The organism is Acinetobacter sp. 22512, from assembly GCF_052044755.1.
Classification (GTDB): Bacteria; Pseudomonadota; Gammaproteobacteria; order Pseudomonadales; family Moraxellaceae; genus Acinetobacter; species Acinetobacter pittii.
This window is the reverse complement of the sequence record NZ_JBQENP010000003.1, coordinates 172,853-230,523: the sequence shown is the minus strand read 5'-3', so window position 1 is coordinate 230,523 and position 57,671 is coordinate 172,853. Positions and strand designations below refer to the sequence as shown.

At 39.9% G+C, this 57,671-nt stretch carries 50 protein-coding genes and 1 tRNA gene (2 of these 51 running past the window's edge); 25 read left to right on the top strand and 26 right to left on the bottom strand.

Annotated elements, in window-relative coordinates; translation table 11 throughout:
- A protein-coding gene (locus tag ACTJJG_RS05450; protein WP_044101311.1) for an ABC1 kinase family protein crosses the window boundary here: on the bottom strand, positions 1–123 show its 5' portion. The gene continues 1,176 nt to the left of window position 1, outside the view; the window shows 123 of its 1,299 coding nt (coding positions 1–123); its start codon is at positions 121–123; its stop codon lies off the left edge, out of view.
- 256 nt (positions 124–379) lie between these two features.
- Here ACTJJG_RS05450 and ACTJJG_RS05445 point away from each other — a divergent pair, with 256 nt between their 5' ends.
- Entirely contained in the window at positions 380–1,627 is a 1,248-nt protein-coding gene (locus ACTJJG_RS05445) for an SfnB family sulfur acquisition oxidoreductase (RefSeq protein ID WP_002114788.1), read from the top strand.
- 32 nt (positions 1,628–1,659) lie between these two features.
- Complete coding sequence (locus ACTJJG_RS05440) at positions 1,660–2,910, top strand: acyl-CoA dehydrogenase family protein (RefSeq protein WP_002115020.1); 1,251 nt, start codon at positions 1,660–1,662, stop codon at positions 2,908–2,910.
- A 33-nt stretch (positions 2,911–2,943) separates the two neighbouring features.
- On the opposite strand, the gene abeM is transcribed toward ACTJJG_RS05440, so the two are convergent.
- Together abeM and ACTJJG_RS05430 are read right to left on the bottom strand one after the other, a co-directional pair.
- Positions 2,944–4,290, bottom strand: coding sequence for a multidrug efflux MATE transporter AbeM (gene abeM / locus ACTJJG_RS05435; RefSeq protein WP_005079254.1), 1,347 nt, complete (start codon positions 4,288–4,290; stop codon positions 2,944–2,946).
- 32 nt (positions 4,291–4,322) lie between these two features.
- Positions 4,323–4,784, bottom strand: coding sequence for a DMT family transporter (locus tag ACTJJG_RS05430; RefSeq protein WP_032062896.1), 462 nt, complete (start codon positions 4,782–4,784; stop codon positions 4,323–4,325).
- A 116-nt stretch (positions 4,785–4,900) separates the two neighbouring features.
- On the opposite strand from ACTJJG_RS05430, the gene hemW reads away from it, so the two are divergent.
- Positions 4,901–6,055, top strand: a complete 1,155-nt coding sequence (hemW, locus tag ACTJJG_RS05425; protein WP_032062898.1) for a radical SAM family heme chaperone HemW — start codon at positions 4,901–4,903, stop codon at positions 6,053–6,055.
- A 45-nt stretch (positions 6,056–6,100) separates the two neighbouring features.
- Here the strand turns inward: hemW and ACTJJG_RS05420 are convergent, their stop codons facing one another.
- Entirely contained in the window at positions 6,101–6,856 is a 756-nt protein-coding gene (locus ACTJJG_RS05420) for an SDR family oxidoreductase (protein WP_005079248.1), read from the bottom strand.
- A gap of 112 nt (positions 6,857–6,968) precedes the next feature.
- Here ACTJJG_RS05420 and ACTJJG_RS05415 point away from each other — a divergent pair, with 112 nt between their 5' ends.
- A complete protein-coding gene (locus ACTJJG_RS05415) occupies positions 6,969–7,865 on the top strand; it encodes a LysR family transcriptional regulator (RefSeq protein WP_032062899.1) in 897 nt (298 codons plus the stop codon).
- A gap of 64 nt (positions 7,866–7,929) precedes the next feature.
- On the opposite strand, the gene ACTJJG_RS05410 is transcribed toward ACTJJG_RS05415, so the two are convergent.
- From ACTJJG_RS05410 to ACTJJG_RS05400, 3 genes are all read right to left on the bottom strand, one after another.
- A tRNA-Lys gene (locus ACTJJG_RS05410) sits at positions 7,930–8,005 on the bottom strand.
- 184 nt (positions 8,006–8,189) lie between these two features.
- Positions 8,190–10,031, bottom strand: a complete 1,842-nt coding sequence (locus ACTJJG_RS05405; protein ID WP_032062900.1) for a long-chain-acyl-CoA synthetase — start codon at positions 10,029–10,031, stop codon at positions 8,190–8,192.
- A gap of 189 nt (positions 10,032–10,220) precedes the next feature.
- Positions 10,221–13,541 (bottom strand): Rne/Rng family ribonuclease, encoded by a 3,321-nt coding sequence (locus ACTJJG_RS05400; RefSeq protein ID WP_032062901.1) that lies wholly within the window; start codon positions 13,539–13,541, stop codon positions 10,221–10,223.
- Between the two features lie 721 nt (positions 13,542–14,262).
- Between ACTJJG_RS05400 and ACTJJG_RS05395 the strand changes: the two genes are divergently transcribed.
- The 4 genes from ACTJJG_RS05395 to ACTJJG_RS05380 all read left to right on the top strand — a co-directional run bounded on the left by ACTJJG_RS05395 (position 14,263) and on the right by ACTJJG_RS05380 (position 17,288).
- Positions 14,263–15,195: an RluA family pseudouridine synthase gene (locus tag ACTJJG_RS05395; protein WP_005066005.1), complete on the top strand. Its 933-nt coding sequence runs from the start codon at positions 14,263–14,265 to the stop codon at positions 15,193–15,195.
- Positions 15,192–15,866, top strand: coding sequence for an HAD-IA family hydrolase (locus tag ACTJJG_RS05390; protein ID WP_069120417.1), 675 nt, complete (start codon positions 15,192–15,194; stop codon positions 15,864–15,866). Before ACTJJG_RS05395 ends, ACTJJG_RS05390 begins: the two co-directional genes overlap by 4 nt.
- A 71-nt stretch (positions 15,867–15,937) precedes the next feature.
- The gene (locus tag ACTJJG_RS05385) at positions 15,938–16,633 is read left to right on the top strand and encodes a helix-turn-helix transcriptional regulator (protein ID WP_002114898.1); all 696 of its coding nucleotides are present in this window, start codon (positions 15,938–15,940) and stop codon (positions 16,631–16,633) included.
- Between the two features lie 49 nt (positions 16,634–16,682).
- Entirely contained in the window at positions 16,683–17,288 is a 606-nt protein-coding gene (locus tag ACTJJG_RS05380) for a glutathione S-transferase family protein (RefSeq protein WP_069120415.1), read from the top strand.
- A 58-nt stretch (positions 17,289–17,346) separates the two neighbouring features.
- Here ACTJJG_RS05380 and ACTJJG_RS05375 read toward each other — a convergent pair whose 3' ends face one another.
- Together ACTJJG_RS05375 and hcaR are read right to left on the bottom strand one after the other, a co-directional pair.
- Positions 17,347–18,024, bottom strand: coding sequence for a DUF1345 domain-containing protein (locus tag ACTJJG_RS05375; RefSeq protein WP_002115060.1), 678 nt, complete (start codon positions 18,022–18,024; stop codon positions 17,347–17,349).
- 267 nt (positions 18,025–18,291) lie between these two features.
- Entirely contained in the window at positions 18,292–19,197 is a 906-nt protein-coding gene (hcaR, locus tag ACTJJG_RS05370) for a DNA-binding transcriptional regulator HcaR (RefSeq protein ID WP_005066014.1), read from the bottom strand.
- A 653-nt stretch (positions 19,198–19,850) separates the two neighbouring features.
- Between hcaR and ACTJJG_RS05365 the strand changes: the two genes are divergently transcribed.
- Positions 19,851–20,903: an MBL fold metallo-hydrolase gene (locus ACTJJG_RS05365; RefSeq protein WP_014208279.1), complete on the top strand. Its 1,053-nt coding sequence runs from the start codon at positions 19,851–19,853 to the stop codon at positions 20,901–20,903.
- Positions 20,904–20,970: 67 nt separating this feature from the next.
- Here ACTJJG_RS05365 and katG read toward each other — a convergent pair whose 3' ends face one another.
- The 3 genes from katG to ACTJJG_RS05350 all read right to left on the bottom strand — a co-directional run bounded on the left by katG (position 20,971) and on the right by ACTJJG_RS05350 (position 26,520).
- The gene (gene katG, locus ACTJJG_RS05360; RefSeq protein WP_069120412.1) at positions 20,971–23,127 is read right to left on the bottom strand and encodes a catalase/peroxidase HPI; all 2,157 of its coding nucleotides are present in this window, start codon (positions 23,125–23,127) and stop codon (positions 20,971–20,973) included.
- A 527-nt stretch (positions 23,128–23,654) separates the two neighbouring features.
- On the bottom strand, positions 23,655–25,949 hold the full coding sequence (ptsP, locus tag ACTJJG_RS05355) for a phosphoenolpyruvate--protein phosphotransferase (protein WP_005066019.1): 2,295 nt from the start codon (positions 25,947–25,949) through the stop codon (positions 23,655–23,657).
- Between the two features lie 85 nt (positions 25,950–26,034).
- Entirely contained in the window at positions 26,035–26,520 is a 486-nt protein-coding gene (locus ACTJJG_RS05350; protein WP_000567255.1) for an RNA pyrophosphohydrolase, read from the bottom strand.
- 182 nt (positions 26,521–26,702) lie between these two features.
- Here ACTJJG_RS05350 and ACTJJG_RS05345 point away from each other — a divergent pair, with 182 nt between their 5' ends.
- The 3 genes from ACTJJG_RS05345 to ACTJJG_RS05335 all read left to right on the top strand — a co-directional run bounded on the left by ACTJJG_RS05345 (position 26,703) and on the right by ACTJJG_RS05335 (position 29,783).
- Positions 26,703–27,353 (top strand): HAD family hydrolase, encoded by a 651-nt coding sequence (locus ACTJJG_RS05345; RefSeq protein ID WP_002115098.1) that lies wholly within the window; start codon positions 26,703–26,705, stop codon positions 27,351–27,353.
- A gap of 189 nt (positions 27,354–27,542) precedes the next feature.
- On the top strand, positions 27,543–28,982 hold the full coding sequence (locus ACTJJG_RS05340; protein ID WP_032062906.1) for a DUF2252 domain-containing protein: 1,440 nt from the start codon (positions 27,543–27,545) through the stop codon (positions 28,980–28,982).
- 54 nt (positions 28,983–29,036) lie between these two features.
- The gene (locus tag ACTJJG_RS05335) at positions 29,037–29,783 is read left to right on the top strand and encodes a sporulation protein (protein ID WP_069120409.1); all 747 of its coding nucleotides are present in this window, start codon (positions 29,037–29,039) and stop codon (positions 29,781–29,783) included.
- A 34-nt stretch (positions 29,784–29,817) separates the two neighbouring features.
- Here the strand turns inward: ACTJJG_RS05335 and ACTJJG_RS05330 are convergent, their stop codons facing one another.
- Entirely contained in the window at positions 29,818–30,681 is an 864-nt protein-coding gene (locus ACTJJG_RS05330) for a LysR family transcriptional regulator (protein WP_004738011.1), read from the bottom strand.
- 117 nt (positions 30,682–30,798) lie between these two features.
- Positions 30,799–31,053, bottom strand: coding sequence for a DUF2061 domain-containing protein (locus ACTJJG_RS05325; RefSeq protein WP_000244900.1), 255 nt, complete (start codon positions 31,051–31,053; stop codon positions 30,799–30,801).
- A 237-nt stretch (positions 31,054–31,290) separates the two neighbouring features.
- Here ACTJJG_RS05325 and leuC point away from each other — a divergent pair, with 237 nt between their 5' ends.
- The 4 genes from leuC to leuB all read left to right on the top strand — a co-directional run bounded on the left by leuC (position 31,291) and on the right by leuB (position 35,191).
- Positions 31,291–32,709 (top strand): 3-isopropylmalate dehydratase large subunit, encoded by a 1,419-nt coding sequence (leuC, locus tag ACTJJG_RS05320; protein ID WP_000907602.1) that lies wholly within the window; start codon positions 31,291–31,293, stop codon positions 32,707–32,709.
- An 18-nt stretch (positions 32,710–32,727) separates the two neighbouring features.
- Positions 32,728–33,375, top strand: a complete 648-nt coding sequence (gene leuD, locus ACTJJG_RS05315) for a 3-isopropylmalate dehydratase small subunit (protein ID WP_069120405.1) — start codon at positions 32,728–32,730, stop codon at positions 33,373–33,375.
- Positions 33,376–33,487: 112 nt separating this feature from the next.
- Positions 33,488–34,072, top strand: coding sequence for a hypothetical protein (locus ACTJJG_RS05310; RefSeq protein WP_005066026.1), 585 nt, complete (start codon positions 33,488–33,490; stop codon positions 34,070–34,072).
- Positions 34,073–34,111: 39 nt separating this feature from the next.
- Positions 34,112–35,191: a 3-isopropylmalate dehydrogenase gene (gene leuB / locus ACTJJG_RS05305; protein ID WP_002114882.1), complete on the top strand. Its 1,080-nt coding sequence runs from the start codon at positions 34,112–34,114 to the stop codon at positions 35,189–35,191.
- Between the two features lie 53 nt (positions 35,192–35,244).
- On the opposite strand, the gene ACTJJG_RS05300 is transcribed toward leuB, so the two are convergent.
- Positions 35,245–35,652 carry a hypothetical protein gene (locus tag ACTJJG_RS05300; protein ID WP_005079209.1) on the bottom strand — a complete coding sequence of 136 codons (408 nt, stop codon included), beginning with the start codon at positions 35,650–35,652 and terminating at the stop codon, positions 35,245–35,247.
- A gap of 169 nt (positions 35,653–35,821) precedes the next feature.
- On the opposite strand from ACTJJG_RS05300, the gene ACTJJG_RS05295 reads away from it, so the two are divergent.
- Positions 35,822–36,196, top strand: a complete 375-nt coding sequence (locus ACTJJG_RS05295) for a lysozyme inhibitor LprI family protein (RefSeq protein WP_002114916.1) — start codon at positions 35,822–35,824, stop codon at positions 36,194–36,196.
- A gap of 51 nt (positions 36,197–36,247) precedes the next feature.
- Here ACTJJG_RS05295 and infA read toward each other — a convergent pair whose 3' ends face one another.
- Positions 36,248–36,469 carry a translation initiation factor IF-1 gene (gene infA, locus ACTJJG_RS05290; protein WP_001284370.1) on the bottom strand — a complete coding sequence of 74 codons (222 nt, stop codon included), beginning with the start codon at positions 36,467–36,469 and terminating at the stop codon, positions 36,248–36,250.
- Between the two features lie 263 nt (positions 36,470–36,732).
- Here infA and ACTJJG_RS05285 point away from each other — a divergent pair, with 263 nt between their 5' ends.
- On the top strand, positions 36,733–37,743 hold the full coding sequence (locus ACTJJG_RS05285) for an AraC family transcriptional regulator (RefSeq protein WP_005066032.1): 1,011 nt from the start codon (positions 36,733–36,735) through the stop codon (positions 37,741–37,743).
- A gap of 242 nt (positions 37,744–37,985) precedes the next feature.
- Here ACTJJG_RS05285 and truA read toward each other — a convergent pair whose 3' ends face one another.
- The 5 genes from truA to asd all read right to left on the bottom strand — a co-directional run bounded on the left by truA (position 37,986) and on the right by asd (position 43,766).
- Entirely contained in the window at positions 37,986–38,783 is a 798-nt protein-coding gene (truA, locus tag ACTJJG_RS05280) for a tRNA pseudouridine(38-40) synthase TruA (RefSeq protein WP_017385691.1), read from the bottom strand.
- 20 nt (positions 38,784–38,803) lie between these two features.
- Complete coding sequence (locus ACTJJG_RS05275; protein WP_019768016.1) at positions 38,804–39,769, bottom strand: asparaginase; 966 nt, start codon at positions 39,767–39,769, stop codon at positions 38,804–38,806.
- Between the two features lie 58 nt (positions 39,770–39,827).
- Complete coding sequence (locus ACTJJG_RS05270) at positions 39,828–41,090, bottom strand: hypothetical protein (protein WP_032056257.1); 1,263 nt, start codon at positions 41,088–41,090, stop codon at positions 39,828–39,830.
- Between the two features lie 59 nt (positions 41,091–41,149).
- Positions 41,150–42,499, bottom strand: coding sequence for a type IV pilus assembly protein FimV (locus ACTJJG_RS05265; protein ID WP_032056256.1), 1,350 nt, complete (start codon positions 42,497–42,499; stop codon positions 41,150–41,152).
- Between the two features lie 148 nt (positions 42,500–42,647).
- Positions 42,648–43,766, bottom strand: a complete 1,119-nt coding sequence (gene asd, locus ACTJJG_RS05260; protein ID WP_005066045.1) for an aspartate-semialdehyde dehydrogenase — start codon at positions 43,764–43,766, stop codon at positions 42,648–42,650.
- A gap of 187 nt (positions 43,767–43,953) precedes the next feature.
- On the opposite strand from asd, the gene ACTJJG_RS05255 reads away from it, so the two are divergent.
- Both ACTJJG_RS05255 and gltP read left to right on the top strand, forming a co-directional pair.
- Positions 43,954–45,063: an endonuclease/exonuclease/phosphatase family protein gene (locus tag ACTJJG_RS05255; protein WP_032056255.1), complete on the top strand. Its 1,110-nt coding sequence runs from the start codon at positions 43,954–43,956 to the stop codon at positions 45,061–45,063.
- A gap of 698 nt (positions 45,064–45,761) precedes the next feature.
- Positions 45,762–47,048: a glutamate/aspartate:proton symporter GltP gene (gltP, locus tag ACTJJG_RS05250; protein ID WP_002114864.1), complete on the top strand. Its 1,287-nt coding sequence runs from the start codon at positions 45,762–45,764 to the stop codon at positions 47,046–47,048.
- A 56-nt stretch (positions 47,049–47,104) separates the two neighbouring features.
- On the opposite strand, the gene ACTJJG_RS05245 is transcribed toward gltP, so the two are convergent.
- The 4 genes from ACTJJG_RS05245 to ACTJJG_RS05230 form a co-directional block, all read right to left on the bottom strand.
- Positions 47,105–48,205 carry a glycosyltransferase family 4 protein gene (locus ACTJJG_RS05245; protein WP_372552477.1) on the bottom strand — a complete coding sequence of 367 codons (1,101 nt, stop codon included), beginning with the start codon at positions 48,203–48,205 and terminating at the stop codon, positions 47,105–47,107.
- 265 nt (positions 48,206–48,470) lie between these two features.
- Positions 48,471–49,406, bottom strand: a complete 936-nt coding sequence (gene lpxL / locus ACTJJG_RS05240) for an LpxL/LpxP family Kdo(2)-lipid IV(A) lauroyl/palmitoleoyl acyltransferase (RefSeq protein WP_372552478.1) — start codon at positions 49,404–49,406, stop codon at positions 48,471–48,473.
- Positions 49,407–49,516: 110 nt separating this feature from the next.
- Positions 49,517–50,149, bottom strand: a complete 633-nt coding sequence (locus tag ACTJJG_RS05235; protein WP_372552479.1) for a LysE family translocator — start codon at positions 50,147–50,149, stop codon at positions 49,517–49,519.
- Positions 50,150–50,374: 225 nt separating this feature from the next.
- A complete protein-coding gene (locus ACTJJG_RS05230) occupies positions 50,375–52,285 on the bottom strand; it encodes an ATP-binding cassette domain-containing protein (protein WP_372552480.1) in 1,911 nt (636 codons plus the stop codon).
- Between the two features lie 32 nt (positions 52,286–52,317).
- Between ACTJJG_RS05230 and ACTJJG_RS05225 the strand changes: the two genes are divergently transcribed.
- Positions 52,318–52,563: a SlyX family protein gene (locus ACTJJG_RS05225; protein ID WP_002115104.1), complete on the top strand. Its 246-nt coding sequence runs from the start codon at positions 52,318–52,320 to the stop codon at positions 52,561–52,563.
- Positions 52,564–52,617: 54 nt separating this feature from the next.
- Here the strand turns inward: ACTJJG_RS05225 and ACTJJG_RS05220 are convergent, their stop codons facing one another.
- On the bottom strand, positions 52,618–53,628 hold the full coding sequence (locus ACTJJG_RS05220) for a zinc-binding alcohol dehydrogenase family protein (protein WP_032056251.1): 1,011 nt from the start codon (positions 53,626–53,628) through the stop codon (positions 52,618–52,620).
- A 99-nt stretch (positions 53,629–53,727) separates the two neighbouring features.
- Between ACTJJG_RS05220 and ACTJJG_RS05215 the strand changes: the two genes are divergently transcribed.
- The 4 genes from ACTJJG_RS05215 to ACTJJG_RS05200 form a co-directional block, all read left to right on the top strand.
- Positions 53,728–54,105 (top strand): winged helix-turn-helix transcriptional regulator, encoded by a 378-nt coding sequence (locus tag ACTJJG_RS05215; protein ID WP_002115061.1) that lies wholly within the window; start codon positions 53,728–53,730, stop codon positions 54,103–54,105.
- Positions 54,106–54,253: 148 nt separating this feature from the next.
- Complete coding sequence (locus tag ACTJJG_RS05210; RefSeq protein WP_004842579.1) at positions 54,254–54,703, top strand: hypothetical protein; 450 nt, start codon at positions 54,254–54,256, stop codon at positions 54,701–54,703.
- Between the two features lie 35 nt (positions 54,704–54,738).
- Positions 54,739–57,375: a type I DNA topoisomerase gene (topA, locus tag ACTJJG_RS05205; RefSeq protein ID WP_002115027.1), complete on the top strand. Its 2,637-nt coding sequence runs from the start codon at positions 54,739–54,741 to the stop codon at positions 57,373–57,375.
- 88 nt (positions 57,376–57,463) lie between these two features.
- A protein-coding gene (locus tag ACTJJG_RS05200; RefSeq protein ID WP_032056250.1) for a hypothetical protein crosses the window boundary here: on the top strand, positions 57,464–57,671 show its 5' portion. The gene runs 551 nt beyond the window's last position; the window shows 208 of its 759 coding nt (coding positions 1–208); its start codon is at positions 57,464–57,466; its stop codon lies off the right edge, out of view.

The following is a 57,671-nucleotide window of genomic DNA, read 5'->3' as shown; positions in this document are numbered from 1 at the left end:
CTTTTGCTCTTCATCTGCGGTCAAGTTTCGAATCGAGTTAGAAACGGTTTTCGTTGCAATGCTCGCGGTCATTCCTGCAAGTTTCATAAATCGTTTGCCGGGTGAACTTGCATTCTTTGCCATATCTTCGATACCTCATTGACTACAACATAATATTGCCTAGTTTTGATCATAGGTGACAAAGCTTAAAAAGCCTATATGAAATTGTTTATCTCATGTAAGAAATTTTTCGAAAAACAAAATGTTATTTTTATAGTAAAAAATATGAAAAGCTTGTGAAAATCCATTTCATAAACAAAGCTTTAATATCTATAAAGTGCCTGTTTTTTTGGTGGTAATGTGAATGACAGGTTAAATAAAAATAGAGATAACAAAAGTTATGACAAGTTTAAGTTCGGCCCATGGGCGGTCTCAGGCGGTTCCTTTATCTGTGTTTGAGCAGTCAAAAGATGCGCATATTATTCGTTCTGATGAAGAGGCAATTGAGCTTGCCAAACAACTTGCTCAAGAGTTTGCACAAGAAGCATCTGAGCGAGACAAAGAGCGCCGTTTACCTCTAAACGAAATTCAACAGTTCTCACAAAGTGGCTTATGGGCTATTACGGTTCCCAAGCAATTTGGTGGTGCCCAAGTTAAATATCGAACCTTGGCTGAGGTCATCAAAACAATTGCGAGTGTTGACCCATCTCTTGCACAGCTTCCTCAAAATCACTTGGCTTTTATTGAACATTTACGCCTTGATGCAGGCCCAGAACAACAACAATTTTTCTTTAACTTAGTGTTGAGAGGGATTCGTTTTGGCAATGCCTTTTCAGAAAAACATAGCAAAACGGTGGCTGACCTCACTACCACATTACGAAAGACCGAGCACGGTTATGAAATTAATGGCAAGAAGTTTTTTGCAACAGGTGCATTGCTTGCGCATTGGGTTCCTATTGTCGCTGTAAATGAAGAGGGGCAACCTTATGCGGCGCTAGTTCCTCGGGAAACTTCAGGGGTGAATATTATTAATGACTGGTCTGGTTTCGGGCAAAGAACCACGGCCAGTGGAACCGTTGAACTTAATCAAGTTCCAGTACGTGAAGAATATCTAATTCCGATTTATCAGGCTTTTGAGCGTCCTACCCCAGCAGGTGCAATTTCACAATTTATTCAAGCTGCTGTTGATGCTGGTATTGCACGTGGCGCAATTGAAGAAACAATTCACTATGTCAAAAATCATAGTCGTGCATGGGTCGATTCAGGTTTGGAAAAAGCGAGTGATGATCCCTATACGATTGCAAACATTGGTGATTTAAAAATAAAACTTCGTGCGGCAGAAGCGGTATTAGATTTAGCAGGAGATGCGATTGATCAAGCGATTGCCGACACGACAGAAGAGCATGTAAACCAAGCCACATTACTGGTTGCTGAAGCAAAAGTACTCACTACAGAAGTTGCGATTTTAGCAGCGAATAAGCTTTTTGAGTTGTCTGGAACACGGTCAACCTTGTCTGAGCTTAATCTGGACCGCCATTGGCGTAATGCGCGTACTCATACCTTGCATGATCCAGTGCGTTGGAAATATCACATTGTCGGTAATTACTACCTCAATGGCATCCATCCACCTCGTCATGCATGGAGCTAAAGTGAAGAAAAAATAAGATTAGGAGAATAAAGATGACGATTACCCAAATTGAATTAGAAGAACTATCTGTAGGCGCCGATTATGAAAAGGTCGCAAGTAGATTTCGCCCAGTTTTTGAAAAAATTGCCCAAGGTGCAATTCAGCGAGAAAAAGAACGAATCTTGCCTTTTGAACCGATTCAGTGGTTAAAAGAACTCAAGTTAGGTGCGGTACGTGTTCCGGTTAAATATGGTGGAGATGGGGTGTCATTACCGCAACTTTTCCAGCTTTTAGCAGAGTTAGCACAAGCAGACTCGAATATTGTGCAAGCTTTGCGTGGACACTTCGCTTTTGTTGAAGACCGCTTAGTTGCCCATAAAGAGCACTCACAAGAGGTTTGGTTTCAGCGTTTTGTACAAGGTGATTTAGTTGGGAATGCATGGACCGAAGTTGGAAATGTGCAAATCGGTGATGTCGTTACACGAGTAACCAAAGATGCTTCGGGCAACTTGGTAGTGAATGGTGAAAAGTACTATTCAACGGGAAGTATCTTTGCTGACTGGATCGATTTATTTGCTTACGATGAAGTAAATGACCGCCATGTGATTGCTGCTATTTATCGCCATGAAACAGGCGTGAGTGTGATTGATGATTGGGATGGCTTTGGTCAAAAGACGACGGGTAGCGGTACTTTAAAAGTACATCAGGTTCACTTGCCGGCTTCGCACCTTATTCCATTTGACCAGCGTTTTAAATATCAAACTGCTTTTTATCAAGTCGTCCATCTTGCAACTTTAACGGGTATTGCACATGCGGCAGTAGAAACTTTTAGTCAGGAGATTCGTGAGAGAAAACGTATTTTTAGTCATGGTAATGGAGACATTGTTCGTCATGACCCACAAGTTTTACAGGTGGTGGGTAAAGCCTCTGCTCAAGCTTACGGAAGTCTAGCAATTACGATTAAAACAGCTGAAGCATTGCAGAAGGCTTATGAAAGTCACTTTAGTGAGTTAGAGGTGAAAGAACATCAGTTTAATGTAGATGCAGAGCTTGAGTCGGCGCAAGGACAGGTGGTGATTTCTAATTTGGTACTCGATTTAACCAGCCAATTATTTAATGCTTTGGGCGCGTCAGCAAGTAGTCAGGTCAAACAACTCGACCGTTTCTGGCGTAATGCTCGAACGGTGTCTTCACATAATCCGCTCATCTATAAAGAAAAGGTGATTGGAGATTGGGAAGTAAACCGTACCGATTTGCCCTTTGTCTGGCAAATTGGAGCAAGCCCGCGAGCCAAGTCTGCATAAAATAAAAAAGCCGATGAATAATCGGCTTTTTTATTAGGTTTTGCTTAAACGTTTGGTATTTAAATAAAGCCTTGAAAGTAATAAAACACAAGCAATGCTTAAACCAATAATTAAGCCTAACCATACGCCAGCTACACCCCAATGGGTATAACGTGCTAAATAAAGTCCGATAGGAAAAGCAATCACCCAATATGCCATGAGTGTAATCCACATCGGTGCTTGCGTATCTTGCATCCCTCTTAAACAGCCTGCGGCACTCACTTGCAATGCATCCATCAGCTGATAACCCATTGCAAACCAGAGTAAATACATGGCAACAGGAACTACATCTATATCTTGAGTATAAACCGAGACAATTTGTTCACGACCTAGAGCAATAAAAGACATGGTCAATAAGGCAAAAAATATTGCCGTGCTTAGACCAATCTTTTGGACTTGGTACATCGAAGCCCAGTTCTTTTCACCATAATAGGTTCCCACACGAATGGTCAGGGCAATCGCAAGTGAAAGCGGGATCATAAACAGCACAGAGGTAACTGAAATTGCAACTTGATGCGCTGCAATAAAGACTTCACCTAGTGGGCTAAGTACCAATGCACCTGTACTAAAAATACTGACTTCAAAGAACACGGCTAAACCGATGGGTAGGCCAAGCTGTAAGATTCTTTTTACCCAAGTCAGGTTAATTTTATCGAATCTGCTAAAAATAGACGTGTTACGGTAAGCCGAAGCTTTATAAATATAGCCAGCTAAAGTAATTAGCATGAGCCACTGTAAAATTGAGGTTGCAAAACCACAGCCTGCGCTACCTAATGCAGGTATTGGCCCTAATCCATGCATAAAAATCATGTTTAAAGGGATTAAAACCACTAAGGCCAGTAAGCTAATGACCGTTACAGGACGTGGATGGCCTAAAGCCTCAGAATAACCGCGTAGGGCTGCGTACATGGTCACAGCTGGCATGCCTAAACCAATCGCATGTAAAAATAAACTTGCTTTAGGCTGTAAGCTTTTTGGTACGCCAAACACATGTAAGAAAAACGGCATAAGCTGCAAAATGAGCATAGCCATTACGCCTAAAATGATGGCGACCCATAAGGATTGACGAACAATGACAGGAATTTGTTCTGTATTTCTTGCGCCCTTTGCTTCAGCGACCAAAGGTGTAGTTGCAATCATAATGCCACTGAACAGGAGCATGACTGGGATCCATAAGCCCACACCTACCGCAATTGCTGCTAAATCGGTTGCGGATAAATGCCCAGCCATAATAGTGTCAATTAACCCAAATCCCGCTTGAGCAAACTGGGTAATTAAAATCGGTAGCATTAAGTGGAAGAGTTGTTTTAATTCAGACCGAAAAGATGTGACATTCGACACAAAAGGTACTCTTTTTAAATATAAAAATGAAGCTAACGTTGCAAAGTGAGTAACACACCGACAAAGATGATCACGCCACCCAGAAACCGTTGCCATGTAACAGGTGTCTTTTCTGTACCTAACCAACCAAAATGGTCAAGCAACATTGAAATGAGCAATTGCCCAAAAACGACTAGCCCTGTAAAGGTTAAAAAACCAAGTTTAGGTGCAGTATAAATGCTCATGCTAATTGCATAAACCCCAAGGAATCCTCCTGTCCAAAGAAGCCATGGAATATTTGATATTTCACTTAAAGAGGGCTTTTCGGCACTTTGGAAAAAAACCATAACGGCTAAAACAATAGTACCTATGAAAAATGATAATAAAGCTGCTTGCAACGGTGAGTGTAGTTGCTCGCGCAGTTGAGCATTGATTGCAGTCTGAAAAGCCATGGCAACACCGATTCCCATAGCTAGAGGTAAGACCAGGAAAAGTTGACTAGAGAATTTCATCATTTTTATCAATATTTAAGTATGTTTAAAAACAGTCTAAAGCAATTAAGGTATGTTTTCATAAGCCCATTGATGCAGTCATGTTAAAATAGAAATATTGTGTAAATTGGACCTGCTCCTTGGCCGTATTAAATCCTGCTTCTGTTCCTTTATCTTTATATATCCATATGCCTTGGTGCGTGCGTAAATGTCCATATTGTGACTTTAACTCGCATGCCGTACCAGATGGAGCGCTTTCGGCAGAACTCGAGCAAACCTATTTAAAGGCGTTGGTGGCCGACTTTGAAACTCAAGTTGAGATGGCTCAGGGACGTTCAATTCATAGTGTATTTATTGGTGGTGGAACGCCTTCACTTATTTCTGCTAAAGGCTATGCGTGGCTGTTTGAACAGCTTAAGTCATTGCTCAAATTTGAAGATGGCTGTGAAATCACCCTAGAGGCAAATCCCGGAACACTAGAACATGATCCGTTTGCAGGCTATTTAGAAGCAGGTATTAACCGTTTATCGATTGGTGTGCAGACTTTTAATACAGAGCACTTGCAAAAGCTTGGGCGTATTCATTCAGTCAACAATGCTATGGATGCAATTGAGCAGGCACGACAAGCAGGCTTTAAGCGAGTTAATGTCGATTTAATGCATGGCCTACCTGAGCAAACGCTAGAGCAAGCACTTTATGATTTAAAGATGGCTGTAGAGCATGGCGCGACACATATCAGTTGGTATCAACTGACTATTGAGCCAAACACCGTATTCTTCCGTACGCAGCCCGTTTTACCTCAAGATGAGGTGTTAGAAGATATTCAAGAGCAGGGTGAAGCTTATCTAAAAGCCAATGGTTTTATAAATTATGAAGTGTCGGCTTGGCGTAAAGAGCAGCCTTCAGCTCATAATTTAAATTATTGGGAATTTGGTGATTACCTTGCGATTGGTGCAGGGGCACATGGCAAAGTAACCCGACCAGATGGTGTATATCGTTTCCAAAAGACTCGTTTGCCAAAAGACTATTTGGCTAAGGTTCCAGCCGAACATTTGCAAATGAAAAAGATTGAGGCAGAAGAGCTACCTTTTGAGTTTATGATGAATGCTTTACGTCTAAATGATGGTGTAAAAGCTGAGTTATATGAGCAGCGTACAGGTTTAAGCCTGGGTCACTTAAATGAAGTACTCACTTCTCTACGAGCTAGAAAACTACTGGTAGATGATGTTTCCCGTTTAGCCTGTACGGAGCAAGGCCATATTTTCTTAAACTCAGTGCTTGAAGAGTTTTTATAATTAAACAAACTAAAAGCCGCGTCATCAGATGCGGCTTTTTTTATTTTAGCGAGTGGTATAGCCGCCGTTTGCAAAAATAGTCTGTCCTGTAATCCACCAACCATCAGTTACCAAAAAGCGAACTAGAGGTTCAATATCTTCAATTTTGGTGAGTCCACCTAAAGCTGAAGCTGATTTATGGTAAGCCACTGCTTCGGCAGATTCCTGACCATAAAAGAAAGGTGTATCCATAGGCCCAGGTGCAACAGCAGTCACAGAAATCTGACGATCACCAAATTCTTTTGATGCAGCACGTGTGTAATGCTCAACAGGTGCTTTTAAACCTTCATAGGTTGAATAGAGTCCAGTGTAGGCTGCAAGAAGAGAAGTCACGATTGAACAAATCTTGCCGCCGTCATTTAAATGACGACCTGCCGATTGAATAAAGAAATAGGCAATTTTTGAGTTGATATCGCTCATGCTATCAAACTCTTGTTCTGTGGTATCTAAAAAAGATTTCTTTAAAACCTTTCCAACTGTATTAATGGCAATATCAATTCCGCCAAAATGCTGCTTAGTGTCTAAGAATAGCTTTTCGATATTATCAATATCCGTTAGGTCTGCCTGAATTAAAACGGCATCTACACCGAATGCTGTTACATCTGCAAGTGTCTGTTCTGCATCTGCTTGAGTTTCAGCGCTATTGTAGTGAATTGCAATTTTTGCGCCTTGTTCTGCAAACCTGCGGCTAATCAGTCCACCTAAGTTTTTTGCACCGCCCGTAATCAGTACAACTTTATCTTTCAGAGTATGAGTTGTCATGATGGTTGTTCCTATGATGACTTGTTTTAATGTGTTTTTAGTCTAGATTGGCGGTAATTTTTGATCAATTATGCTAGTTTGGTTTAACTATTCAAAAAATACGAACAATTAAATGGATCGGTTGCAGCAATTTTTTATTTTTACAGAAGTCGCTAAACGACAAAGCTTTAGTGAAGTGGCAAATCAGCTTGATTTACCTCGCTCGACAGTAACGAGTGCTATTCAACAGTTAGAAACTCACTATGGGGTACGCTTATTTCATCGAACTACGCGTAAAGTTAGCCTTACCCAAGATGGACAACGAATATTACCTGAGTGTCAAAATCTGTTATTTGATTATGAACAGCTCGAACAGCTTATACAGGCACAAAAGCAGCATTATCGTGGCACGCTAAAAATTTCAATGCCCAGCCGAATCGTGCATCAAGTGATTATTCCTGAACTGCCCGATTTTTATAGCCGCTATCCAGATATCCATTTACAACTTCATAGCTCAGATGACATTACTGATTTAATCGAGAAAGGAATTGATTGTGTTGTTCGGGTAGGGCATTTAGAGAGTAGTAGTTTAATTGCGAAATTTGTTGGCAACTTGATTATGGTGAACTGTGCAAGTGCTGACTATTTAGAACAGTACGGTATTCCTGAACAATTAGAAGATCTATCTCAACACAAACTTATTAACTATGGAGGGGCTGTAGGAGAGAAACAGGGCGTATTCTTATATCAAGATGGAGCTGTGATGATGGATAGTGCTTTAAGCGTAAATAATACGGAAGCCTATATTGCAGCGGCTATTGCAGGTTTGGGAATTATTCAACTTCCATACTACGATGTTCAGGATAAAATTGAGCAGGGAACTTTAGTTGAAGTACTAAGTGCCTATACCGCTCAATCACTTCCACTTAATATTTTATATCCGAATAGAAGTTATATTCCTAAACGTTTAGAAATCTTTATGGAATGGACTAGGGATGTTCTATATAAGAAGTGCATCGTCATCTTTTAGTCATAAAACTAAAATACATTAACAATAAAAAAAAGCCTCTCGCAGTGAGAGGCTTTTTAGAATTTGGTGGGTCGTCCGCGACTCGAACGCGGGACCAACGGATTAAAAGTCCGCTGCTCTACCAACTGAGCTAACGACCCTGAACAAACATTCAAATATTATTTGAATGTGAAGTGCAAGATAACTAAAAGTTTTCTAACACCACCTTTGTTTTGATGTCGCGTATTTTAGCAAGTTATTCAACTAACACAAGAGGAAATTTAAAAACATTTGCATGATTGCCTATAAAAAGCACGATTTCCTCTTGTTTAGCTAAAAAATGAACTAAAAACGGTATTTATATGCCTGAATGTTGTCAAAAATTTCAGTTGTGATGTCACAGTAACTGCTTGCACCAGGCAATAAAGCGAGTAAACGTTCAGAAGTTTTGCTTGGATTAAACGCATCTTCCTTCAATTTATTCTTTTGGTACTTAAAAGTACCTGTAGTTTCAACTTTAGCTTGTATACGTAAAAACACTGGTACCGCATAAGCAGGTAAGCATTTTTTAAATACAGTCACCATTTCTGTTAAATCAGCGTCATTTAACTCGGCACCATCAGCAAGTGTGATTGCTGCCATACCTGCACGACCATTGGTATTTGGAATTTCTACACCATAAACGACAGCTTCAGCGATCTTGTCATATTCACACACCATGTTTTCAACTTCGGTGGTAGATACATTTTCGCCTTTCCAGCGGAAGGTATCGCCTAAGCGGTCAACAAACTGGGCATGACGGAAACCAATATTGCGGACAAGATCACCTGTGTTGAAATATGAGTCACCTTTTTTGAAGACATCTTGCATAATCACAGATTTATTCTTTTCTGGGTCGGTATAGCCATCAAATGGAGAGCGACTGGTAATTTTGCCTACCAGTAAACCGACTTCACCTGCTTTAACTTTTTTGCACCAACCATTTTTATCGCGTACAGGCTCATTCTTTTCTTTATCAAATTGAATGACTGCATACGGCATAGGGGAGAAGCCTACCGTATTGTCAAAGTTGAAAATATTACTAAAGCCAACGTTACCTTCACTTGAGGCATAAAGCTCAAGAACTTCTTGAACACCAAAACGTTGTTTGAATTTATCCCAGATGTTTGGACGCATGCCGTTACCAATCATTTTGGTTACACGGTGAGCACGGTCAAGCTCTGTAGTCGGAGCATCCATCAAGTAGCGGCAAAGTTCACCTACATAACCGATTGCAGAGGCATTAAACTTCTGTACATCTTTCCAGAAAGCACTGGTTGAATATTTACGTCGAATGGCAAGGGTAGAGCTTCCTGCAATCACACCACACCAGCAAACAACCACGCCTGTTGCATGATACAGCGGCAAAGTTACATACATCACATCATCTGGACCAAGGTTTAAAATGTGGCCATAAGTGCCATATGCGAGTGTCCAGCGACTATGTTTAAAAATAACTGCTTTTGGTAATCCTGTTGTTCCCGAAGTATAAATATAAAACAGACCATCATTACCATGAACAGAGTGTGTGGTCGATGGATTGAATTTCGGGAATTGATCAATTTCTATTGCAAGATTGGCATAACCTTGAGGTGCTGTTCCGGCATTTTGACGAGTAGCCTGATCTGCAAACCAATGGAAACGGTCTTTAGGAACATCTAAGTCTTGACGAATTTCATCGATTGCAGCACGGACTTCTTCGCCCGCAATGACTGCAATTGGTTTTACAAGGTTGACACTATGAGCGAGAACTTTACCGACTTGAGATGTATTTACAAGCGCAATAGTTACCCCAATTTTAGCTAAGCCTACAATAGTGGCAATAAGCTCAGAACGGTTCTCAACCATTACGGCAATCACATCACCTTTACGTGCGCCGAGAGATAAATAATAGTGAGAAATCTGGTTAGCCCATTCATTTAAAGCTTCGTATGAGTAACTTTGATCTTCAAATAATAAAGCAATACCTTTCGGATTTCGCTTAACAGCTTTCTCAAAAGCTACACCTAAACCAGTTGGTGTATTTGCTGTTCTTAAATAAGCCTGTTTAAGACCATTCAGGATATGGGGTACTTTGGGAATGAAGCTAGGAAGTCTGGTGGCAACATCCCCAAGCGTAATGATATCGGTCTGTGTTGTCTGGCTCATATCAATCCTATTTATTTTTCGATCAATCCAAAAAGGTTGTGTTGGCAAAAGTACAGTATTTTCATGGTTCACCATGCTTTTAAAACGTTTCTTCTAGTGCAATCAACCTAATTGGCTAAAAATAACAAAAAAAACCTAGTCATCGAAATGACTAGGTTTGTTTAAATTAGCTGCAATTGAGCAAATGATTTACTCAGCTACAGGATTTGCTTTCTTTGGTGGACGACCGCGAGGGCGACGAGGACGACTTGGTTTGTCCTTATCAGCTTTAGAATCTTCTGATTCACTCTCGGCAGGAGCTTCAGTTGGCTCTACAGCTTGTTCTGTAGCTGCTTTGGCTTTTGCAGCTGCTTTTGGCTGTTTTGCAACTGGAGCTTCAACTACAGTTTCAGTTGGTGTTTCTACGCTAGCTGCTACTTCAGTTTCCTGATCAAGCTCAAGCGGTTGCTGTTTTGATTCAGCAGGTACTTGTGCTTCAGCAGTAGGAACAACAACAGTTTGTTCTACAGACTCAGCTACAGGTGCAGCTTCTTCTGTTGCAGAATGTTGTTGTTTGACTTGCTCAAAAGCTTGTTCAGCAGCAAGTTTCGCTAGACGACGACGTTCACGTGGGTCATTAGCAACACGTGGTGTCGCTTCTTTTGGTGGCGTCAACGCAAGTACTGGTGCAGGTTCTGCTTCTTGTGAAGGCTTGTTGCTTGGAAGCTCAGCATCACGAGTAACAGGCTTTTTGTCTTCAGCTTCCGCTGGAACTTCAGTTACTAGAGTACTTGCATATTGCTCTGCAAATTTCTGCAATGCACGATTGAATGTTGGAACTAAACCAAACTGTTCAATCAGTACTGTGCAGTCTTCACCGTAAACATGACGGATCAAGCTACCAATTGTATATTGCGCCAACGTTGGAATTTGCGATGGGGCAATTGATGGTGCAGCAGCTTTAGCACGTTTTGCATTGCGTTGTTCACGGCGACGCATACGAGGATCATTACTTGCACGTTGAACTTGCGGTTGAGTTTTCTCAGCCTTTGGTTGAGGAGCTTCTGCTTCAGGAGTTACCGTCTCTTCCACTGCCACAACTGGTGCTGGAGCTGATTCTTGAGTAGCTTCAACAACAGGTGCTTTTTCAGTGCGTTCAACAGGTTGCTCAGGCGTTAAAGCAATAATTTCGCTTTGTGCTTGATCAACATTGATGACTAAGGCTGTATTCATGACTTCATGCTGTGGAGCATCAATCAAATCAACCTTAATTTGTTTTTCATCAACAACTGCTGGTGCTGGCGTATTTTGATTTTCATTTAATACGCTTGGATCGCGGTGGCGATTCGGGCGGTTTGGACGTTGTTGATTATTACGGTCACGACGCGGTACAGCATGTTCAGCTTGTTGCCCATCATTTTGATGTTGCGCATGCGGCTGATCTTGCTGTTGACGCTTTTGTTGACGTTTTAATTCACGTTGCTCTTGGCGTGATAACTGTACAACTTCTTCATGAACCTGTTGTTGCTGTGGTTCTTGATTGTGGTGATGTTGATGTTGTTCACGTTGCTCTTTGTGCTTACGTTTTTTGTTGTTTGGACGCTGCTGTTGTACTTTATCGTCTTTTTCAACATTCTCACGTGCTTCCTGCTTAACAGGAGATTGAGAAATATAAGCATTGTTAGATGGAGCCGAAGTAACTTCAGCAACTGCTGGTGCTACAACTTGTCCAAACTGCCCACGGCTAACAGCGCCAGTATTCACCATTTGTTCAATTGCGGCAGCAGCATTTTGTGCTGAGCGAGATTGATCAACTGTTTGAGCTTGTTTTTGAACAAAAAGGTTTTCTAACCATGCACATGGGCTTGCTGCTTTTTGAGCGCTTGCCTGAGCAGCAGGTTGAGCCGCTTGATTTGCTTTCTTTTGGTTGGCTGCGTTATTGGCAGCAGGGGCTGCATGAGTATGGCCATGATCGGCTTCTTCTAAATGCCATTCAGAAGATTCATAACCTAACTCTTTTTCACTTGAACGAGTTGCTTCAGTACGTTCGTAGCTAGATGGTGCAAATCCATCTGGATTGTACTGAATTTCGTAGTGAGGGGTTTCTAAGTGCGGGTGAGGTAAAACAGTCACACGAACACTAGAAGTTTGTTCTAAATAAACAAGACTATGACGTTTTTCATTGAGTAAGAATGCTGCAATTTCAACAGGTACTTCTACTTGTACTTCACCATGACGTTCACGAAGCGCGATCTCTTCTACTTTACGCATAATAGAAAGCGAAAGTGAGCGTAAGTCACGAACCATGCCTGTACCATGACAGCGAGGGCACACATAACCTGTTGCTTCTTCAAGAGATGGACGTAAGCGTTGACGGCTCATTTCCATTAAGCCAAAACGAGAAAGTTGGCCAAACTGAATACGTGCGCGATCGCTTTGTGTTGCTTCACGAAGTTTTGCTTCAACCATACGTTGGTTGCGCTCTTTAGTCATATCGATGAAGTCGATTACAACTAAACCACCAATGTCACGAAGACGAAGTTGGCGAGCAATTTCTTCTGCTGCTTCTAAGTTAGTATTCAGCGCAGTTTCTTCAACGTCATGTCCACGAGTCGATTTCGCAGAGTTAATATCGATTGAAACTAAAGCTTCAGTCTGGTCAATCACAATTGAACCGCCAGAAGGAAGTTTTACTTCACGTTCATAAGCAGTTTGAATTTGGCTTTCAATACCAAAATGAGCAAATAATGGCTCATTTAAAGTATAAGTTTTAAGTTTGTCTAATTGACGAGGCATCACTGCTTTAACAAAGTTATAAGCTTCGTTATAAGCCTGTTCGCTATCAATTAAGATTTCTGCAACATCATCACGTAAATAATCGCGGATAGCACGAGTAACAACACCAGCTTCTTGATGAACTAGCATTGGAGAAGGACCAGAGCTCGCTGTACCTTGGATTTGAGTCCAAAGATCAAGCAAATGCTGTAAGTCTAACTGTAATTCTTCTTGGGTACGACCAATACCAGCGGTACGTACAATAACGCTCATACCACGTGGTAAATTTAAAGAAGCTAGAATTTCTTTTAATTCTTCACGTACAGAACCTGAAATTTGACGGCTAATACCGCCGCCTTTCGGGTTGTTTGGCATAAGAACCAAATAACGTCCTGCAAGTGAAATAAAGGTAGAAAGGGCTGCACCTTTATTGCCACGTTCTTCTTTTTCGACTTGAACAAGTAATTCAGTACCTTCAGTGATAAGTTCACGAATGTTTGAAGTTTGTCGTGGGTCTGCTTGGAAATAACTATTAGCAATTTCGCGCATAGACAAGAAGCCTTGACGGCCTGCGCCGTATTCAACAAAAACAGCTTCTAAAGAGGGTTCTACGCGGGTTACATGGCCTTTATAGATATTGGATTTTTTCTGTTCTCGGGTACGATTCTCTAAATCAAAATCGTAAAGACGATTACCAGTGATAAGTGCAACGCGGACTTCTTCTGCATGAGTTGCATTAATCAACATACGTTTCATGGGTGTGACACCTAATAGTGACCCACACAAACATATCGCACAAACTTAAAGGTTCTAAACGAACATCGAACATGACGGATCATTTCCCAGATCTCAAAATATTTGTGGTCTGAGTCATCTGTTACCGGCTACATTTAGCCTTAGCTTCGATTCTCGTCTGTGATGTAGGCAATACTGCTTCAACCTTTAAATCGGACTTCCTTAGTGCTTCACTGGCGGGTGAGCGGTGCATTGGTTAATGACTTTCACTGTCATTGGGCGCGAAGTGACTTCTTTTTGGAAGTTTGATACGGAATGCTCATCGTATCGGTGCTTTCGGCAGTTCCAATGCATCAACGCTTTAGCCTGAAGGCAACATTAAGGAGCGATTTGTCTGATGTGTATCAGTTTACGTTCCATAACCAACTAGAGTTGGTAACATATTTTTTTGAACAAACTGAATTAAACGCAACAGTTTGTCATTTTGCCGATATAATAAGCCTTCGGCGTCGGCATAATTCTTTAGGACCAATCCGAGCTGGTGATGAAAGCATCATTTTGATTGAGGTTTCAATCAGGGAAATTCCCTATTAGATGTTCACTTACGGCGGTATCCGTGCGCTGACTATATCAAACCTTGCAGCATCTGCCTATGGGCTAAGCTTAGATTTCTTGTGAAAAAACTAAGCTAATCGGTCATTTATTAATCAAATTTAGCAAAATTTCAGGTTTAAATATTAGTATGAATTCTACACAGCAATGGCAAAGTGTCACTTGGTTTGAGGTGGATGAACATCAAGCAGGACAGCGAATTGATAATTTCCTGTTTTCACGTTTAAAGGGTGTACCTAAGAGTCGTATTTATCGTTTGATTCGTGAAGGTCAGGTTCGAGTAAACAAAAAACGTATTAAAGCTGAGACCAAATTAGAGATTGGAGATCAGATTCGTGTTGCACCTATTCGCTATGAACAAAAGGATGAAACCGCTGCTCCTGTGAGTGATAGTGTAGCACAAAGCCTACTCAGCCGTGTGGTCTATGAAGATGAAGGACTGTTAGTCATAAATAAACCATCAGGTATTGCTGTACATGGTGGTAGTGGTGTGGCGTATGGTTTGATTGAGGCTTTACGTGCAGCGACAGGTAAAAAATATTTAGAACTAATTCACCGCATTGACCGTGACACTTCTGGTCTGGTTATGATTAGCAAGAAACGTAGTACTTTAAAGCTGCTACAAGATATGTTGCGTGAGCACAAAATTCGTAAGACTTATGCGGCGATTGTAAAAGGTCAGGTGAGTCTCGATAAACAACTCATTGATGCACCTTTATTTCGTTATGAGTTAGCCAATGGCGAGCGTCGTGTACGGGTGTCTAAAGAAGGTAAACCGAGTAAAACCGAATGGGTTGTTGCAGAGCGTTTTAAAAATGCCACTTTGGTTCATGCATCGCCGTTATCAGGTCGTACCCATCAAATTCGTGTCCATGGCTTAAGTATTGGACATCCGTTGTTGGGTGATGATAAATATGGACACACCACTGAGTACGCAGGTCCGCAGGCACGACGTTTATGTTTACACGCGATGCGTTTAGATATTCCGGGTTATCCACCGATTGAAGCGCCGTTGCCAGAAGACATGACCCAGTTATTAAAGGCTTTGAGAGTAGCAAAATGAGTCTGAAAACCGAATTAGTAATTTTTGATTGGGATGGAACTTTATATAACTCTGTTGGCCAGATTGTTGCGAGCCTACAACATGCAGCAGAGCAACATGAATTGTCTCTAAGCGATGAAGCCGCAAAAAGTATTATTGGGTTAGGCTTGCCTGAGGTTATGCAGACCTTATTTCCAGAAGCGCCAGAATTGCATGACTCGATCTTAAAGGTATATGGCGATCACTATATTGCGAACTCGACTAGTGACGCATGGTTTGAGGGTATTTCTGAACTACTCCATGACTTAAAAGCGCAAGGTTTAAAACTTGCAGTTGCAACGGGTAAAAACCGCCGTGGGCTAGACCGTGTAATCGCAAAAACACAAAGTACTCATCTTTTTGATGTGACTCGGGCAGCCAACGAAACACGTTCAAAACCAGATCCGCTCATGCTGCAAGAAATATTGACTGTAACTGGTGTGAATGTTGAGCAAGCGGTTATGATTGGTGACAGCAGCTATGATCTTGAGATGGCACAGCGTTTAGGGATGCCGCGTATCGGAGTAGGCTATGGCGTACATTCGGTTGAAGTTCTGCAAAAGTTCCAACCTTTAACGATTGCTAAAGATGTACAAGAGCTTCACAGCTTTTTGAGAGGGTATGCTCAGTTACCTACTGTAGATGTCGCTTAAATTGAAATAGTATTAAAGAGGGAATACGTTCCCTCTTTTTTAAGCTGAAACAAAACAATAAGAAGAGAAAAATGAGCCGTTCAATTCGTCTATTAAATCTTTTACAACAGCTCCGTGAAGCCCGTTACCCAATCACAGCACAAGTCTTGGCTGAAAGCCTAAACATTAGTGTTCGAAGTGTCTATCGAGATATTGATAGCTTACGTGAGCAAGGTGTAAGAATTGATGCCTCAGCAGGCTTAGGTTTTCAGCTTAAAGAAGACATCTTATTACCACCGGTTACTTTTAATGAGAATGAAGCCGAAGCTCTATTTTTAGCTTTAGAGTGGTTGAAAGACGTCCCAGATCAGGCAATGAAATCGGCAGCCGTTTCAATCTATTCTAAACTTTATGCAGTTCTACCTGAGCACCGGAAATATTTGATCGATGACATGACGCTAGGCGTTACACATTACTGGCATCCGGTTGATGAAGCTTTAGTAGAACAAGTACGTTTAGCGATTCGTAAACAAGTAAAAATAAAAGTCGATTATTGCGATGAACAAAAACGGTTAAGTGAACGTTCACTTTGGCCTTTTGCTTTAGGGTATTTACATGACAAAGTTGTACTTGCTGCTTGGTGTGAATTGCGGCAGGCATTTCGCCATTTTCGGATAGATCGTATCCATGACTTGCAAATGAGTGAGGAAATATATCCTGAATTTAAAAAACATCTGTTTCAAAGATGGTGGAAACAAGAAATGCAAAGGACTACTGACAAAAACTGACAAAAGTTATTTGTAAACTAAGAACTACGATAAACAAGGAGCAATAAGAATGAGCCTTAAACTTTATACTAACAAAGAGTCACGTGGTGTAGTTATTGACTGGCTTTTGGTCGAGTTGGGTATTGAATGTGAACGAATTGAAGTCGCATATAAGACCGAGATGAAATCGCCTGAATATCTAAAACTTAATCCTTTTGGAAAAGTACCGGTATTGGTAGATGGCGATGTCGTGATTTATGAGTTGGGTGCAATCTGTGCTTATTTGGCTGATAAGTTTAGTGATAAAGGTTTGGCACCAGCCTTGAATGATCCGAAACGTGGTTTGTACTATCGTTGGTTATTTGTGATGGCGGGCCCTTGGGAAGCTGCGGGTGTTGATAAAGCTTTAGGAATAGAAGTATCACCTGAGCAAAAAATGTTTGTTGGCTATGGCGATTACAACGATGCTTATCAAGCTTTAGTTCAGGGATTGAGTGAAGCGAATCCGTATGTATGTGGTGAGCAATTTACCGCAGCAGATGTAAGTGTGGGAGCAATGCTTTTATGGCAGTTAAAAATGAATGCGATTGAATCACATCCTGCTATTACCCGTTATGTTGAAACGATCAAACAGCGTGAAGGCTTAAAACAAAGTACTATGGGGCAACTGCTGTAAACCTAATATTCTTAAAAGTCACCCAAAGGGGTGGCTTTTTTGTTTTCAAATAAAGGTTTTAATTGGTAAGAAAGCCAGCAGCAACGTTAATACAAATCGCTAAAATGGTGGTATTAAATCCAAAAGACAACACAGCGTGAAATAAGTTTAAAAGACGCATATGCTTGGTGGTAATTGACACGTCCGCAGTTTGAGCAGAAGTACCAATAATATAACTAAAATATAGAAAATCAGGATAAGTTGGCTGTTTTGTACCAGGGAAATCTAACCCTCCATTTTCCTCATTTCTAGATAAAGCCATATAAAAATCATGGGCATAATGTAGAGCAAAAACGGTATGCATAAAAAGCCATGCAGACACAATGGTGAGTAAAGCTAAAGCCACATGACCTAACTTTGCAGAACTGTCGGAAGGGAGTTGTGACAGTTGAATTAGAATAGCAACCAAACACATGATTAATGCTAATAAAACAATCAGCATAATGACCCATTTGCTTTCATCTTGTTTTTTAGCTTGCTGTTGCATTTGTGAATGGTCGGCACTTTTCATGAGTTGCCAAACATGTAGTAAATATATGCTAACGGAAGCATTCCAGCTGACTAATAAAATAGTTGACCACTTCCATGATGTTAACCATGTCAAAATACCGGCTGTGACAATACCTATGAATAAAGCAATAAAGAAATGTGGGCGGTTTTGTACACTACGTCCTAGATGTTGAAATACGCCAACCATTTTTCCTAGTCTCCTTTATTACACGGTAAATATATTATTTTTTATTAAATGGTGAAAATAATATATGGTTTTATATAGATTTTATTTCAATTCTTTTCATTTATATTCATAAGATATTTAATTTTACCTATTAGGTAAAATAGGATATTACCGCGGATTAAATTGTTTATAAAAAGTATAAAATAAATAGAAGGAATATTTATTTATACTTTTTTATAAAGATGATCTTATTAAACATGTGCTTAATAATAAAATTATTCGTAATAATTAAGCGTGGTTTAAGTTTTTATCTAAATGAAATACTTTGGTGAGCTGGTCAATGAATTTTTGAACGCCTAAAGACTGTGAGTTTTTACGATAGTTTACGAATAAATCAAGTGTTGGTAAGTCGACATCAAGTGGACGAACTATCGTGTTTTTGATACCTAAAGGTGCAACGTAGGCAGGTAAAATTGTACAGCCTAATCCAGAACCAAGAGAGTTAATATTGAATAATATGCTGTCTGCTTTTTGAACAATATTCAGTTCGATGTTATGAGTTTTAGCGAAATCTAAAATGGTGTTATGTAAGGTTTGTGATTGTTCGGCTGCTGGGATAATAAAGTCAATACCTTGTAAAGCATGGACTGGGATTCGATCATATTGAGCAAGTGGATGATTTTTAGGAAGTAAGAAAATCAGGGGTTCAGTTAAAACAAATTGGCTTTGTATTTCATCACTATCTGTATTTTCACGGGTAAACGTAATGTCCAGCTCTCCTTTTTTTAAGGCTTTAAGCTGTTCAGTATTGTTTAAATTAGATAGTTCAATAGTAAGGTCGGGGTGTTGTAGTCGAAGATTAGGAAGTACATAAGGGAAAATTTTCATTTCTGCGATGGGAACGAAACCGATACGTAACAATTGCTGTTTAGCCTTAGAAACTTGTCGTGCCATAGCGACCGCTTTTTCAGCCTGAGCGAGGGTGAGTCGAGCATGTTCTAAAAATACTTCGCCTTCTTCTGTTAACTCAACTTTGCGTTTTGTGCGGTTTAAAAGTCGTACACCAACGTCTTCTTCTAAATCTTTAATTTGTTGGCTAAGAGAGGGCTGTGCAGTAAAAAGTTTAAGAGCAGCTTTACTAAAATTTAATTCTTCAGCAACGGTAATGAAATATCGGAGATGGCGTAGTTCCATAAGACTAATCCAAAAAATGTCTTACTATGATTTAAGTGAAGTATAAAGCATAAATAGATATAGCGTGAAGGTGATTTAGGTATTTATAAAATAAATGGAATTTTAATTTTCATTAAAGATTTAATATGGGAATATAAGCTCAAATAATTCATAAAATATATTAATAATTAAATAATAAATACATTATTTTTAATTAATCAAAGAATTTTTTAAAGGATTTAAATATTCATTTAAGAAATTCTCATATTATGCAAAAACTAGAATAATAAAATAAATTTATAACCTATAGGTTGCTAAGATCTACCCAAATGTAATTGTTACTAAATATATTGTTTTTATTGCACAGAAGAATCTTAAGTTAAAAATTACGGGCGCCAAAGATGAAATAGGGAGGTTCTATAGCGGCTTTCGGCATCTTCTAATTGTTATGTTATACAAGAAGTCTTAGTAAGAATGGTAATTGCTGACGCATAAACTCAACACATCTAAGTGTTTTTTATGGCACTCTAATTTAACTTAGGTTGGCTATGACCACGATAAAATGGATATTTATATGATAAATAAGTGTAAGTGCCATAGCTTAATTTGTTTTAATCGTTAAGATAGAAACCTGATCACATCCATTCTGCTGATGCTAAAACATAGAAAAGCCCATGAAAGACAAGCCGACATTAACATATCAATTGCCGACTCAGTCCTGTTGGACGCATACATGGATAAAACCTCCTTTTTGTCATCCCGAGTCTGGGCATGAAACGGATACACGTTTTTATAATCAACAGCCTAAGTCACCTGCTCGTGGCTCAAAAGAGTTATTGCGTTGGTTAGTTACGCGTGAGTCTTTTACATGGAAAGTGGATATTCAAAATGAATATGAAACTCGTGTAAATACGGCTGTAGCTTTGCCGCAAAATCGACCTCAGGCAGATCTGGATGATTGGCAAGTCTGGTTCGTTGGGCATGCAACGGTATTGGTTCAGATTGGCCCTTATAACTTTATTACCGACCCAGTGTGGTGTGATTATGCAAGTCCTTCACAAGGGCGTGGCCCACGCCGTGTATGCCCGGCAGGTTTTGCACTAGAACAATTACCGACGATTCATGGAGTTTTGCTCAGCCATAATCATTATGATCATATGGACTTGGCGACACTTGAATGGCTACATAAAAAATTCGCAATGCCAATTTACACTGGACTCGGGAATGGTTTTTATCTACCTAAAGAGTTTCATGTCATTGAGATGAATTGGTGGCAAGAAATTCCCTATCACGAATTAAGAATAATCTATACACCTGCACAGCATGGTTCAGGTCGTGGTTTACGCGACCAGAATAAGGCACTTTGGGGCGGCTTTTCGGTCGTGGCTAAAACAGGTCATTGTTTCTTTGCGGGTGATACCGGTTATGCGGGTCATTTTAAGCAAATACATGCCCGTTATGGCGCACCGCGAGTTGCCTTACTTCCAATAGGTGCGTATGAGCCACGTGAACTGATGAGCTATGTTCATATGAACCCGCAAGATGCGCTACATGCGCACTTCGATTTACAGGCTCATCGTTCTATTGCGATTCATTATCGAACTTTCCAGTTGACTGATGAAGACCGAGAAGACCCAGAGCATGCTCTAGCGCAGGCAATTAAAGCTTCTTCAAAGCTTGCAAATCCTTTTTATTGCATTCGGGAAGGACACAAACTGACTGTTTAAAAAAACCATGCTTGATATTAAAAAAGCCAGTTCAAATTGAACTGGCTTTTTACTAGTTTGACTTAAATTAAGCTAAGTCAAAACGGTCAAGATTCATGACTTTAGTCCATGCAGCAACAAAGTCTTGAACAAATTTTTCTTTACCATCTACCTGAGCATAAACTTCGGCTAATGCACGTAAGATTGAGTTTGAACCGAAGACTAAATCATTACGTGTTGCGGTAAATTTTACTGCGCCTGTTTTACGATCTTTACCTTCAAATACTTCGCTTGTTGAGTCAACAGGTGCCCATGCAGTAGACATGTCGAGTAAATTCGTAAAGAAGTCTGTGCTAAGTACACCAACTTGCTGAGTAAATACACCGTGTTGTGAGCCATCCCAGTTGGTGCCCAGTACACGTAAGCCACCAATCAATGCAGTTAACTCTGGTGCAGTCAAAGTCAGTTGTTGTGCTTTATCAATTAATAATGCCTCAGTTGTTGCGCTGACACCCTCTTTTTTCCAGTTTCTAAAGCCATCGGCAAGGCCGAGCAATAATTGGAAAGATTCGACATCAGTTTGACTTTGTAATGCATCAACACGACCAGGAGCAAATGGAACGCTAATATTGAAACCAGCCGCTTGAGCAGCTTGCTCTACACCAACGTTACCTGCAAGCACGATTAAATCAGCTAATGATAATTGAGTAGATGCTTTGAGTTCTTCAATTTTGCTTAAAGTCTCAACTGCTTTTTTATTTACGTCCCATTCACGTTGTGGCGATAAAGCAATACGTGCACCATTTGCACCGCCACGCTTGTCTCCACCACGGAACGTGGATGCCGAAGCCCAACCAAGGGAAACTAGCTCACCAGCAGATAATCCCAATGCAACAATTTTTGCTTTTGCATCATCTATGCTAGCAGCAGACGGTATAGCGCTGGCAGCAGGTAATGGGTCTTGCCAGATTAAATCTTCAGCCGGAACCTCAGGACCTAAGTAACGTGCTTTAGGCCCCATATCACGGTGAGTTAATTTGAACCAAGCGCGAGCAAAAGCATTGGCAAATGCTTGTGGATCGTTAAGGAAACGACGAGAGATCTTTTCAAACTCAGGATCAAAACGTAAGGTCAAATCTGTAGTAAGCATTGTTGGCTTACGTTTAACTGACGGGTCGAATGGATCTGGAATGATCGCCTCAGCATCTGCTGCTACCCATTGAATTGCACCAGCAGGTGAACGCTCTTGTACCCACTCGTATTTGAATAGGTTTTCAAAGAAGTAGTTGCTCCATTGAGTTGGCGTTTGTGACCAAATCACTTCTAAACCTGAAGTGATCGCATCTTTACCAACACCAGTGCCAAAACTGTTTGACCAGCCAAAGCCCATTTGTTCAATTGAAGCTCCCTCAGGATCAGCCTGAACATGGTCAGCAGAGGCAGCGCCGTGAGTTTTACCTAAAGTATGACCGCCTGCGATTAAGGCAACAATTTCTTCATCATCCATTGCCATATTGCCGAAAGTCGCGCGAATAAATGGTGCAGCTGATTTAGGGTCACCGCTGGCTTGTGGGCCTTCAGGGTTTACATAAATTAGACCCATTTCGGTTGCAGCTAGATTGCTGCCTTCCAATGCTTCAGAGTTGCGATGAGCTAACCATTCTTTTTCATCGCCCCAGTTTACATCGTTGTCTGGTTCCCAAACATCTTCACGACCTGCACCAAAACCGAAGGTGCGGAAACCTGAAGATTCAAGTGCGATGTTTCCAGCAAGAATAAATAAATCTGCCCACGATATTTTTTGACCGTATTTTTGTTTAACTGGCCATAATAAGCGGCGCGCTTTATCTAAGCTTGCATTGTCAGGCCAACTATTTAATGGCGCAAAACGTTGTTGACCACGACCAGCACCACCACGACCATCGCCCATGCGATATGTACCAGCAGCATGCCATGCTAATCGAATAAATAAGCCTGTATAATTTCCCCAATCGGCTGGCCACCAATCTTGAGAATCGGTTAATACATTTTTGATATCAGCTTTGAGGGTGTAGTAGTCGAGTTTTTTAAATTCTTGACGGTAATTAAATTCTTTACCGAGTGGATTAGAGCGTTCTGAATGTTGGTTGAGTAAGTCGACGCGTAGTTGTTTTGGCCACCAGTGTAAACTAGGTGTGCCACCACCGACCGTTACCTCTGGTTTTGATTTATGGCCTGAAAAAGGGCATTTTGATTCGTCTGACATGGTTATATACTCTCTGGGTAATAATTATTGAGCTCTTCGTAAAAATGTTAGGGCTCATTTTCCTGAACTTCTGGTTTAAAAACTCATGTTTACTAAATAAAGAAATGGGAGAACAAATGGTGAGGGAAACCGTTTAAAAGTCTTTTCACTGAGATGTCAGCCATTATTTTTTATTTAATAATGCATCAGATTCGTTTAGTTGTTATTCCTCCAATTTACTGCATGAAGGTTAAAAAACAAGAGGAAAAATAAGATGAAACTTGTAAATAACGATGCATAGAATTACCTCTTCAATTGTTGGAACAACGTAAGATCTTTTAATAACGCTCTATAAATATACTAGGAGTAGGAGTCTTATTTTTCAAATGGATTAAACTGTCAATATTAATTTAAAAAACCGATTATATGTTTGTTTAAAAGATTAAGATGAGCGCAATAGTGAGATGAAATTTTTTATATTGAGTTGTAGTAGAAGCTATCTTAAACAAAATAAAGGAGAGCATTGCTCTCCTTTATTATTTTATATATTAAACATTTACGATTCGATTCGATTTCACCATATCAGCTAAACCGTGAGTTTTAAAATAGTACTCAAGCCAGCTTTTTACGATGAGTGGATTATTCATTTTCATGACATCATCCAGCAATTTTTGTGCATCTGTCATTGGTACATGACAAATTGCTTTTCGTACACGCAAAATATTACTCGAGCTCATTGAAAGGGTATTAAAGCCCATTGCCATGAGCAGGATTGCTGATAATGGATCACCTGCCATTTCACCACAAATACTGATAGGTTTTTTGTATTCATGACATTCTTTAACTAAGCGGGTTAGCGCACGTAGAATGGATGGGTGAAAGTGTGAGTAAACGTTTGCTACATGTGGATTATTACGGTCAACTGCAAGTAAATACTGGGTTAAGTCATTTGAGCCGACCGAGAAGAAATCGACGAGTTCAGCAAACTCATCAATTTGTAGCAGTACGCTCGGCACCTCAACCATAATTCCAATTTTTGGTTTGGTAATTTTAACTTGCTCTTCTTCTTGCACTGCAATCCAGTCACGCTCAAGTAAATAAAGTACTTCTTCGACTTCACTGACTGTAGTGACCATTGGCAATAAAATATGCAAATTATTTAAACCAATACTGGCTTTGAGCATGGCGCGAATTTGCGAAGAAAAAATCTCGGGATGATCGAGCGTGAAACGAATACCACGCCAGCCTAATGCCGAGTTTTCTTCTTCAATACTGAAATACGGCAAGTCTTTATCGGCACCAATATCCAGAGTTCGCATCACCACAGGTTTATTGGCGAAATGGCTCAACTGTTGACGGTAGATTGCGCGTTGTTCTTCTTCACCTGGGAAGCGTTCCCGTAACATGAATGGAATTTCACTTCGGTATAGACCGACACCTTGAGCACCGCGTTGTACTCCGCGGACAACATCAATCATGAGGCCCGTATTTACATAAAGTTGAACAGACACACCATCTGGAGTAATCGCTTCTTTGGTCTCGTATTGTTTGAGATCTTTTGCGATTTGCTCATCTTCTTTCTGAATTTCTTTATAGCGTTGACGTAAACGACGTGGAGGGTTTACAAAAACACGGCCCTGATAGGCATCCACAATCATTTCTGCATCATCAAGTGTGTTCACTGGCAGTTCAGTTACACCAACTACGGTTGGAATACCTAATGCACGAGCCACAATCACCATATGCGAATTGGCTGCACCTTCGGATGTCACAATCGCTGCAATATTGTCTACTGGCAACTCAACGAGAGCAGCAGTACTAATTTCTTCACCAATTAAAATACTGTCTGGACTCAGGTCACGATGGCTAGAGTCTTCTTCTTGCAAAGAAGCTAAAATACGTCGCCCTAAATCTTTAAGATCAGAAACTCGCTCACGAAGATAGTCGTCTTCCATTTGTGCAAAAAGGGCAGTGTGTTTTTCAATGACACGACGTACTGCACCTTGTGCCCAATGTCCATCACGAATGAGTTCTTTAATTTCTGCTGGCAATGCATTTTCATCTAGCATTCTTAAGAAAACACTAAATAAAGCGCGCTCTTCGGCCATGAGTGAATCATGCATTTTTTCATCCAGAGAACGAATCTCTGAACGTACTGATGAAATGGCTTGATCTAAAATTCGAAGTTCATCGCTAATATCTTCTGCTTCACGATCAGGCACAGAACCCAAATCGGCAGGTGGATATAAAATAATAGCGCGACCTAAGGCAACACCGCCTGCACCTGAAGCGCCTTGAAAGGTTTTGTAGGCAGGTCCATTACTCGGCTTACGAAATACGTCAATATTACCCACTGCATGAGCATGAGCAATAACGCCAGAAAGCTGAGCACACAGCGTAACTAAAAAGGACTCGGCAGCTTCACTAAAATCTTGAGGAAGTTTATTTTGGACAACCAAAACGCCCATAACCTTACGACGATACATGACTGGTACGCCGAGGAAAGAGTTATAAATTTCTTCGCCTGTTTCAGGTAAATACAAGAACCGCTCATGTTTTGGCGCATTGTCAAGGTTAACGATTTCTTCGCGTTGCCCGACCAGACCAACCAGGCCCTCACCGAGTTGCAAAGAAACATGGCCTACAGATTCTGGATTTAAGCCTTTAGAGGCCATTAATACATAGCGCTGATTGCGTTCATCGAGTAAATAAATGGAGCAAACATCCACTTTCATGGCCTCAGCAACCTGATTAACCATGATGTCTAATGATTCATGCAAACTGACGGACGCATTAACCTCTTGGACAATGCGCCGTAGAGTGTCGAGTTGCATGTTTGACATGGATGTATACTCCAGTATTTTTTTAGACTATGAATGTATTTATAACAGCACTTTTAATAAAAATCATTTGCTAGATAAATGATTTTTAGGGTAATTGTTGCATTGGCAACTGTGTACACAACTCCACCATGGCTTTACGATAAACATCACGCTTGAAGTTCACCACTTGTCCAAGAGGATACCAATAGCTAACCCACTGCCATTCATCGAATTCGGGCGGGTCGGAGAGGTTTAACTGAATATTTTTTGCAGGCGCAGTTAACTTCAGTAAAAACCATTTTTGTTTCTGTCCGATACATACGGGGTCAGAGTCTGACCGAATGTACCGATGTGGCAAACGATAACGCAGCCATCCTTTGGTTTGCGCAATAATCTGGACATGTTCGGGCAATAAGCCGATTTCTTCTCTCAGTTCTCGAAAAAGTGCCTGTTCAGGGGTTTCTCCAAACTGGATGCCTCCTTGTGGAAATTGCCAAGCATTGTGACCAATGCGCTTTGCCCATAAAACCTGTCCATCATCGTTTGCCAAAATGATCCCGACATTCGGTCGGAAACCTTCTGAATCGATCATTTGGCTACCTAAATATTGTCTATATCGTTGACTTTAATCGCGGGGACAAACACTTTTTTATGTCCAGCTCGAAAAGATCAAAGTAAAATGTTTAAATTGCTACGATCTTAACGAATTTCTATCGACTAGCGGAGATAGATTTACATTTTTTTTCTTAAATTTCAGTTTAAACGAGAATTTTCATGAAACTGGCGTTGTTTGATTTAGACCATACCTTGTTAAATACCGATTCAGACCATTCTTGGGGTGAATTTTTAGTCAATGAAGGTTTGGTTGATCCGGTTCATCATCGTCAGATGAATGATAAATTTTATGAAGATTACAAAGCAGGCCAACTTGACCCATATGCTTATAATGAATTTGTTTTTGGATTTTTAACGCAGCATGACAATGACTACTTAACTGAGCTCCACCAATTGTTCATGCAAAAAGTCATTCGTCCGCAAATGCGTCCAAAAGGTTTTGATGCAATCAAAAAACATCAAGATTTAGGCCATACCATTGTGGGTATTACGGCAACAAGTGATTTTATTACTGCACCGATTTTTCGTGAATTTGGGATTACCGAAATTTTAGCAACCAATGCTGAAGTGGCTGACGGAAAATATACGGGTAAAGTTGCTGGTTTAGCGTGTTATCAAAAAGGCAAACTTGCACGTCTAGATGCATGGTTGGAAGGCCGTAACGTGTCTGAGTCCTGGGCGTATTCCGATTCAATTAATGACCGTTTTTTACTTGAATATGCAACGCATGCAATTGCAGTAAACCCTGATGATCGTCTTGAAAAACTGGCTCAAGAACATAACTGGGACATTCAGGACTGGTCGATTTAAGATTATGGAGTTGGAAGAACAGTTTGAAAAGTTTTGAGGTCTTCCAACTCTTAACTATATTTAAAGTCATTTTTTAATATCTCTTATAAATCTTAGCTAAAAACAGATATTGCTATGATTAATAAAATAAATTCTATCTTGGCAAAGATTTCAGAATATAAAAAAATTTAATTTAAAAATGAGGAAATAATGTCAAAAACAGCACAAATTAAATTACCAAAACAACTTTGGAATGATGAAAGTATTGATTTAACACGTCATAGCTATCAGGGGAAATTACTTAATAAAAGCGAAGGCTTTAAATTAGGTAAGGCTCAACGTAAAAAAGTTCCACGTGAACAGCTATCAAAACTTTCTGAACGACCAAAAGGTACAACTGCCTTAACGATCTATGATTGGAGTAACCAAGGTCGTTTAGAAAAACTCAAACCGATTCGTGCAAAACGGATGAGTGTTTCTCCATTCACATTTTATCGTGGCATGCCTTCTTTGATGCTATTTGATCAAGCGTGGGAGCCGGTAAACTCAGGCTTATTTCAACAGATTTGTGGGGATTGTCATTTAAGTAATTTTGGCGGTTTTGCAAGTCCCGAACGTAACCTGTTATTTGGAATTAATGATTTTGATGAAACTTTAGTTGCCCCATTTGAATGGGATGTAAAGCGCTTAGCAACCAGTTTTGTAATCGCGGCACGTGATATTCATCTTGCAGAGAAAGTCGGGTTAAAAGCAATTAAAATAATGCTGAATAGTTATCGTCAGCACTTATTAGAAATTACAGAACTTTCACCACTCCAAGTTTGGTATGAAAAAGTTGATGCCAGTACGTTATTAGAAAATACTGAGTGTCGAAAACTAAGAAAGAAACGCGAGAAGCACCTTGATTCAGCACAGAAAAGAACGGCGTACTCTGTTCTGCCGAAGCTTACGCAGCAAGATCAAGATACAGGATTTTGTCATTTTGTAGATGATGCGCCGTTATTATGGCATCCAGATGTAGATGAGCCATTTGGTAAAGATGTTGATGTATTTTTTCAACAATACCGTGATTCTTTAAAATATGATCGCCAAGTACTTTTTGATCGTTATCAACGTACAGATGTAGCTTTGAAAGTGGTGGGTGTTGGAAGTGTTGGTACACGATCCGCGATTGCATTATTTCAAGATGCAGATCGGGAACCGTTAATTTTACAAATGAAAGAAGCGAATCCATCAATTCTCAACCCGTTATTTGTAGACAAGGTAAATCACGAAGGTGAGCGTGTAGTGCATGGTCAGCAGCTCATGCAGGCCGCAAGTGATATATTTCTTGGGTTCTCTTCCATATCAAATCAACATTTTCATGTACGTCAGTTACGTGATATGAAAATTTCGGTTGATCTTAGTGACATGGATGATGAGTATTTCTATGAGTATGCCGAAAGTTGTGGTTTAGCATTGGCTCATGCCCATGCTAAATCTGGAAATGCAGATGTACTTATGGGATACCTTGGCGAAGGTAATACGATAGTAGAAGTATTACAAACGTATGCAGAAGAATATGCAGAACGTAATCTAAATGACTATGACCAATTTATGAATGAAGTTGCAGATGGTAAGATTCAGCTCGCTGGAGATGATGCACTTTAATAATAAGTATGCTGCTACAGATGACAGGAAATAATTCGAAAGGTTAGAGAAAAAATGTTTAGTAAAATTATGTCTGGTTTGGGTCTTCAAGGTGTGACGGTAGAAACTGTTTTACAGAACCCAAGCTTGCAAGCAGGCAGCACATTGCATGGAGAAATTAGCTTTAAAGGCGGATCATCTGATAAAGAGATTAATGGTCTTTATTTGCAATTGGTAACGATGGCAGAAGTCGAATCTGGTGATCATGAGTTTAACCAACCTTTAGTTTTACAAGAGTGGTTAGTGAACTCTCGATTCCTCTTGCCGGCACATCAAGCACATTCTTTCCCTTTTAGTATTCAACTACCATTTGAGACACCAATTACTGAGGTTGCTTGTCGAAGAAATGGTACACGTGTTTGGATTCAAACCCATATGGATGTTGATTGGGGATTAGATGCAACTGATCGTGATTATCTAAAGGTTCTGCCAACTCCAGCCATGCAAATGTTTCTACAGGCCATGCAGCGATGTGGCTTTGTTTTATCGACAGTAGATGTAGAAAAAGGGCAACTGACTGCGCGAAATTTTAGATCAACCATTGGTTGTTACCAAGAGCTTGAATTTGTCTCTTCACATATGTTTAGCGGATTTAATGAGGTTGAAGTTTCTTTCGTTGCTGAACCTAATCAAACTCACGTTATGCTTGAAGTAGACCGCCATTTTCGATCAGATCAGCTATTAACGATGACGATTCCACATCATATGCTTGATGAAAACCAAATGGTGCAACAAATTCGAAGCCTCTTAAAGCTTGGATAAATTAAATTCGAGTAGATGCTTAGATGGGAGTCTTTTATGCATCTTGCATCATTTTAATCAACTCCTGCATGGCTCTAGATTGAGTACGTGCAGGATGCCATACCATACCTAGCTGACGGTTCATCTCGACATTTAAATCAAGCTGCTGCATATCTTGATTCAGCAGAGTTTTTGGTAAAACTGACCAACCTAAACCAATAGAAACCAACATACGAATTGACTCTAGTGGGTTATTGCTCATGGTAATTTTCGGTTTAAGGCCTTGTTTTTCAAACTCAGCTAAAGTGATTTGAGCTGTATAAGTCTGTGCGGCAGGTAGCAAACTTGGATATTCAATTAAATCTTGTAAGGTTAAATTCTTTTTTTGAGCCAATGGATGAAATGGAGCAGCTACAAAAACTAAAGGATCATTCCAGATCGTAATATAGTTAAGACGCTCATCACCTGAGGGCGGGAGTGTTAAAAATGCTAACTCTAAATCGCCAGCAAGTACCTGTTCATGGGCTTGCTCTGAATCAACAAAATGTACGTCTAGCGTGACTTGAGGAAACTGCTGAACAAAGTGTTTAAGCGGAGCAGGCAAGTGATGCAAACCGATGTGATGACTCGTCCCGATTTTTAAACGACCTTGTATTTGGGTTTGTTCATGACTTAGCGTGTGGTGAATATCTCGAAGTTCATTTAACCAGCTTTTAACTTTTGGTAATAATGAATGCGCAGCATGAGTTGCTTGAACCCCACGGCCTGCCGATTCAAATAACTTTACGCCAAAGTACTCTTCTAGGCTATGAATACGTTTGGTGACAGCAGGTTGGGTAATAAATAGTTGATCCGCAGCCACAGAGATCGAACCTGTTTCCATAACTTTTACAAAAGCTTCAAAGGCTGCAAGATTCATAATACAACTCTACTTGGAATAGAAAAATCGAGAGAGGCTAAAGTTGCCAAGCCAAAATCGTATCATGCTTGCAGCTCAACGTTCTATAAAGTTGTGATTTAGCGTATTAATCTTAATCTAAGCAGTCGTCTCGTTTTCGCTTAAAGCTGATATACGGCGGTCTTTTGCTGCCCATACTTTTTCATGAAAGAAAAATGCAAAAGCTTGTACTGTTGGTTCTAACATACTTAATGTTAAAGCCATCCAAATATTACCCGTTACAAAGTAGGCAACTAACATGGCTACCGTAATATGCATTATGTAGTAACTTAAGGTTTTCTTTAATGTACGTTGATTATTAACAACGAATTTTTGAATATTAGCCATAACCATTCTCTCTACCTGTATTTGATATTTTTAGTATAGAGATGAGAGTATAAGATTAAAAATGGATTATGCAAATGATAATCATTAACAAATCCGATTTATATATTTTGACCGATATTAAAACATTCAGGAATGATTCCTAAAAGTTTTCTAATTTATAAAAATGATAAATTAGATTTATGTAAAACTCTGGCTATAATCGAAGAAAGATTAGAATTACCCAGTCCAATGGAGCAAGACGACATGGCAGGCAAAACTTTATATGACAAATTGTGGGATGACCACGTAGTTACTCAGCGTGATGATGGTTCGTGCTTACTTTATATCGACCGTCATTTATTGCATGAAGTAACGAGTCCACAAGCATTTGAAGGTTTGCAACTTGCTGGTCGTCAACCATGGCGTTTAAGTGCAAACGTAGCTACCCCAGATCACAACGTTCCAACCTCTAAAAAAGAACGTGATCAGGGCATCGCTGGTATTGAAGATGATACATCTCGTATTCAGGTTCAGACCTTAGATGATAACTGTAAGGCATTTAATATCGTTGAATTCGGTATTAATGATATTCGCCAAGGTATTGTGCATGTTGTTGGTCCTGAACAAGGCTTAACTTTACCGGGTATGACTGTGGTGTGTGGTGACTCACATACAGCGACTCACGGTGCTTTCGGTTGCTTGGCACATGGTATTGGGACATCTGAGGTTGAACATGTATTAGCAACACAATGTTTGGTTCAGAAAAAATCTAAAAACATGTTAGTTCGCGTCGATGGCGTATTGGGTAAAGGTGTAACACCAAAAGATGTCGTGTTGGCCATTATCGGTAAAATTGGTACCGCTGGCGGTACGGGCTATGCAATCGAATTTGGTGGTCAGGTATTCCGTGATATGTCGATTGAAGGACGTATGACGGTATGTAACATGGCGATCGAAGCTGGTGCTCGTGTGGGTATGGTTGCTGTTGATGATAAAACCATTGAATACGTAAAAGGTCGTAGCTATGCACCAAAAGGTGAGCAATGGGATCAAGCAGTTGCTTACTGGAACACATTGCATTCAGACGATGATGCTGTGTTTGATGCAGTTGTTGAATTAAATGGTACAGAGATTGAACCACAAGTGTCTTGGGGTACTTCACCTGAGATGGTAATTCCTGTCTCGAAAGCTGTACCAACTTTAGAACAAGCGAAAGATGACGTACAACGCAATGACTGGACACGTGCTTATCAGTATATGGGCCTAAATGCAGGTCAGGCATTAGCTGATATTCAACTTGATCGTGTCTTTATCGGTTCTTGTACGAATTCACGTATTGAAGATATTCGTGCTGCTGCTGAAGTAGTTAAAGGTCGTAAAGTGGCACCTAGCATTAAGCAAGCCATGATTGTTCCGGGTTCTGGTTTAGTTAAACAACAGGCAGAAAAAGAAGGTTTGGATAAAATTTTCTTGGAAGCTGGCTTTGAATGGCGTGAGCCGGGTTGCTCAATGTGCTTGGCAATGAATGCAGACAAGTTACAACCGGGTGAGCATTGTGCATCAACCTCGAACCGTAACTTTGAAGGTCGTCAGGGTAATGGTGGTCGTACTCACTTGGTCAGTCCGGCAATGGCAGCAGCGGCTGCGATTGCAGGTCATTTTGTTGACGTTCGTTCATTTTAATTCGGTCTGGAGCAAACCATGAAAGCTTACACAGTTGAACAAGGTATCGTTGCACCATTAGATCGTGCCAATGTTGATACAGATTTAATTATTCCAAAACAGTTTTTAAAGTCGATTAAACGTACAGGTTTTGGCGACAACTTATTTGATGAACTTCGTTATTTAGACGAAGGCTATCCGGGACAAGATAACTCGGTACGTCCAAAAAATCCGGATTTCGTTTTAAATCAGCCTCGCTATCAAGGTGCAACCGTTTTAATTGCTCGTACTAACTTTGGTTGTGGTTCAAGTCGTGAGCATGCACCTTGGGCATTAAACGAATATGGTTTCCGTACCGTTATTGCGCCAAGCTTTGCTGATATTTTCTTTAATAACTGTTTTAAAAACGGAATGTTGCCAGTCATTTTGCCTGAAGACATTGTTGATCAGTTATTTAAGGAATGTGCTGCGCAAGAAGGATATCAATTAACAATTGATTTGGCTGCGCAAGAAGTACGTACGCCAACAGGTGAAGCGTTTAAATTTGAAGTTGATCCATTTCGTAAGCACTGCTTGTTAAATGGATTGGATGATATTGGTTTAACTCTTCAAAATGCGGACGCAATTCGCGCTTATGAAGAAAAAACTAAACAAGTTCGTCCTTGGGTATTCCAAGAGTTGAATTAACCTTTCGGTACATTTTAAACATAGCCATGGCGTAGCGTTCAAACTCTTGCTAACATGCTAAAGCATAAAAACACCTTAGAATTATGCACTAGATGAGGATTGGGCTTGAACAATGAAGAGGAACGTTACTCATAGCTTTTTGTTGAGCCTGTGCGCAATAACACTCAGTGCTTGTCAAAGCACTTACAATGTAGTGGATACTGTCCGCATTAAGCAGGCTGAACAAGAAAATTTGGGGCAGAATGCAGCAATATATTGTTCGGGCGCGAAGAGTTGTGAATTTGAACGACTAAATGATATTACTGTAGTGGATGCGCAAACACGAAGAATTAGTAATCAGGCAATTCATCAAGGGATTGTGAGATTACAAGGTTCAGTGCTTAGCCAAACTAACAGCTTATATTTATCTGTGCCTGCTAAACAATATGAAGTGGTGATCCGTTTCTATCCGATCTCTCCGGATCGTGCAGAAACATTTCATGTGATTCACCAGTTTAATGCTAACCATCGCTATACATTTAAAATGTACCGAGACAAATCTAACCGTTCGGGTAGTTTGCTGAATGTTTCTGTACCAGATCCATTATGTGTCGATTTAGAACAAGATGGGCATGTCATTCGCCGTTTTTGTCGACCATTTGATGTTACAACAGGACTAGGTGAATTCCTTGAGCAGAAAAAACTAACACCGCGGTAGTTGTAGCACTGCTTGTCTTTGGAAAATGGAAAAAAGTTCATGTCTAAACAGATTTTAATTTTAGCTGGTGATGGTATTGGTCCTGAAATTGTTGGGGCAGCAGAAAAAGTATTAAATACAGTAAATGAAAAATTTAATTTATCGTTAACTTGGGAACATGGCTTATTAGGCGGCGCGGCAATTGATGCGCATGGTGAACCGTACCCAGCAGTAACAAGTGAACAAGCAAAAAAAGCTGATGCAATTTTATTAGGTGCGGTAGGCGGACCAAAATGGGACACTATTGAGCGCTCTATTCGCCCTGAACGTGGTCTTTTAAAAATTCGTAGTGAACTTAACTTGTTTGCTAACTTGCGCCCAGCGATTTTATATCCGCAATTAGCAGATGCTTCTAGTTTGAAGCCTGAAATTGTTGCTGGCTTAGATATTTTAATTGTTCGTGAATTAACTGGCGGTATCTATTTCGGTCAGCCACGTGGTATCCGTGAACTCGAAAACGGTGAAAAGCAAGGGTATAACACTGACGTTTACTCTGAAAGCGAAATTAAGCGTATTGCAAAAGTAGCTTTTGAACTTGCAGGCTTACGTGGTGGAAAGGTTTGTTCTGTAGATAAAGCTAACGTTTTGGAAGTTACAGAGCTTTGGAAGCAAACAGTTACTGATTTACAGCAAGCAAATTATTCAAATATTCAGCTTTCACATATGTATGTTGATAACGCTGCAATGCAACTTGTACGTGCACCGAAACAGTTTGACGTGATCGTAACGGGTAACTTGTTTGGCGACATCTTATCTGATGAAGCAGCAATGCTTACAGGTTCAATCGGCATGTTGCCATCGGCTTCGTTAGATGAAAATGGCAAAGGTATGTATGAGCCTTGCCATGGTTCTGCACCTGATATCGCGGGTCAAAATGTGGCAAACCCATTAGCAACTATTCTTTCAGTTGCAATGATGCTTCGCTACACATTCCGTGAAGAAGCTGCTGCAAAAGCAATTGAAGATGCAGTAGGTCAAGTGCTTGATCAAGGTTTGCGTACAGCAGATATTATGTCTGAAGGTATGACAAAAGTAGGTACGGCTGAAATGGGTGAGGCTGTTGTAGCTGCTCTTGCTTAAAAGCTTATTATAAAAAAACGCAGCGTTGAGCTGCGTTTTTTTATGCCTATGTTTTAACAGGCTTTACCTTCATATTGAATTGACTCGGCAATGTCATTTTTAAGCTGGAAAATCACTTTGCAATTGAAATTAATATCATAAGAATTGCCGCTCAGATTTCCTGATTGGACAGGAATAGAGCTTCCTCTCATATCAACATTACTCACCATCGGAATAGGAATGCTTAAAGGACGCAAAATCGTATAGATGAGCTGATTGGGTGTTTTTTGCGGTGTATTGGCGACTTGAAAACCAAGACTACGTAGATTGATATCTTGTTGAATGGTCGCCGATGATTTTCCTAAAAAGCCTTTTAAATATTCCTGTAAATCTACGGATTGACGTGGGTGGCTAGCACAACCGTTAAGACAAATAATGATGAAAGATAATAAGCCAATTTGGCAGCGGGTATATATGTTCATTTTTCTCACTATATGAAATTATATTTATTATTAAAGAACAATAGGTTGTATTTACAAGCTTGTAAAGCAAAAAAGGAGGATTAAGATAAATGGAGAATAAGTTTATTTAGAGATTCATACTAATATTCAAAAGGCTTTATAATTATTTTGTAAAAAACTTAAGGAAAACATGATGAAAAAAATATTTTTTGCATTTCTATGCAGCTTTGGCGTGACTTCAGTCTATGCAGATAACTGTGATAGTGCCCGCAATACTTACGATGATATTTACTGTACAAATAAAATTTATGCGAGTGCTGATGCAGATCTAAACAAGAACTATCAAGCACTGCGAGTAAAGTTAAACACCGCGCAGAAAAATATTCTTAAGAAGTCTCAGCTTGCATGGATACGTCAACGTGATGCTGAGTGTACAGATTCAAATAGGAATAGTGTAGACGTGCAATGTCGTTTACAGACAACGCAAGAAAGAAACCATTGGCTGCAAGAAAGATTGCGTGAATGCCAAACGGTGGGATGTAAAACCAGTCGCCTAAGTGAATAAATAACGCAATAAAAAAGCCACATCATAAAGTGGCTTTTTTGCATTCACTAATTAGCGAGCACGGTACGTAATACGACCTTTAGTTAAGTCATATGGAGTCATTTCGACTTTTACACTGTCGCCAGTAAGAATACGAATATAGTGTTTACGCATTTTACCAGAAATGTGTGCAATAACTTCGTGACCGTTTTCAAGACGTACACGGAACATCGTATTAGGAAGCGTTTCGGTGACAACGCCTTCGAACTCAATGAGTTCCTCTTTATTGGCCATAGCCTACCTGATGATCAAATTGGAAAGGCGCAAATTATAGTCAATTTTTTTAAAAAAAACAAGATAGACACACTTCTGCTAAAGCATCTGGTTAAAGTATGACTAATAAAAAAAGATGTAATTTTTTTCACAAAAGAAGTGTAATTCTGTTGTCAGTTTGGTCAATCAACGCTAATCTAAAATCATAGTTATTAGGGACTGTTAATTGCATAAAGGTCAACAGCCCTAAATATCAATGAAGTATCTACATGGAAGGGCACTGCGTGGGTCAGCTAACAGATGCATCAGTTGTATTACGCTTTGGCTACCAAGCGATTCGTCGTGCGGGTTTGCCAACAGAAGAAATATTAACCAAAGCGGGAGTTGCTTTAAATCAGGTCGATACCAATGCACGTACACCGTTAAGTGCACAGTACGCCTTTTGGACTGCCGCTCAGGAAGTCAGTAAAGATCCAGACATCGGTCTGCATTTAGGTGAACATTTGCCTTTGTATCGAGGGCAGGTGATTGAACATCTATTTATTAGTAGTGAAACCTTTGGTGAAGGCTTAAAACGAGCCTTAGCTTATCAACGACTGATTAGTGATGCATTTGATGCAAAACTAGTCGTTGAAGAAGGACGTTGTTATTTAACTAATGGTGAACAGATTGGTGCTGACAATCTCGTCAATCGTCATTTCTCTGAATGTGCGATTTCGGGCGTGCTTAGATTTTTTAAGTTCATTACTGAAGGACAATTTCATCCTATCTTCATCGATTTTAATTTTAGCGAAGGAGCTTCTGAGGATGAATATTTCCGTGTATTTGGCTGCCCAGTTAGCTTAGGTCAGAAAGAGACACGTTTATATTTTGACCCAGCTATTTTAGATTTTCAGCTTTGGCAGGCAGAGCCTGAGTTACTTCAATTGCATGAACAATTAGCGATTGAAAAGTTACAAGAACTCGCCCGTTATGATTTAGTGGGTGAGGTTCGTCGTGCGATTGGTTCGACACTTGAAAGTGGAGAAACAACTTTAGAGACGGTTGCTGCTCAGTTGAATATTACGCCGCGTCGTTTACGTACTCAGCTCAGTGAGGCAAATACCAGTTTTCAACAAATACTTTCTGACTATCGTTGTCGTTTGGCTAAAAAGCTTCTGGCAAATACCAATGAGAGTGTTGAACGTATTGTGTATTTAACTGGCTTCTCTGAACCAAGTACGTTCTATCGTGCATTTAAGCGTTGGACGAATGAAACACCTGTGGAATACCGTAAGCGTAAGCAGCACCGTTAATTTATTCTATGTCATGACGGAGTCGTGCCATTGAGGCTTTTATAATTGGATCGGCTTTCAGCTAGAGTTACTTTTCTTTCGGGAAAAGTAACCAAAACCATTGTCATACGCAAAACCTGTTAGATAATTATCAATATCTAATGCATCGCAAAAACATATAATTATATATTTAGGGCAGGTTGCGTATGACTTTGTCGCGTATCTTATTTAATGCTTAATTTTGATACTGAGTTTTAAATATTTTAATCTGGTAAGTTCAGCCAATGTGGCCCAAGTGGTGGCTGCGGCAAATCAAACTGTTCAGGATAATTACACTGAATAAAATAAAGGCCATCGGGTGGGGCGGTTACCCCAGCTGCCTTACGATCCTGCGCTGCAAACATTGCATCGATATGATCAATTTCATACATACCTTGACCAATTTCGAGTAAGCAACCGACAATATTACGTACCATATGGTGTAAAAAACCATCTGCTTGAATATCTAAAACTAAATAGCGTCCATGTTCAAATAAACGGCAATGTTTTACATGTCGAACAGGCTGGTTTGATTGGCATGCTGCTGCGCGGAAAGTTTCAAAGTTATGCGTTCCTTCAAATTTACTAGCAGCTTTAATCATCTTTTGCACGTCTAGCTTTTGGTAAATGTGCGTAACTTGCTTGTGTAATAGTGCTGGGCGATGCGGTGCGTTATAGATGATATAGCGGTAACGTCGAGCAGTCGCTTTAAAGCGGGCATGAAAATTTTCATCCATCAGTTTAATCCACTGAATTGAAATATCTTTAGGTAGTTGACTATTTGCCCCTCTTAACCACCCCGTTTCTGGACGAATAGCGTTCGTGTCAAAGTGCGCCACCATATTCGTTGCATGTACTCCCGCATCAGTACGACCCGCACCGTGAAGTGCAATGGGCTCATCTGCAATTTTACTCAGTACACGCTCGATCGTTTCCTGAACGCTGGCAACGCCTGGCTGTTGTGTTTGCCAACCTCGGTATTGAACTCCGCTAAATTCAATACCGACTGCATAACGTTGCATAGCTTCACCTCTATTTAATGCTAATTTTCATTCCAATGGCTGAGCCATTGTTCTGGGGTTGGGTATTTTAAATAGATTTGAAGGGCTTTTGCATAGAGATCTGCATGGCTATGAGCATCACTGATGACAATTTTTGCAGTTTTGGTCCAGGCACTAATCGCATAACGTTGATCAATACCACCGAATGTCACCTGAGTGGTAAGAATTGGAACACAGCCACGTGCGTAAAGTTCATCTAATGTTGCGAGTAATTCTTGGTTTACTGCAATATTGCCAGTACCAAAACCTTGTAACACTAAAAAGTGTGGTGGGGCTGAAAGTAAGTGACGTAATTGTTGTACTAAGTGCTGTGTTGCAATGGGTTGCATCATCCAGTTTAAAATCTGGAAGGAAGCAGCTCGTTCAATTTGGGTATCTTGTACGATCAATTCATTTTGCTGAGGCGTAAACTCAGCTTCACTACTTAACCCTGAAAATGCATCGAGTTCAGTCGTATGCGTTTTTAATGCAGTTTGAGCATGGAACACTTGATGGTGGAATGCGAGATAAGCACCTACAGGTAAAGCAATCACTTGTTCTAATGCTAGATATAAGTTCTCAATTGCATCAGTAAATTCACGGGTGTTATCGCCTTGAATATTGAGTAACGGGTATTGGCTACCGGTGATCACAATATGACAGCTTTGGCCTAAAAAGCGGGCTAGGGTCGCAGCCGCATAACTGAGCGTGTCTGTACCATGAATAACAACGAAATGCTGATAACCTTCAAGTTGTAGTTGTTGTATACGTTGAATCAGGCGTAACCAGTCAGGTGCCGTGCATGCACTGCTATCAACAATATTGGGTGCAGCAAAGCAGTCAACTGTTAAGTGTGGGGGAATCACTTTTTCAAGTTGAGGTAAGAATTGCTCATAAGGCATAGGAGCTAGAGGTTCACCAATGCAACCAAAAGTACCACCCATATAAAATAAGGCTATTTTTTTCATATTTTTGCAGGCATAAAAAAGCAGTCATCTCTGACTGCTTATGGTAAATCGAACAGTTCTAAGAAGCTATGCGATTAAGTAAGTTTTTCGCGCGTTGTTGTTGTTCTGTGTTGAATTTTTGCTCATTGCTTGCCAATAAGGCTTGAGCTGCTGGGTAGGCTCCTAACTTGATGTATTGCTCAGCTAGTTTTAGATCAAGTTCATTTTCATCTAACTGTTTTAATTCTGGAAAAGCTTCTACAAGGGGATCTTTAGTTTGATCTGGGGTAGTTTCTTCGCCTACTAGGTCTACAAGGTTTTGAGTTTCAATCTCTGGTGCTGTAACTAATGCAGGCTCGTCTAGCGAAAACTCAAAAGGTGCTATTGAATTCGAGTCTAATGGAACTTGTTCTAAGAGTTGAAGCTCATCTAATGATGAGATCTGTTCATTAGGTTTTACTTCTGGATTTTCATGGGTTAATTCAAGATTAAAATCCAAAGCATTGGTGTTCTCTTGAGCTGCTGGTGCCGCTACTGTCTGGTTTTTTTCCTCAGATTCATGCAGAGGTGCCAAGTCAAAAGAAAACTCTAGGTCAGCTAGCTCATTTGTTTCTTGAGATGGCGATAACTCTGATTTCTGTGTTGGTTGGCTGGTACTTTCGGTAGTCGTGGTTTGCTCAAATGAAAAGTTAAACTCTAAAGGTTCAACTTCAACAGCAGGTTCTTGCTTTACAGGCGTATAGTCTTGCTGCAATTCATCAAAAGAAGTTTCAGAAGAACTTGTTGTTAATTGGTCAAACTGAGCTGTTGCATCAGATGTATTTTTTGGCTCTTGGTATGTTTGAGCTTGAGGAAAATCGATCGCATCTGGTTGTCTTGATGACTCATATTCTTTTTGTCTGGCTTCTGCTTGAATGGCTATTTCATTGAGCGCTAAGCTACGAATATGGCTAATCAGTTGAGTTATTGCAAACTCATCTTTTTGTGCAATATGAATCTCAAGTAGCAATAAATAAAGTTCATGTTGCGTATTATCTTTCTTTAGCGCCTGATTGACTTGAGCTTCAGCGGCTGAGAATTGTCTTTCTTGAATAAGTAGCTGAATCTTCTGACGAACAGCGTCTGGAACAGGACTGCTTTGTGGGGTAGAGGGAATAGATTCTTCAACTACATTTACTTTAGTTTTTTCACGCGAGTTTTTACTTGATTTAGAGTTCGCTTTTTTATTGGTTTTTCTATTTATTGTTTTAGGGGAATTCGACTCTTGCTTTTGGCTATTTTCGCGTTTTTTTAAAATGACAGCGACCACGAGCAATATGATGAATGGAATCACATATAACATTACTTTCCCCTTAAAAAATAAATATTTGCAATATAAAGCGAGCTGACTCTGGTTTTAACTTAATGCTTTTGCTTATGAGTCTGTTGCTGTGCTTTTAACTGCTGTTGTAACTCTGCCAAACGTGCATTCAGAAGTTGAATACGTTGGTCTTTTAAACGTAAAGTTTGATTTAGTTTGGTTACATTCCTTTGTAATGTAACGGTTTTTTCTCTTGTTGTCATAACTTTTACTGCTAACTCAGTATTGTTTTGACTTTGTTGTGTGCTCTTTTTAGCACTTCCATGCGTAGAATTTTGACTGTTTTCAGCCACAATACTCATTTCGGCTTGCTGTAAACGGTATTTTGCTTTGCCAGAAGTTGATTTTGCAGTATGTGCGATATCTGTTTTTGACTTGTTTTGCTGAGGTTTAGCTGCAGGAGAGTGAGCTAGGTTAAGTGCGATTCCCTGACGCAAACGATTTACATCACCTTGAATAAAAGCATGTCGGTTTTGTGTTTGAATATCATGCATGACTTTCGCAACAGGTTGTTTTGTTTTCGCGGCAATACGATTAGCAATGCTCCATAAAGACTCATTTCGCTGTACCACATATTTACCTGATGATGCTGGTCCTTTGTAGGAACTTAACGATTGTTTCTTCGCAGGATTTTGGTTAAACGCTTTTTGAGGTACAGATTTCTTTTGTGCTGTTAGATTTTTGACCGGAGTTTTTGGTGAATTATTTGTAGCTGTCTTAGCGCTGGTTGGTTTAATTTCTGTCTGATCTAGAGTAGTAGCTGTTGTAACTTGTTGAGCAAGTTGAGTAGAAGAATTTGCACTAAGTGTATTGGATGAATTTGTATTTACAGCTGGAGCAGTTCCAGAGTTAATATTAAGGCTATGTTCACTATTCGAATCAGTTGGAGTTGAGGCCAAAGTTGGTGACGCATATCGAGTACTTTCTGGCAGATTTAGAGCAATGTCTTTTTCATTGACAATAAACTGAGGTGACAAAGTACTTTCGTTATTTTCAGTCTTTTTTATAGAAGAAGGCTTAATTACGGTTTTGATATGCTGCAAACGTGTGGCAGAACCTTCACTAATTTTTACTACAATATTTAGTTCAGGATCAATCACAGGGCGAGATGAGGTAATCACAATAACCCCTGAGCCTTGACCGTTTTGGCGTGTATAAAAATTAAGATTTCCGGGCGGCTGATGAGTTACGCCTAAAGCGCTTAAATCTTCAGGAGTCGCTAGACTGACTTGTAGGGTAGCGTTGGGGTCAGCTTGTTGGAAATTCATTTCGGCATATAACAAATCGCCAGGTGCGGACTGAATTTGTATAGGGTCTAATGTAATCGCATAAATAGAAGGCGAAGACATAATGGTGAAAATGGCAATTTTTAATTTGTTATAAACAGTCATCTCAATCCATGACCTAATAAGTCGTAAAGTCATTCAAAATTATACAATAATGAAATGTAAATAAATTGTAAAATTTTCACAAACCAGTTACGAAAAAGCCGATCTAATGTGATCGGCTTTTTATTTTGACTGAATAATTCAAATCAAATTATGAGCTTTTGTATTCAACTAAAATACGTAGCATGCGACGTAAAGGCTCAGCAGCACCCCAAAGTAACTGGTCACCTACTGTAAATGCACCTAGATATTCTTTACCCATGTTGAGTTTACGTAGACGACCTACAGGCACAGTTAAAGTACCAGTTACAGCAACAGGTGTAAGGTCAGTCATAGACGCTTCACGAGTGTTTGGTACAACTTTCGCCCATTGGCTTGAAGTACGAATCATATCTTCGATTTCATCAAGCGGCACATCTTTTTTCAACTTGATAGTAAGCGCCTGAGAGTGGCAACGCATCGCACCAATACGCACACAGTGGCCGTCGATAGGAACAATTTGTGAGTTACCCAAGATCTTGTTGGTTTCAACCTGACCTTTCCACTCTTCTTTTGACTGACCGCTTTCGAGCTGTTTATCAATATAAGGAATTAATGAACCAGCTAATGGCACACCAAAGTTAGCAGATGGGAAACCTTCACCACGTTGTAACTCGGCAACTTGACGATCAATATCCAAAATTGCAGATTTAGGATCATCTAACAATGTTTTAGTATTGTTGTATAAGTAGCCCATGCCAGTAAGTAGCTCACGCATGTTTTGTGCGCCAGCACCTGATGCTGCTTGATAAGTCATAGCAGTCATCCACTCCACCAAATTATTTTGGAAAAGTGAACCTACACCCATCAACATAAGTGATACTGTACAGTTACCACCTACGAAAGTTTTGGTGCCGTTAACCAATCCGTCTTTGATGACGTTAAGGTTTACTGGGTCAAGAACGATGATTGCATCATCTGACATACGTAAAGTTGAAGCTGCGTCAATCCAGTAGCCATCCCAACCAGTCGCTTTTAACTGTGGGAAAACTTCAGACGTATAGTCACCACCTTGACAGGTAATAATGACATCCATTTGCTTCAGACTATTAATGTCTGTAGCTTCCATAAGTGCTGGGGCAGTCTTACCACCAAATGAAGGAGCTTCACCACCTGCATTACTGGTAGAGAAATAAAATGGCTCAATATGAGCAAAATCATTCTCTTCAACCATACGTTGCATAAGGACGGAACCGACCATCCCGCGCCAACCGACCAGACCTACTTTCATGTCATTTTGCCTCGGTGCGTTAAAATTGTTAGGGGGAGTTGAGTGTATCAAAAGTGTCCACAACTGCAAGCGTTACAGAAACAAAACACCATCTTTATTGAGTAGAATATCTTGTTTATGTTACATACAAAATTGATAAAGATGACAAAAACTTTAAAAAACAAATCATCTTAAAAGAGAAAATTCAATGATTTATATCGAAGTTCTAGCTGGTCTGGTGATTTGGTTAAGTTTCTGGTCACTTATTCCTCGTGATGAGTGGTGGTTTCGTGGTGCCGACTTCCCTCGGTTGCAGATTTTATTTGTTGGTCTTTTAGCCTTTATAGGAATACTGTTTTGGCCCAACGAATGGAATCTCTGGCGTGAAGTCGTGCTGGCTGCGCTCATTGCTGCCATTGCCTATCAGCTTAAAATGATTTTGCCTTATACCTTGTTTTGGAAAAAACAGGTTAAACAGGTGAAGACATCTCAATTAGATCCACAAAAGCAGATTTCATTAATCGTATCGAATGTCCTTACTCCTAATGATAAGTATCATTTATTGCTTGAACAGATCAGGACATTAAAACCAGATTTACTACTTACATTAGAAAGCGATACGACATGGGAAAATGCTTTAAGGGAGATTGAAAGTGACTATCCTTATCGTGTTCCTGTACCTTTAGATAATCTCTACGGCATGCATTTATATAGCCGTCTACCTTTATCAAATACTGAAGTTAAATTTATTCTCAGTGATGAAATTCCCTCTATTCATACCACTGTGAATTTACGGTCTGGTATGCCAGTTCAACTCTATTGTTTGCATCCTAAGCCCCCTAGTCCAACTGAGGCGAAGGATTCGACTTTACGCGATGCTGAACTTTTAATTGTGGGCGACCAAATTAAAGATCTAGATGAAAGCTGTATTGTGATGGGTGATTTAAACGATGTAGCGTGGTCACGTACTACACGGTTATTTCAACGAATTAGTGGATTGCTTGACCCGCGTGTTGGGCGACATTTCATTAATACTTTTCATGCGGACTATCCTTTATTGCGCTGGTCTTTAGACCATATTTTCCATAGTACCGATTTCGGTTTAGTGAAGATGCAGCGTTTACCTCATATCGGATCTGATCATTTTCCTGTCTATGTGGTTTTGCAGACTGGTCGAATATTTGAGCATATTCAAGAGGAACTGGAACAAACTCAAGATGATGAAGAAGAGGCGCAAAGAGCTATCCAAGAAGGAATTGCAAAGGCTGAAGCTGAAGAAAAAGTAGTAACTGATAAAATTGCACAGCCTTATAAATAAAAAGAATATAAAAAGTGATGTAAGCAATATCGTACAAAGATTTGAGTCTAGGGCGAATAGGCAGAGGGTTATAAAAACCTTATTCTACATTCATCGGCACACGGAACCGGGAATGGATAGTCCCAAGTAAGGATACACAACGCTGATATGGAATAGCATCACGGATCAGATGTTGGAACGGAAACGATAAAAATAATTATTAACCTGAAAGCACAACCTCATTTACCCGAGTTTTGCAGGATGCAGAACTCGGGTTGATATTTTTATATACCTTATTAAATTTATTGTAAATCAAATAAATATTTCCAAGATTATCTTATTTTTAAAATCTATTTAATTCGCGTTAAGCCTTTATAAATTTTCATATACATCTGCGTAATTTTTAATGAAAAAAGATATAAAAATTTTTTTATCTAAGTTTTTGTTTTTATAGAGTATTAATGGATAAATATAGGCTTTGATTTATTTAAAGATAAATTGGGGTTGTTTAATTAATAAATCTCAATAGAATGTGCCGATCGTTGACATGTTGGATCGTCAACAGGCATTGTTTTTTACTTCGCCGGATCGGCGGGTTGTGATTTGTTTGTACATTTAAATTTCTGTTTGGGAATTAGTGTGCATGTTGAGGTTTCACTCTTAGTTAGTGGTCTTCTCCCTCTCATATTTGATACTTTGCGGTGCATAAGGATTGTCTTATGAAGAATTTTAAATTTAGCCTTGCTTGGCAAATTTTAATTGCTTTAATCCTAGGGATAGTTGTCGGGGCTGTTTTACATAACCAGCCTGAAATCAAAGACAGTATTGTGAATAATGTTCTTACCCCACTTGGTAAGATATTTATTAGCCTGATTAAAATGATTGTTATTCCAATCGTTTTCTCTACCTTGATTTTAGGTATTGCAGGTGTTGGCAGTACGAAAAGTTTAGGGCGACTTGGTTTTAAAACCATTCTCTATTTTGAAATTATTACGACTATTGCTATTTTGGTTGGTTTGGTTGCGGCAAATATTTTCCAACCAGGTGCTGGTGTAGATAAAGCGATGTTAGTGACGACTGATATTTCGCAATATCAGCATACAGCTCAAGAAGTTGGTTCTCAGTCACATGGATTGGTACAGACAATTTTGTCCATGATTCCAACCAATATTGTTAACTCTATGGCACACGGTGAAATGTTGCCTGTGATTTTCTTTGCTGTGTTGTTTGGTATTGGTCTGTCTTCATTGCCAGCAACTACTAAAGACCCATTGTTAAATGTGTTTCATGCAGTTTCAGAAACGATGTTCCGTGTAACGCACATCATCATGAAATATGCACCTGTGGGTGTGTTTGGTTTAATCGCAGTAACTGTTGCTAACTTCGGTTTTACTTCACTCATTCCATTAGCTAAATTGGTAGTGTTGGTTTATGCCGCTATCTTTTTCTTTGCTTTTGTGGTTTTGGGTATTACCGCAAAAATGTTTGGAATCAACATCTTTATCTTGTTTAAGATTTTAAAAGATGAATTGATTTTAGCATTCTCAACAGCAAGCTCGGAAACAGTTTTACCACGTATTATGCAAAAAATGGAAGCTTACGGTGCGCCAAAAGCAATTTCCAGTTTTGTGATCCCAACAGGTTATTCATTTAACCTCGACGGTTCTACACTTTACCAAAGTATCGCAGCAATCTTTATTGCACAGCTTTATGGTATAGATATGTCAATCGGTCAACAGGTAATCTTGGTTATTACTTTGATGATTACTTCTAAAGGTATTGCTGGTGTTCCTGGCGTATCATTTGTTGTCCTATTAGCAACTTTACATACTGTTGGTATCCCGCTTGAAGGCTTAGCATTTATTGCTGGTGTTGACCGTATTATGGATATGGCTCGTACTGCTTTGAACGTTGTTGGTAACGCACTTGCTGTACTTGTAATCAGTAAATGGGAAAAACAATACGACTCTGAAAAAGCTGCCGCTTATGAAGCAACATTTAAATAAGATAGCTTTCTTTTAGTTGTAAAAAAACCCGCGAATATCGCGGGTTTTTTATTGGGTTATTTCAAAACGTGTTGATAAAGTTCTAGTGTTTGATCACACATATCTTTTAAGCTAAACATAGTGACAGGAGCAACGATTTGAGGTTGTTCAATATGCTTTTTCACAGTCTCGATTAATGCTTTTTCATTTTCTGCTTCAACAAGACCTTGGGAGTATACATTCGATAAAATCTCGGCAACACCGCCACGGTTCCAGCCAACCACTGGCGAACCCACTGAAAGTGCTTCTAAGGCTGTTCTACCGAATGTTTCGGCTTGATTGGATAGAGAGAGCACAATATCGCTAAAAGCGAGCCATTCCCGAATATCTGAGCGATGACCTACGAAGGTAATTTTATCTGCGAGCCCTTTACTTTGAATAGTACTTTGCAATTCACTTAAGTAAGCTTGCTTTTTGGCATCAGCACCACCGACAACAACCGCATGTAGCTGAGGATATTGCGACTGAAGTTGTTGCATCAGTTCAATTAAACTTTCATGCCCCTTTAAGCGTGTAATACGACCAGGTAAGCAAAGTAAAAACTTATTTTCAAGCTCAGGAAAGTCATTAAAAACTTGGTTAAACCATTGTGCTGAGGGCTGGTAATTATGTGGAAAAGCTGTTGGGTCAATGCCCCGATAAATTCGCACAATATCTTGCGGTGGACAGTTTTTATAATGGTCAGTGATGTATTTAACCACGCTGTCAGAAACAGCAATCACTTTTTCAGCTTGAGTCATAATCGCACTATAACGATTAACCGAATAGAAACCATGTACAGTGCTAATGAGGTGAGGGCGTTTGTTTGCAGGTATTTTTCTTAAGGCAAAGTGAGTAAGCCAAGCTGGTACACGAGAGCGCACATGAACAATATCGGGTTGATGCTGTTCAATCAGCTGGCGTAAAGGACGAATTTGCCACAAGCTTGAAAGTGATTTTTTATGAATTGGTAGCGTTAAGTGAATAGAATCTTCAGCTTCAAGTTGAGACACTAATCGTCCGCCATTAGACACAACCAGAGATTGATGGCCCTGTGCAACAAGTGCGCGTGCAATTTCTAGCGTGCCGCGTTCTACGCCACCGCTATTAAGTTCTGGGAGAAGTTGCATCACTTTCATTGTTTTTTGCCTTATACATTCATAAAAGATGGACCATCCATAGATACATCATTTCAAACTAAATCATTATCCGGAATTTACTATCGTGCTAGCGACATGGATGTCGCTGTTTCGCTGTGTTACAAGGAGGTAACATCAGCGGAACAAAGGATTTTTGCTTACTTTTTATCCTTAAAAAGTAAGGTCTGCCTATTGGATAGTATTTGAATTTCACTTTAAATTAAGGCTGTGTCTGTCATCAATTTAAAATCATTACAGCGTTATCTTAATAAATCTCTTCATATCCCTCAGGACGTGTCTTAAAACGACGATGGAACCACATATATTGAGTCGGTGCGATGCGAAGCTGATTTTCAATAATTTTATTAACTCGAGTTGCATCATCGACTTCATCTTCAGTTGGCATATTGTCTACCGCAGGTTCAATCAAAATATGATATTTAGGGTCCTGTACATCACCGTGACGATAAAAATATAAAGGAACGGCAACTGCCTTAGAGATTTTTAGTAAACGACGATGAGCAGTTACTGTGGCCGCTGGTACGCCAAAGAATGGTGCCATAACGCCTTGCTTGAGTCCGAAGTCTTGATCGGGGCTATACCAAATGGCATCGCCATCTTTAAGGTGACGAATTAAACCACGCATATCATCATGGTCGATTTGTGCTTTATAAATGGTGCCACGGCAACGATAAATCAGCATATCGAGCAATGGGTTATTTTGAGGTCGATAGACAACATCTGGTTCAAAATACTGAGCACAAACATAGCCGCCAGCATCAAGAAGCGTGCTGTGAGTACCCAATAATAAAACACCTTTGCCCTGAGCTTGAGCATTGGTAATGTGTTCTAAGCCTTCAATGGTGACACGGTTTTTAAACCAGTAAGGCTTATACCATGCGTTTAATGTCTCAAACACACCAAGCATCATATCTACAAAAACTTGCTTAGCTTGTTGTTGTACTTTTTCGGCTGACCATTCGGGAAAGCAGACTTCTAAATTACGAATAGTTGTTTTTCGGCGAGATTTTAAATATCTCCAAGCAAGATTTGCTAAGCCATGAGCCAGACGCCATTGAATTGCCCACGGCAAAATAGCCAAAAGTATTAAAAAAACAATGGCAATCCAAATACCCCAATATTTAGGCAATAAAAAGGACCATTGAAATTCACCGGGCGTATAAGTCTGCTTTTGGCTCATAACGATATAAAGAATTCAAAATTAAAACTGGCAAAAGTGTATCACGAACTGAATTTATCGTCGTAATACACTGTTGAATTGAGCGGTTAAGATGAGGAAGTAAAACGCGGTTATCGGCGATTTTCTAAAAGAATACGAACAGCAAGCCCAGCTAACACCGTTCCCATAAGCCAACGTTGTATATTTGCCCAAAGGGGTTTTTGTTGAAGAAAAAGGGCAATGCTACCCGCAGAAAGCACAATCAGCGCATTTACCGAGAGGCTAACAAAAATTTGAATAGTACCGAGCTGAATGGATTGCCATAAAATACTGCCTTGTTGTGGGTGAATAAACTGTGGCAATAACGATAAATACATAATCGCAATTTTAGGATTAAGTAGATTTGTAGCAAAACCCATTAAAAATAGTTTAGCTGGGGAGTCTACCGATAATTGTTTTACATCAAAAATTGGGGATGCATTGGGACGTAGTGCTTTCCATGCTAGCCAGAGTAAATAAATTGCTCCTGCAATACGAATGGTGTCGTAAGCATAAGGAACTGCAACAATAAGCGCTGTAATCCCGAAAGAAGCGCAAAGCATATAAAATACAAAGCCAACGCCAACACCGGCGAGTGAAATAAATCCCGCCGTTTTTCCTTGGCAAATTGAACGAGAAATAAGGTAAATCATGTTTGGGCCAGGGGTAAGCACCATCGCCAAGCAGATTAATCCGAATGCTAAAATTTGAGAAAGATCTAGCATGAAAAATACTCGAATATTATTATATTGGTAGATATAACATAATTATTTTTATAAGTCTTATATTCAATCAGAGCGATATTTTGAACTATTATGGCTGACTAAACTTAATCACTCATCATGTATTTTTCATAGATTTTTAGCTTTCAAATTTATAGATATTCTATAAAAAGCCCCCTTAATTTAAGGAGGCTTTTTTGTTATTTAAATTGTAGGAAAGAACACAAATTAATTTCCTTTACTCATTTGCTCAAGTTCATTCCAACGCTCTAATTTTTCAAGTAATACCTCTTCAATTTCTGCAAGGCGTTGACTTGCTTTAGTTGCTTCATCGGCATTACTTACAAACCACGAACCATCTGCAAGTTTGTCAGAAAGCTCTGCTTGTTCAACTTCCAGTTTCTCGATTTCGGCAGGCAGTTGTTCAAGTTCACGTTGGTCTTTATAGCTTAGTTTGACCTTTTTCACGTTACTTTGAGCTGCGGCTTTTTCAGCTTCGGCTTTTGCCTGAGCTTTTTTAACGTCAGACTTTTGGTCTACAACTTTATCATCTGGACGCTGCAGCAAATAGTCTTGGTAGCCACCAATGTACTCTGCAATATTGCCTTTACCATCAAAGACCCAAGTCGATGTTACAACGTTGTCCATAAATGCACGGTCATGCGAAATGAGTAATAGGGTACCTTTGTATTCAGAAAGCATCTCTTCAAGTAGCTCAAGAGTCACCATATCCAAGTCATTGGTTGGTTCGTCCATCACAATCAGGTTCGATGGTTTAAGCAATAATTTAGCAAGCAAAATACGGTTACGCTCACCGCCAGAAAGGGCCTTTACTGGTGTACGTGCACGTTCAGGTGAGAACAAGAAATCTTGTAAATAGCTATAGATATGACGACGGTTACCATTTACATCAACAAAGTCAGAACCTTCTGAAACGTTAGCCATGACTGTTTTTTCAAGGTCTAAGGCATTACGTAATTGATCAAAATAAGCAACTTCTAACTGAGTACCTGTCTTAACAGAACCACCGTGTTCGATTTCACCTAAAATGGCTTTAATTAACGTTGTTTTACCAACACCGTTATCGCCGACTAGACCAATACGGTCACCACGCATAACAAGCGTAGAGAAATCTTTGATAAGCGGTTTATCATCATAAGATACACTTAGGTGTTCAATATCAAATACTAATTTACCAGAGCGATTTGCTTCTTGAGTCGCCATGCTCACTTTGCCTTGTTGTGAACGACGAGCTTTTGATTCTTCACGTAAAGCTTTTAAGGCACGAACACGACCTTCATTACGCGTACGACGAGCTTTAATCCCTTGGCGAATCCAAGCTTCTTCTTCAGCTAATTTTTTATCAAATAGAGCATTTTGTTTCTCTTCTGCTTCCATTTGCTGAGCTTTAAGCTCTAAATAGCGTGAATAGTTGCCTTCGTAGCCACGTAGGATGCCACGGTCAAGTTCAACAATTCGAGTTGCAATACTGTCTACAAAAGAACGGTCATGCGAAATAAATAGTAGCGTTAAATTATTTTGATCGAGTAGAAATTTTTCTAGCCACTCAATACTTTCAACATCTAAATGGTTCGTCGGTTCGTCTAGAAGTAATACGTCTGGCTGCGTTAAAAGAGCACGAGCCAGTAAAACACGACGTTTACGACCACCTGAAAGGTCTGCCAAATCTGCGTTTGGGTCGAGTCCCATTTTACTTAACAGGGCATTGACCTTGTTTTCGAGTGCCCAGCCGTCGAGTTGGTCGAGCTTATGCTGAAGATTACCCATACGATCGCAGGCTTCCATATCTCCTAGCATACAAGCATCAGTTGCTTCATGATAAGCTCTGAGTACTTCGGCAGCTTCTCCTGCGCCATCAGCCACAATATCAGCAACCTTACCTGAATCCATTGGGACGTCTTGGGCTAACATTGAAACAGTTAAACCATTTTGAATAGAAACTTCACCAGAATCCGGTAATAGGCTTCCCTCGATCAGTTTAAGTAAAGTAGACTTACCTTCACCATTACGACCAATTAAACAGACTCGTTCGCCACGTTCTAGATTAAAGTTCGCGCCATCGAGCAGGGCAGGTCCGCCAAAAGCAAGTTGGACATCCCTTAGGGTAATATAGGCCATAATGTTTTCCAGAATCTCAAATGAGGATTTAAATGACTAAACCACCATATCATGATGATCAAGCGTCATTTTCCGCACCCATTGAAGATTTGCAAGTGCGAATTACATTTTTGGATGATTTAGTTGAACAATTAAATCAACAACTCGCTATTCAAACTCAAGAAATAGCTGATTTGAAAAAACAAATGCAATTTCTTTATCAACGTGTGGAATCTTCAGATTTATCAGAAGGCATTGCACCTTTTGATCCATTAACGAATAAACCTCCCCACTATTAATAAAAAGGCAAGTTCGATACTTGCCTTTTTATTTGGGAATATTTTCAATTTTGTTTAAAAACCTTGTAAGACGATCTTTCCTTTTGTTGTCCCACTTTCAATTTGCTGATGAACTCGTTTTAAATTTTCAGCATTAATTGGACTTATAACCTCGGTTACGGTTGTTTTGATTTTTCCTTCGTCAACCAGCTTGCTGACTTCATTTAATAGTTCACTTTGTTTTGCCATATCTTCAGTCTGGAACATTGAACGTGTAAACATAAACTCCCAATGCACCGATACAGACTTCGATTTAAACGGTTTGATATCTAACTGTTCAGGATCATCAATGAGCCCAAAACGGCCTTGCGGTGCAATCAACTCTACAATATCTGCTAAATGCTGATCTGTTTGAGTAGTCGAGAACACATATAAAGGTGCAGTTAAACCTAATTGTTTAATTTGGGCTGCTAAAGGTTGACGATGATCTAACACATAATCTGCTCCAAGTTGCTTAACCCAGTCTTGAGTTTCTGCTCGTGAAGCTGTTGCAATAATTGTTAGGTTAGTCAGCTGTTTAAGAAGTTGAATGGTGATTGAGCCAACACCACCAGCTCCACCAATCACTAATATTGTTGTGTTTTCTGGCGCGTTCTTTGGAACTTGCAGGCGATCAAATAACATCTCCCAAGCCGTGATTGCAGTTAAAGGGAGAGCTGCAGCCTCGGTTACTTCTAAAGTTTTTGGTTTATGGCCAACAATGCGTTCATCAACGAGTTGTAATTCGCTATTACTACCTTGACGATTAAGAGCACCTGCATACCAAACGATATCGTCAATCTTAAATTGAGTAACTTTATCTCCAATCGCTTCAACGATACCTACTGCGTCCCAGCCAAGCGTTTTCCACTGATTATTCTCAGGGTTTACATTCTTTCGAATTTTAGTATCTACCGGATTTACTGAGACAGCTTGTACACGAACAAGTAAATCGTGTCCTTCAGCAATAGGTGCATCGAGTTCAATATCAACGAGTGCTTCTGGCGATGTAATGGGACCAGCTTTTTGATATGCCACAGCTTTCATAATTATCATTCCTCTTGTTGAGAGTTTGATCATAACGTAAGCTTAAAATAAGTGACTACAGACAAATAACGCTCATAGTGTCAAAAAGGATACTGTAAAATGGCAAAAGCAAGACACTCAAGTTTTGATTGCTCTCCAGGTTGTTCAGTGGAGGCTGCGATTAGCTTGATTGATGGGAAATGGAAATGCGTCATTCTTTGGCATTTATTTAATGAAGGCACCTTGAGGTTTAACGAAATTCGAAAGCGTGTTCCGAGTATTACCCAAAGAATGCTGACAAATCAGCTACGTGAATTGGAACAAGATGGAATTATTCATCGGGAAGTCTATCCTCAGGTACCACCTAAAGTAGAATACTGCCTGACTGATTTGGGACAAAGTCTTGAGAAAATTCTGTTTGCTTTAAAACAGTGGGGGGATGCTCATATTGACCAGTTTGGAAAGCTGACACTTGTTAATGGCCATCCGGATCCTTAATTATATTTGTGTTCGCTCATCACAATTTGCACTGTGAAATCTGGCTATTTTTAAGCTTGTCCCTGTATCGGGCATTATTTTTATGATGAAACTTGCGTTTTCTGGTCAGCTTATGCAACTCTAATAAAAGAGATTAATAGGTTTTGCTATGGACAATATGGGAATTTGGGTTACCGTTATCATTGTTCTTTTCGTACTAGGCTCCATTTTTGGTTTAAGAGTGAGCCCACGTGAAAAGGCACTTGGTATTATGCGTGATAAAGCTCGTAAAATGGGTTTACACCCACGTGTAATCGTTGCACCTGAATGGACACATGTCCCCATGGCGACTGAAAAGCGTGCCAGCATGGTTGCTTATTATAGTGTATTGATTCCCGATGCCCGTTTATCTTTAATGCGTGCTCGCGTTATAGACGGCAAATTAAAAGTGGTTCAAGGTGATGAGAAATTTAATGATTCTCCCATTGCATTAAAAGGGATTTATGCTATTGATATGCAGGCAAACTGTGTAGGGCTTTATTGGGATGAGGAATCAGACCTGAGAGCAACACAATTAGATGAGATGAAGGCTTATCTGTTGAACTTGGCTAAAGCCTGATTTTTAAATTTATTGGTATAGGAATAACATTTTATATGGCGAATACCTCGCGCTCTGCATCTCAAAGCACAGCATCTACTGCACCTGCTGCACATAAACGTGCCTTAGTGATTGTGGAGTCGCCTGCCAAAGCGAAAACCATCAATAAATATCTGGGTTCGCAATACATTGTAAAGTCTTCTGTAGGTCACGTACGTGATTTGCCAACAGGTGGCAGCAAATCAACTGAGAAAAAGCCGGCTGCCCGGACGAAACTCACTGAAGCAGAAAAAGAACAAAAAGCCAGTCAGGCTTTAGTTAATCGTATGGGGGTTGATCCTGAACATGGTTGGGAAGCTCATTACGAAGTTCTGCCAGGTAAGGAAAATGTTGTTGCTGAACTAAAAAAACTCGCCAAAGATGCCGATGCAATCTATCTCGCAACGGACTTGGATAGAGAAGGGGAAGCCATTGCTTGGCACCTAAGAGAAGTTATTGGTGGTGATGACAGTCGTTATCATCGCGTGGTATTTAACGAAATTACTAAAAATGCCATTCAAGAAGCATTTAAACAACCTACGCGTCTAGATTTAAACCGAGTTAATGCACAGCAAGCACGCCGTTTCTTAGACCGTGTTGTTGGCTTTATGGTTTCACCATTACTTTGGGAAAAGATTGCCCGTGGTTTATCGGCAGGTCGTGTACAGTCTGTAGCGGTGAAACTGGTTGTAGAGCGTGAAAGAGAAATTCGTGCTTTTATTCCGGAAGAATACTGGCAAGTTTTTGCAGACACGCAAGCCAAGAAAGATGACATTCGTCTTGAAGCAGTTAAGCAAGCTGGTAAAACCCTTAAACTGAAAAATAAAGCTGAAACTGATGCTTTATTGGATGTTTTAAAAGGTGCTGAATATAAAGTTGCACAGCGTGAAGATAAACCGACTAAGGTAAATCCAAGCGCACCATATATCACTTCAACGCTGCAACAAGCTGCAAGTACACGTTTAGGTTTTTCTGTAAAGAAAACCATGATGCTGGCACAGCGTCTATATGAAGCAGGTTTTATTACCTATATGCGTACTGACTCAACGTTCTTGAGTGATGATGCAGTAAGCATGGTACGTGCTCATATTGAAAGCCAATTTGGTGAGAAATATTTACCGGCGAAGCCAAACCGCTATGGTAACAAAGCCGGTGCTCAAGAAGCCCATGAAGCAATTCGTCCTTCTAATGTTGCGCTTACAGGTGACCAACTTGCAGGTGTAGAGCGTGATGCTCAGCGTTTGTATGATTTGATTTGGCGTCAGTTTGTTGCTTGTCAAATGACTCCAGCAGAATATTTATCTTCAACTTTAACGGTTGAAGCTGCAAATGTTGAATTGAAGGCAAAAGGCCGTACGCTTGTATTTGATGGTTTTACACGAGTGCGTGGTGCCAACAAGTCGGATGACGATATTATTTTGCCTGCAATTAAAGTAGGTGAAATTTTAAAATTAGAGAAGTTAGACCCAAGTCAGCACTTTACTAAACCACCTGCACGTTTTACTGAAGCATCTTTGGTTAAAGAACTTGAAAAACGTAGTATTGGTCGTCCTTCGACTTATGCAGCGATTATTTCTACGATTCAAGAACGTGGCTACGTTAAGTTAGAAAACCGTCGTCTTTTCGCCGAAAAAATGGGTGAAATTGTCACGGATCGACTTGATGAAAGTTTCAATAACTTGATGAACTATGCCTTTACCGCAGACCTTGAAGGGCAACTCGATAAAGTTGCAACAGGTGAGCGTAACTGGAAAGAGTTACTTGATACTTTCTATGGTGACTTCAAGAAACGTCTTACCAATGCTCAGGGCGAGCACGGCATGCGCCGTAACCAACCAGTTGAAGTGCCAGCGGTACATTGTCCTGAATGTTCACGTCCAATGCAGATTCGTACAGGTACAACAGGTGTATTCTTAGGATGTTCTGGCTATAACTTGCCACCTAAAGAGCGTTGTAAAGGTACTTTAAACTTAACACCAGTTGAGTCCTTAGCTGCTCTTTCTGATGATGATGGTGCTGAAACCGCAGATTTGATGTCAAAACATCGTTGTGCAAAATGTGGCACAGCCATGGACAGCTACGTGATTGATGGTGGTCGTAAACTACATGTATGTGGTAACAACCCTGACTGTGACGGTTTTGAGCTTGAAGAAGGTGAGTTCAAGATTAAAGGCTACGATGGCCCAACCATTCCGTGTGATAAATGTGATGGTGAAATGCAGCTTAAGACTGGTCGTTTTGGTCCGTATTTCGCTTGTACAAGCTGTGACAATACTCGTAAAGTCTTGAAGAGTGGTCAGCCTGCACCTCCACGTGTAGAACCGATCAAGATGGAACATTTGCGCTCAACAAAGCATGATGACTATTTCGTGTTGCGTGATGGTGCTGCTGGTTTATTCTTGGCTGCAAGTAAATTCCCGAAAATTCGTGAAACACGTGCGCCAAAAGTTGCGGAATTGCGTAGTGTTGCCGCTCAGCTTGATCCTAAATATCAATTTATTTTACAAGCGCCAGACGTAGACCCTGAAGGTAATCCGACAGTTGTGAAATTCAGTCGTAAGAATCAATCACAATATGTAGGCTCAGAAACTCCAGAAGGTAAACAAACCAAATGGAGCCTAATTTATCAAAATGGTAAATGGGTTGAGGGCTAATTAAGTCCACAATAAAAAATGCTAGCTCAGCTAGCATTTTTTATATCTAAAACAATAAAAGAAAATTTTAAATGTATGGGGAAAAAGAATGTGGAAAAACATTCGAGTTTTATGTTTGTTAATTATTTTATTGATTGTTGCTGTTCAGGCATGGCGAGATCAAAACCAAGACTGGAATCAACCTATTGTTGTCGTTTTACATCCTATTAATGCAGATGGTTTGCAGACAACGCAGAGCTATATTCATCAATTGCAATACACTGATTTTGAGGGAATAAGAAATTATTTGGCAGAAT

Excerpts from the sequence above, each read along its gene's own strand:
- ACTJJG_RS05445 (WP_002114788.1), top strand. The coding sequence starts at position 380 with ATGACAAGTTTAAGTTCGGCCCATGGGCGGTCTCAGGCGGTTCCTTTA.
- ACTJJG_RS05440 (WP_002115020.1), top strand. The coding sequence starts at position 1,660 with ATGACGATTACCCAAATTGAATTAGAAGAACTATCTGTAGGCGCCGAT.
- ACTJJG_RS05430 (WP_032062896.1), bottom strand. The coding sequence starts at position 4,784 with ATGATGAAATTCTCTAGTCAACTTTTCCTGGTCTTACCTCTAGCTATG.
- ACTJJG_RS05420 (WP_005079248.1), bottom strand. The coding sequence starts at position 6,856 with ATGACAACTCATACTCTGAAAGATAAAGTTGTACTGATTACGGGCGGT.
- ACTJJG_RS05415 (WP_032062899.1), top strand. The coding sequence starts at position 6,969 with ATGGATCGGTTGCAGCAATTTTTTATTTTTACAGAAGTCGCTAAACGA.
- ACTJJG_RS05405 (WP_032062900.1), bottom strand. The coding sequence starts at position 10,031 with ATGAGCCAGACAACACAGACCGATATCATTACGCTTGGGGATGTTGCC.
- ACTJJG_RS05400 (WP_032062901.1), bottom strand. The coding sequence starts at position 13,541 with ATGAAACGTATGTTGATTAATGCAACTCATGCAGAAGAAGTCCGCGTT.
- ACTJJG_RS05395 (WP_005066005.1), top strand. The coding sequence starts at position 14,263 with ATGAATTCTACACAGCAATGGCAAAGTGTCACTTGGTTTGAGGTGGAT.
- ACTJJG_RS05390 (WP_069120417.1), top strand. The coding sequence starts at position 15,192 with ATGAGTCTGAAAACCGAATTAGTAATTTTTGATTGGGATGGAACTTTA.
- ACTJJG_RS05385 (WP_002114898.1), top strand. The coding sequence starts at position 15,938 with ATGAGCCGTTCAATTCGTCTATTAAATCTTTTACAACAGCTCCGTGAA.
- ACTJJG_RS05380 (WP_069120415.1), top strand. The coding sequence starts at position 16,683 with ATGAGCCTTAAACTTTATACTAACAAAGAGTCACGTGGTGTAGTTATT.
- ACTJJG_RS05375 (WP_002115060.1), bottom strand. The coding sequence starts at position 18,024 with ATGGTTGGCGTATTTCAACATCTAGGACGTAGTGTACAAAACCGCCCA.
- hcaR (WP_005066014.1), bottom strand. The coding sequence starts at position 19,197 with ATGGAACTACGCCATCTCCGATATTTCATTACCGTTGCTGAAGAATTA.
- ACTJJG_RS05365 (WP_014208279.1), top strand. The coding sequence starts at position 19,851 with ATGAAAGACAAGCCGACATTAACATATCAATTGCCGACTCAGTCCTGT.
- katG (WP_069120412.1), bottom strand. The coding sequence starts at position 23,127 with ATGTCAGACGAATCAAAATGCCCTTTTTCAGGCCATAAATCAAAACCA.
- ptsP (WP_005066019.1), bottom strand. The coding sequence starts at position 25,949 with ATGTCAAACATGCAACTCGACACTCTACGGCGCATTGTCCAAGAGGTT.
- ACTJJG_RS05350 (WP_000567255.1), bottom strand. The coding sequence starts at position 26,520 with ATGATCGATTCAGAAGGTTTCCGACCGAATGTCGGGATCATTTTGGCA.
- ACTJJG_RS05345 (WP_002115098.1), top strand. The coding sequence starts at position 26,703 with ATGAAACTGGCGTTGTTTGATTTAGACCATACCTTGTTAAATACCGAT.
- ACTJJG_RS05340 (WP_032062906.1), top strand. The coding sequence starts at position 27,543 with ATGTCAAAAACAGCACAAATTAAATTACCAAAACAACTTTGGAATGAT.
- ACTJJG_RS05335 (WP_069120409.1), top strand. The coding sequence starts at position 29,037 with ATGTTTAGTAAAATTATGTCTGGTTTGGGTCTTCAAGGTGTGACGGTA.
- ACTJJG_RS05330 (WP_004738011.1), bottom strand. The coding sequence starts at position 30,681 with ATGAATCTTGCAGCCTTTGAAGCTTTTGTAAAAGTTATGGAAACAGGT.
- ACTJJG_RS05325 (WP_000244900.1), bottom strand. The coding sequence starts at position 31,053 with ATGGTTATGGCTAATATTCAAAAATTCGTTGTTAATAATCAACGTACA.
- leuC (WP_000907602.1), top strand. The coding sequence starts at position 31,291 with ATGGCAGGCAAAACTTTATATGACAAATTGTGGGATGACCACGTAGTT.
- leuD (WP_069120405.1), top strand. The coding sequence starts at position 32,728 with ATGAAAGCTTACACAGTTGAACAAGGTATCGTTGCACCATTAGATCGT.
- ACTJJG_RS05310 (WP_005066026.1), top strand. The coding sequence starts at position 33,488 with ATGAAGAGGAACGTTACTCATAGCTTTTTGTTGAGCCTGTGCGCAATA.
- leuB (WP_002114882.1), top strand. The coding sequence starts at position 34,112 with ATGTCTAAACAGATTTTAATTTTAGCTGGTGATGGTATTGGTCCTGAA.
- ACTJJG_RS05300 (WP_005079209.1), bottom strand. The coding sequence starts at position 35,652 with ATGAACATATATACCCGCTGCCAAATTGGCTTATTATCTTTCATCATT.
- ACTJJG_RS05295 (WP_002114916.1), top strand. The coding sequence starts at position 35,822 with ATGATGAAAAAAATATTTTTTGCATTTCTATGCAGCTTTGGCGTGACT.
- infA (WP_001284370.1), bottom strand. The coding sequence starts at position 36,469 with ATGGCCAATAAAGAGGAACTCATTGAGTTCGAAGGCGTTGTCACCGAA.
- truA (WP_017385691.1), bottom strand. The coding sequence starts at position 38,783 with ATGCAACGTTATGCAGTCGGTATTGAATTTAGCGGAGTTCAATACCGA.
- ACTJJG_RS05275 (WP_019768016.1), bottom strand. The coding sequence starts at position 39,769 with ATGAAAAAAATAGCCTTATTTTATATGGGTGGTACTTTTGGTTGCATT.
- ACTJJG_RS05270 (WP_032056257.1), bottom strand. The coding sequence starts at position 41,090 with ATGTTATATGTGATTCCATTCATCATATTGCTCGTGGTCGCTGTCATT.
- ACTJJG_RS05265 (WP_032056256.1), bottom strand. The coding sequence starts at position 42,499 with ATGACTGTTTATAACAAATTAAAAATTGCCATTTTCACCATTATGTCT.
- asd (WP_005066045.1), bottom strand. The coding sequence starts at position 43,766 with ATGAAAGTAGGTCTGGTCGGTTGGCGCGGGATGGTCGGTTCCGTCCTT.
- ACTJJG_RS05255 (WP_032056255.1), top strand. The coding sequence starts at position 43,954 with ATGATTTATATCGAAGTTCTAGCTGGTCTGGTGATTTGGTTAAGTTTC.
- gltP (WP_002114864.1), top strand. The coding sequence starts at position 45,762 with ATGAAGAATTTTAAATTTAGCCTTGCTTGGCAAATTTTAATTGCTTTA.
- ACTJJG_RS05245 (WP_372552477.1), bottom strand. The coding sequence starts at position 48,205 with ATGAAAGTGATGCAACTTCTCCCAGAACTTAATAGCGGTGGCGTAGAA.
- lpxL (WP_372552478.1), bottom strand. The coding sequence starts at position 49,406 with ATGAGCCAAAAGCAGACTTATACGCCCGGTGAATTTCAATGGTCCTTT.
- ACTJJG_RS05235 (WP_372552479.1), bottom strand. The coding sequence starts at position 50,149 with ATGCTAGATCTTTCTCAAATTTTAGCATTCGGATTAATCTGCTTGGCG.
- ACTJJG_RS05230 (WP_372552480.1), bottom strand. The coding sequence starts at position 52,285 with ATGGCCTATATTACCCTAAGGGATGTCCAACTTGCTTTTGGCGGACCT.
- ACTJJG_RS05225 (WP_002115104.1), top strand. The coding sequence starts at position 52,318 with ATGACTAAACCACCATATCATGATGATCAAGCGTCATTTTCCGCACCC.
- ACTJJG_RS05220 (WP_032056251.1), bottom strand. The coding sequence starts at position 53,628 with ATGAAAGCTGTGGCATATCAAAAAGCTGGTCCCATTACATCGCCAGAA.
- ACTJJG_RS05215 (WP_002115061.1), top strand. The coding sequence starts at position 53,728 with ATGGCAAAAGCAAGACACTCAAGTTTTGATTGCTCTCCAGGTTGTTCA.
- ACTJJG_RS05210 (WP_004842579.1), top strand. The coding sequence starts at position 54,254 with ATGGACAATATGGGAATTTGGGTTACCGTTATCATTGTTCTTTTCGTA.
- topA (WP_002115027.1), top strand. The coding sequence starts at position 54,739 with ATGGCGAATACCTCGCGCTCTGCATCTCAAAGCACAGCATCTACTGCA.